This window comes from Pigmentiphaga sp., assembly GCF_033795525.1.
Classification (GTDB): domain Bacteria; phylum Pseudomonadota; class Gammaproteobacteria; order Burkholderiales; family Burkholderiaceae_B; genus Pigmentiphaga.
Genome location: NZ_JARYGM010000007.1, coordinates 56,511 through 113,253, shown reverse-complemented (window position 1 = coordinate 113,253; position 56,743 = coordinate 56,511). Strand labels below are relative to the sequence as shown.

50 protein-coding genes (2 of these 50 only partly in view) are annotated in these 56,743 nt (G+C 66.0%); 28 read left to right on the top strand and 22 right to left on the bottom strand.

Translation table 11 applies throughout. From position 1 onward, the window contains the following. Positions 1-1,522, bottom strand: partial view of a 3,4-dehydroadipyl-CoA semialdehyde dehydrogenase gene (locus QHC78_RS16265; RefSeq protein WP_319746360.1) — the 5' portion only. The gene continues 56 nt to the left of window position 1, outside the view; only the first 1,522 of its 1,578 coding nucleotides appear in the window; the start codon lies at positions 1,520-1,522; its stop codon lies off the left edge, out of view. Further along, entirely contained in the window at positions 1,519-1,983 is a 465-nt protein-coding gene (locus QHC78_RS16260) for a 4-hydroxylaminobenzoate lyase (RefSeq protein WP_319746359.1), read from the bottom strand. The genes QHC78_RS16265 and QHC78_RS16260 overlap by 4 nt, the downstream gene beginning before the upstream one ends. 171 nt (positions 1,984-2,154) lie before the next feature. Between QHC78_RS16260 and QHC78_RS16255 the strand changes: the two genes are divergently transcribed. From QHC78_RS16255 to QHC78_RS16225, 7 genes are all read left to right on the top strand, one after another. Further along, positions 2,155-3,084 carry a helix-turn-helix transcriptional regulator gene (locus QHC78_RS16255; RefSeq protein WP_319746357.1) on the top strand — a complete coding sequence of 310 codons (930 nt, stop codon included), beginning with the start codon at positions 2,155-2,157 and terminating at the stop codon, positions 3,082-3,084. 265 nt (positions 3,085-3,349) lie between these two features. Next, positions 3,350-5,029, top strand: coding sequence for a 2,3-epoxybenzoyl-CoA dihydrolase (gene boxC / locus QHC78_RS16250; RefSeq protein WP_319746356.1), 1,680 nt, complete (start codon positions 3,350-3,352; stop codon positions 5,027-5,029). A 32-nt stretch (positions 5,030-5,061) separates the two neighbouring features. Continuing rightward, the gene (boxB, locus tag QHC78_RS16245; RefSeq protein WP_319746354.1) at positions 5,062-6,489 is read left to right on the top strand and encodes a benzoyl-CoA 2,3-epoxidase subunit BoxB; all 1,428 of its coding nucleotides are present in this window, start codon (positions 5,062-5,064) and stop codon (positions 6,487-6,489) included. Between the two features lie 11 nt (positions 6,490-6,500). Beyond that, the gene (boxA, locus tag QHC78_RS16240) at positions 6,501-7,784 is read left to right on the top strand and encodes a benzoyl-CoA 2,3-epoxidase subunit BoxA (RefSeq protein WP_319746352.1); all 1,284 of its coding nucleotides are present in this window, start codon (positions 6,501-6,503) and stop codon (positions 7,782-7,784) included. Positions 7,785-7,806: 22 nt separating this feature from the next. Continuing rightward, the gene (locus tag QHC78_RS16235) at positions 7,807-8,592 is read left to right on the top strand and encodes an enoyl-CoA hydratase-related protein (protein ID WP_319746350.1); all 786 of its coding nucleotides are present in this window, start codon (positions 7,807-7,809) and stop codon (positions 8,590-8,592) included. Between the two features lie 10 nt (positions 8,593-8,602). Beyond that, positions 8,603-9,403, top strand: coding sequence for an enoyl-CoA hydratase/isomerase family protein (locus tag QHC78_RS16230; protein WP_319746348.1), 801 nt, complete (start codon positions 8,603-8,605; stop codon positions 9,401-9,403). A 38-nt stretch (positions 9,404-9,441) separates the two neighbouring features. Next, positions 9,442-9,894: a MaoC family dehydratase gene (locus tag QHC78_RS16225; RefSeq protein WP_319746346.1), complete on the top strand. Its 453-nt coding sequence runs from the start codon at positions 9,442-9,444 to the stop codon at positions 9,892-9,894. Between the two features lie 5 nt (positions 9,895-9,899). Here the strand turns inward: QHC78_RS16225 and QHC78_RS16220 are convergent, their stop codons facing one another. From QHC78_RS16220 to QHC78_RS16210, 3 genes are read right to left on the bottom strand one after another with little or no spacing between them, the layout of a single operon-like run. Further along, the gene (locus QHC78_RS16220) at positions 9,900-10,178 is read right to left on the bottom strand and encodes a DUF6587 family protein (RefSeq protein WP_319746344.1); all 279 of its coding nucleotides are present in this window, start codon (positions 10,176-10,178) and stop codon (positions 9,900-9,902) included. Positions 10,179-10,196: 18 nt separating this feature from the next. Next, entirely contained in the window at positions 10,197-12,044 is a 1,848-nt protein-coding gene (feoB, locus tag QHC78_RS16215; protein WP_319746342.1) for a ferrous iron transporter B, read from the bottom strand. Positions 12,045-12,051: 7 nt separating this feature from the next. Further along, a complete protein-coding gene (locus tag QHC78_RS16210; RefSeq protein ID WP_319746400.1) occupies positions 12,052-12,297 on the bottom strand; it encodes a FeoA family protein in 246 nt (81 codons plus the stop codon). A 222-nt stretch (positions 12,298-12,519) separates the two neighbouring features. Here QHC78_RS16210 and QHC78_RS16205 point away from each other — a divergent pair, with 222 nt between their 5' ends. Next, the gene (locus tag QHC78_RS16205) at positions 12,520-12,738 is read left to right on the top strand and encodes a hypothetical protein (protein ID WP_319746340.1); all 219 of its coding nucleotides are present in this window, start codon (positions 12,520-12,522) and stop codon (positions 12,736-12,738) included. A gap of 23 nt (positions 12,739-12,761) precedes the next feature. Here the strand turns inward: QHC78_RS16205 and QHC78_RS16200 are convergent, their stop codons facing one another. The 5 genes from QHC78_RS16200 to QHC78_RS16180 form a co-directional block, all read right to left on the bottom strand. Further along, positions 12,762-13,664: a UDP-2,3-diacylglucosamine diphosphatase gene (locus QHC78_RS16200; RefSeq protein WP_413816481.1), complete on the bottom strand. Its 903-nt coding sequence runs from the start codon at positions 13,662-13,664 to the stop codon at positions 12,762-12,764. 62 nt (positions 13,665-13,726) lie between these two features. Continuing rightward, the gene (locus tag QHC78_RS16195; RefSeq protein ID WP_319746336.1) at positions 13,727-14,653 is read right to left on the bottom strand and encodes an esterase/lipase family protein; all 927 of its coding nucleotides are present in this window, start codon (positions 14,651-14,653) and stop codon (positions 13,727-13,729) included. Continuing rightward, positions 14,650-15,411, bottom strand: coding sequence for a tetratricopeptide repeat protein (locus QHC78_RS16190; RefSeq protein WP_319746334.1), 762 nt, complete (start codon positions 15,409-15,411; stop codon positions 14,650-14,652). Before QHC78_RS16190 ends, QHC78_RS16195 begins: the two co-directional genes overlap by 4 nt. Before the next feature lie 136 nt (positions 15,412-15,547). Further along, entirely contained in the window at positions 15,548-17,800 is a 2,253-nt protein-coding gene (locus QHC78_RS16185) for a TonB-dependent receptor (protein WP_413816479.1), read from the bottom strand. A gap of 238 nt (positions 17,801-18,038) precedes the next feature. Then, positions 18,039-18,476, bottom strand: a complete 438-nt coding sequence (locus QHC78_RS16180; protein WP_319746332.1) for an RDD family protein — start codon at positions 18,474-18,476, stop codon at positions 18,039-18,041. A 465-nt stretch (positions 18,477-18,941) separates the two neighbouring features. Between QHC78_RS16180 and QHC78_RS16175 the strand changes: the two genes are divergently transcribed. The 3 genes from QHC78_RS16175 to ilvC all read left to right on the top strand — a co-directional run bounded on the left by QHC78_RS16175 (position 18,942) and on the right by ilvC (position 22,338). Next, a complete protein-coding gene (locus QHC78_RS16175) occupies positions 18,942-20,663 on the top strand; it encodes an acetolactate synthase 3 catalytic subunit (RefSeq protein WP_319746330.1) in 1,722 nt (573 codons plus the stop codon). A 9-nt stretch (positions 20,664-20,672) separates the two neighbouring features. After that, a complete protein-coding gene (gene ilvN / locus QHC78_RS16170) occupies positions 20,673-21,164 on the top strand; it encodes an acetolactate synthase small subunit (RefSeq protein ID WP_319746328.1) in 492 nt (163 codons plus the stop codon). Between the two features lie 157 nt (positions 21,165-21,321). Further along, on the top strand, positions 21,322-22,338 hold the full coding sequence (gene ilvC / locus QHC78_RS16165) for a ketol-acid reductoisomerase (RefSeq protein ID WP_319746326.1): 1,017 nt from the start codon (positions 21,322-21,324) through the stop codon (positions 22,336-22,338). 158 nt (positions 22,339-22,496) lie between these two features. Here the strand turns inward: ilvC and QHC78_RS16160 are convergent, their stop codons facing one another. Next, complete coding sequence (locus QHC78_RS16160; RefSeq protein ID WP_319746324.1) at positions 22,497-23,147, bottom strand: TetR/AcrR family transcriptional regulator; 651 nt, start codon at positions 23,145-23,147, stop codon at positions 22,497-22,499. A 121-nt stretch (positions 23,148-23,268) separates the two neighbouring features. Here QHC78_RS16160 and QHC78_RS16155 point away from each other — a divergent pair, with 121 nt between their 5' ends. Further along, entirely contained in the window at positions 23,269-24,270 is a 1,002-nt protein-coding gene (locus tag QHC78_RS16155) for a hypothetical protein (RefSeq protein ID WP_319746322.1), read from the top strand. Positions 24,271-24,303: 33 nt separating this feature from the next. Here the strand turns inward: QHC78_RS16155 and QHC78_RS16150 are convergent, their stop codons facing one another. Further along, on the bottom strand, positions 24,304-25,269 hold the full coding sequence (locus QHC78_RS16150; RefSeq protein ID WP_319746320.1) for a tripartite tricarboxylate transporter substrate binding protein: 966 nt from the start codon (positions 25,267-25,269) through the stop codon (positions 24,304-24,306). A 4-nt stretch (positions 25,270-25,273) separates the two neighbouring features. Further along, a complete protein-coding gene (locus QHC78_RS16145; protein ID WP_319746318.1) occupies positions 25,274-26,188 on the bottom strand; it encodes an alpha/beta hydrolase in 915 nt (304 codons plus the stop codon). Between the two features lie 431 nt (positions 26,189-26,619). On the opposite strand from QHC78_RS16145, the gene pssA reads away from it, so the two are divergent. Both pssA and QHC78_RS16135 read left to right on the top strand, forming a co-directional pair. Continuing rightward, on the top strand, positions 26,620-27,375 hold the full coding sequence (gene pssA / locus QHC78_RS16140) for a CDP-diacylglycerol--serine O-phosphatidyltransferase (protein ID WP_319746317.1): 756 nt from the start codon (positions 26,620-26,622) through the stop codon (positions 27,373-27,375). A 142-nt stretch (positions 27,376-27,517) separates the two neighbouring features. Continuing rightward, positions 27,518-29,059 (top strand): 2-isopropylmalate synthase, encoded by a 1,542-nt coding sequence (locus QHC78_RS16135; protein ID WP_319746315.1) that lies wholly within the window; start codon positions 27,518-27,520, stop codon positions 29,057-29,059. 28 nt (positions 29,060-29,087) lie between these two features. On the opposite strand, the gene QHC78_RS16130 is transcribed toward QHC78_RS16135, so the two are convergent. Together QHC78_RS16130 and QHC78_RS16125 are read right to left on the bottom strand one after the other, a co-directional pair. Beyond that, positions 29,088-30,071: a fumarylacetoacetate hydrolase family protein gene (locus QHC78_RS16130; protein ID WP_319746313.1), complete on the bottom strand. Its 984-nt coding sequence runs from the start codon at positions 30,069-30,071 to the stop codon at positions 29,088-29,090. Between the two features lie 130 nt (positions 30,072-30,201). Then, positions 30,202-30,978, bottom strand: a complete 777-nt coding sequence (locus tag QHC78_RS16125; protein ID WP_319746311.1) for a helix-turn-helix domain-containing protein — start codon at positions 30,976-30,978, stop codon at positions 30,202-30,204. A gap of 184 nt (positions 30,979-31,162) precedes the next feature. Here QHC78_RS16125 and QHC78_RS16120 point away from each other — a divergent pair, with 184 nt between their 5' ends. Continuing rightward, positions 31,163-32,155, top strand: a complete 993-nt coding sequence (locus QHC78_RS16120; protein WP_319746308.1) for a Bug family tripartite tricarboxylate transporter substrate binding protein — start codon at positions 31,163-31,165, stop codon at positions 32,153-32,155. Positions 32,156-32,204: 49 nt separating this feature from the next. Here the strand turns inward: QHC78_RS16120 and QHC78_RS16115 are convergent, their stop codons facing one another. Beyond that, positions 32,205-33,071 (bottom strand): pirin family protein, encoded by an 867-nt coding sequence (locus QHC78_RS16115; protein WP_319746306.1) that lies wholly within the window; start codon positions 33,069-33,071, stop codon positions 32,205-32,207. A gap of 115 nt (positions 33,072-33,186) precedes the next feature. On the opposite strand from QHC78_RS16115, the gene QHC78_RS16110 reads away from it, so the two are divergent. Continuing rightward, positions 33,187-34,089, top strand: coding sequence for a LysR family transcriptional regulator (locus QHC78_RS16110; RefSeq protein WP_319746304.1), 903 nt, complete (start codon positions 33,187-33,189; stop codon positions 34,087-34,089). Positions 34,090-34,099: 10 nt separating this feature from the next. After that, a complete protein-coding gene (locus QHC78_RS16105) occupies positions 34,100-35,026 on the top strand; it encodes a LysR family transcriptional regulator (RefSeq protein ID WP_319746302.1) in 927 nt (308 codons plus the stop codon). 23 nt (positions 35,027-35,049) lie between these two features. Here QHC78_RS16105 and QHC78_RS16100 read toward each other — a convergent pair whose 3' ends face one another. Then, entirely contained in the window at positions 35,050-36,024 is a 975-nt protein-coding gene (locus QHC78_RS16100) for a Bug family tripartite tricarboxylate transporter substrate binding protein (RefSeq protein WP_319746300.1), read from the bottom strand. A 145-nt stretch (positions 36,025-36,169) separates the two neighbouring features. On the opposite strand from QHC78_RS16100, the gene QHC78_RS16095 reads away from it, so the two are divergent. Beyond that, on the top strand, positions 36,170-36,889 hold the full coding sequence (locus QHC78_RS16095) for a class II aldolase/adducin family protein (RefSeq protein WP_319746298.1): 720 nt from the start codon (positions 36,170-36,172) through the stop codon (positions 36,887-36,889). 37 nt (positions 36,890-36,926) lie between these two features. Here the strand turns inward: QHC78_RS16095 and QHC78_RS16090 are convergent, their stop codons facing one another. Together QHC78_RS16090 and QHC78_RS16085 are read right to left on the bottom strand one after the other, a co-directional pair. Further along, entirely contained in the window at positions 36,927-38,261 is a 1,335-nt protein-coding gene (locus QHC78_RS16090) for an alpha/beta hydrolase (protein ID WP_319746296.1), read from the bottom strand. Then, positions 38,258-40,936, bottom strand: coding sequence for a tannase/feruloyl esterase family alpha/beta hydrolase (locus tag QHC78_RS16085; RefSeq protein WP_319746294.1), 2,679 nt, complete (start codon positions 40,934-40,936; stop codon positions 38,258-38,260). Before QHC78_RS16085 ends, QHC78_RS16090 begins: the two co-directional genes overlap by 4 nt. A gap of 116 nt (positions 40,937-41,052) precedes the next feature. On the opposite strand from QHC78_RS16085, the gene QHC78_RS16080 reads away from it, so the two are divergent. Together QHC78_RS16080 and QHC78_RS16075 are read left to right on the top strand one after the other, a co-directional pair. Beyond that, entirely contained in the window at positions 41,053-41,967 is a 915-nt protein-coding gene (locus QHC78_RS16080) for a LysR family transcriptional regulator (RefSeq protein WP_319746292.1), read from the top strand. Then, a complete protein-coding gene (locus QHC78_RS16075; protein ID WP_319746291.1) occupies positions 41,964-42,986 on the top strand; it encodes a Bug family tripartite tricarboxylate transporter substrate binding protein in 1,023 nt (340 codons plus the stop codon). Before QHC78_RS16080 ends, QHC78_RS16075 begins: the two co-directional genes overlap by 4 nt. 8 nt (positions 42,987-42,994) lie before the next feature. Here QHC78_RS16075 and QHC78_RS16070 read toward each other — a convergent pair whose 3' ends face one another. Further along, the gene (locus QHC78_RS16070) at positions 42,995-43,507 is read right to left on the bottom strand and encodes a hypothetical protein (protein ID WP_319746288.1); all 513 of its coding nucleotides are present in this window, start codon (positions 43,505-43,507) and stop codon (positions 42,995-42,997) included. A 64-nt stretch (positions 43,508-43,571) separates the two neighbouring features. On the opposite strand from QHC78_RS16070, the gene QHC78_RS16065 reads away from it, so the two are divergent. The 6 genes from QHC78_RS16065 to QHC78_RS16040 all read left to right on the top strand — a co-directional run bounded on the left by QHC78_RS16065 (position 43,572) and on the right by QHC78_RS16040 (position 51,170). Further along, a complete protein-coding gene (locus tag QHC78_RS16065; RefSeq protein WP_319746287.1) occupies positions 43,572-44,837 on the top strand; it encodes a branched-chain amino acid ABC transporter substrate-binding protein in 1,266 nt (421 codons plus the stop codon). A gap of 94 nt (positions 44,838-44,931) precedes the next feature. After that, the gene (gene rpsO / locus QHC78_RS16060) at positions 44,932-45,201 is read left to right on the top strand and encodes a 30S ribosomal protein S15 (protein WP_319746285.1); all 270 of its coding nucleotides are present in this window, start codon (positions 44,932-44,934) and stop codon (positions 45,199-45,201) included. A 205-nt stretch (positions 45,202-45,406) separates the two neighbouring features. Continuing rightward, positions 45,407-47,509 (top strand): polyribonucleotide nucleotidyltransferase, encoded by a 2,103-nt coding sequence (gene pnp / locus QHC78_RS16055; RefSeq protein ID WP_319746283.1) that lies wholly within the window; start codon positions 45,407-45,409, stop codon positions 47,507-47,509. A 167-nt stretch (positions 47,510-47,676) separates the two neighbouring features. Beyond that, positions 47,677-49,188 (top strand): ABC transporter ATP-binding protein, encoded by a 1,512-nt coding sequence (locus tag QHC78_RS16050; protein ID WP_319746281.1) that lies wholly within the window; start codon positions 47,677-47,679, stop codon positions 49,186-49,188. After that, on the top strand, positions 49,175-50,248 hold the full coding sequence (locus QHC78_RS16045; protein WP_319746279.1) for an ABC transporter permease: 1,074 nt from the start codon (positions 49,175-49,177) through the stop codon (positions 50,246-50,248). Before QHC78_RS16050 ends, QHC78_RS16045 begins: the two co-directional genes overlap by 14 nt. Positions 50,249-50,252: 4 nt before the next feature. Beyond that, a complete protein-coding gene (locus QHC78_RS16040) occupies positions 50,253-51,170 on the top strand; it encodes an ABC transporter permease (protein ID WP_319746277.1) in 918 nt (305 codons plus the stop codon). 16 nt (positions 51,171-51,186) lie between these two features. On the opposite strand, the gene QHC78_RS16035 is transcribed toward QHC78_RS16040, so the two are convergent. After that, positions 51,187-53,601: a penicillin acylase family protein gene (locus QHC78_RS16035; protein ID WP_319746275.1), complete on the bottom strand. Its 2,415-nt coding sequence runs from the start codon at positions 53,599-53,601 to the stop codon at positions 51,187-51,189. 48 nt (positions 53,602-53,649) lie between these two features. Beyond that, on the bottom strand, positions 53,650-55,101 hold the full coding sequence (locus QHC78_RS16030) for a catalase (protein WP_319746273.1): 1,452 nt from the start codon (positions 55,099-55,101) through the stop codon (positions 53,650-53,652). Between the two features lie 232 nt (positions 55,102-55,333). On the opposite strand from QHC78_RS16030, the gene QHC78_RS16025 reads away from it, so the two are divergent. Then, a complete protein-coding gene (locus QHC78_RS16025; protein WP_319746271.1) occupies positions 55,334-56,494 on the top strand; it encodes a BMP family ABC transporter substrate-binding protein in 1,161 nt (386 codons plus the stop codon). A gap of 229 nt (positions 56,495-56,723) precedes the next feature. After that, positions 56,724-56,743, top strand: the 5' end (the start) of a protein-coding gene (locus QHC78_RS16020) for an ABC transporter permease (protein ID WP_319746269.1). Its footprint extends 2,452 nt past the window's final position; the window shows 20 of its 2,472 coding nt (coding positions 1-20); its start codon is at positions 56,724-56,726; the stop codon falls past the right edge of the window.

Genomic DNA, 56,743 nt, shown 5'->3' with positions numbered 1-56,743 from the left:
CGGACGCCTGGATCGCGGCCCGCCGGTGGTAGAACTGCAAGGCACGCAGGCCTCCCAGCTCCTCGCCTCCGCCGGCGCGGCCGGGTCCACCGTGCAAGGACATCGGCATGACGTTGCCGTGGCCGGTATGGGCCGCGCCGACTTCCGGGGTAATGACGTGCAGCCGGCCATGGCCGTCCGCCAGTTCCAGCGCTGCCTGCGCCGCCTGCCCGGCATCCTGCGTATAAATCGATGTCACCAGCGACCCCTGGCCGAGACGTACCTGGCGAACGGCATCCTCCAGGTCGTCATAGGGCAGCAGCGTGGCGACCGGTCCGAACACTTCGGTGTCGTGTACGACGGCGGCCTCGTCCGGGCGGGACCCGCCCAGCAGCGTCGGTCCCATGCAGGCCGCCACCGCGGGGTCCGCATCGACCAGCGGTGCGGACGTGCCGTCGTACAGCACCTCGGTATGGCGCCGCAGTTTGGCGATGCCCGCATGCACGCCTTCCCATTGCTGGCGGCTGGCGAGGGCGCCCATGCGCACGGTACTGTTGCGGGGGTTGCCCACCGTGACCTGCGCCAACGCCGCCGCAATGGCTTCGCCCGCAGACGCATAGCACGACGCCGGGACGAAGACGCGCCGTATCGCCGTGCATTTCTGGCCGGACTTGACCGTCATCTCGCGCACGACTTCGGCCACCAGCAGCTCGAACGCGGCGGACCCCGGGCCGGCATCGGGCAAGAGCAGGGCACTGTTGAGGCTGTCGGCCTCGATGTTGACCCGTACCGAGCGCCGGACGATGGCATCATCCGCGCGGATGGTCGCGGCGGTATCGGCCGAGCCGGTGAACGAGACCACGTCGAAAGGCTGCAGCGGCGACAGCAGGCCCCGGGCGCTGCCGCATACGATGGACAGCGCACCGGCCGGCAGCACGCCGGCCGCCACCACGTCGGCGACCATGGCGTGCGTCAGCCAGGCTGTGGTGGTGGCCGGCTTGACCACCACCGGAACGCCCGACAGCAGTGCCGGCGCCGCTTTTTCCCATAGACCCCAGGCCGGGAAGTTGAAGGCGTTGATGAACAGCGCGAGCCCGCGGGTCGGCACGAGCACGTGCCGGCTGCGGAAGCTGCCATCCTTGGCCAGCGGGACAGTATCCCCATCGCCCATCCAGCGCGTATCGCCCAGCGCCGCGCCCCAGCGGGCATACTGGCCGAGCGTGAAGATCGCGCCGTCGATGTCGACCGCGGAGTCCTGCCTGGTAGTGCCGGAATTGGCGAGCGCGATCTCGAAATAGCGGTCGCGGTTGGCTTTCAGCACGTCCACCACCGCCGCCAGCATGCCGGCGCGTTGCGCATAGGTCAGCGCGCGCAAGGCCCCGCCGCCTTCGTCGCGCGCGTAGGCATAGCCCCCCTGCAGGTCCAGGCCCGAGCTCGAGACGCGGACCAGTTCGGTGCCCAGCACCGGGTCGAAGAGGGGAGTGCCGGGGCCATCCCCGCTTTGCCACTGGCCGGCCAGGTAGTTCGGAAGCAATTCGCTCATGATCGTGTGAACTCGATGGCGCCCTCGGGCAGCAGATAGAGGACCAGCGCGCGGCCGCCCGAGACGGTGGGGCGGTGGGCGCTGCCCGGCGGATAGACTTTCCAGCCGGCCGGCGTGCCGTCGAAACAGGCACCCGGCGTCTGGGGCATGACCATGTCCACTTCGCCGTTCGGATGCACGTGGTGCGGACCGGCGAGGTCCGCCATGTCCACGACGTCGACCGAAAACCCGGCCGAGCCCGGTCCCGGTTTGATCACGCGGCCATAGCGCACGCCAGCGGCTTCCCGATTGCACAGCCACCCTTCGCGTACGCCGGTTTCACAGGCGAGTGTCATGTCGCGGAACCAGTCCGTATCCGGGCCGTGATGCCGGTTCAGGTAGTCCTGCAGGGTCTCGTCTACCGGGCGTCCGGCAATGGCCTGCGTTATTGTCTGGACCAGGGATTCAAATGAATCACGCATGAATTCGTCTCCTCAGGCATACTGGACTTCATGTTGTGGCACTCCTAATCATGAAGTATCGTGCATGTCTGCGTGTCGAGACAATACGCGGCATGGTCGGGTCATGTCAAAAAAAATCTGCATCCTGCGGGTAAATCCCAGGGGCGCGCATCACATTGCGGGTGAGGTCCGATGAAAGAAGAGGCGGTTTCCGAAGCAGGCCGCGCCGTGTCCGGCGAAGGGCCAGCCAAAGAGCCTTTCCTGGTGACGCTGGGCGAGCGCATACGCACACTGCGGGCGAGGCGGGGCTTGACGCGCAAGGTCACGGCGTCCGCAGCCGGTATTTCCGAGCGGCACCTGGCGAATCTCGAGCTGGGCACCGGCAATGCATCCATCCTGGTCCTGCAGCAGGTCGCGCAGGCGCTGCAGTGCTCGCTGGCCGAAATCCTGGGCGACGTGACCACCAGCAGCCCGGAGTGGCTGCTCATACGCGAACTGCTCGAAGGCCGGTCCGACGCCGATCTCCATCGGGCGCGCAACGCGCTCACCGAGCTGTTCGGGTCCCGTGGCGACAGCAATTCCCGCCTGTCCCGCATCGCCTTGGTGGGGCTGCGCGGGGCCGGAAAATCGACGCTGGGCCGCATGCTGGCCGACGATCTCGGTTATACCTTCATCGAACTCAGCCGCGAGATCGAAAAGGTGGCCGGCTGCAGCATCGTGGAAATCCATTCGCTCTACGGCGCCAACGCCTACCGCCGCTACGAGCGCCGCGCGCTGGAGGAAACCGTGCAGATCTATCCCGAGGTCGTGATCGCCACGCCCGGCGGTCTGGTTTCGGACGTCTCGACTTTCAACCTCCTGCTGACCCATTGCTACACGATATGGCTGCAGGCGGACCCCGAAGACCACATGCGCCGCGTCGTTGCCCAAGGCGACTTCCGCCCCATGTCGGGCAGCCGCGAAGCCATGGAAGACCTCAAGCGCATCCTCGCCGGGCGGGCCGCCTTCTATGCCAAGGCCGACGCCCGCTACAACACCAGCGGCCACTCGCTGGAAGAAGCCTTCACCGGTCTGCGTACGCTGGTGCGCAACGCGGCGGGGCTGATGGATTGGAGTATGTAGTAGAGGCCCCCGACGCGCTTACGCGCGCTCCCCAGGGGGGCGATGCGGGCGGACCGGCGGAGCCGGATCCGCCGCATCCTGGGTCTGGGGAGGGGGTCTTGGTTTGGGGCTCTGTTTTTTTGCGGGACTACAAACCACACCAAAGAGAAAACGCCTCAGGGTTCATCCTGAGCGCGACCCCTATTGACGCACCTTCTTGCATGAACTATCGTTCATCGAACAGTTGGTTGATGCATTAATTTGCATAACACGTCGAGGAGATGTCATGGATAACGCCGTATTGGCCCAGCAGGCCGCGGGCAAAGTGGATTACCGCACCGATCCTTCCCAGTACCGGCACTGGAAACTGAGTTTCGACGGGCCGGTTGCCACGTTGGGCATGGACATCGCCGAAGACGGCGGCTTGCGCCCCGGCTACAAGCTCAAGCTCAACTCCTACGACCTGGGCGTCGACATCGAACTGCACGATGCCCTGAACCGCATCCGCTTCGAGCACCCCGAGGTGCGCACCGTCGTCGTGACCAGTCTCAAGGACCGGATCTTCTGTTCCGGCGCCAATATCTTCATGCTCGGGCTCTCCTCGCACGCCTGGAAAGTCAACTTCTGCAAGTTCACCAACGAGACCCGCAATGGCATCGAGGACTCGAGCCGTCATTCGGGGCTGAAGTTCCTTGCCGCCATCAACGGCGCCTGCGCCGGGGGCGGCTACGAGTTGGCACTGGCGTGCGACGATCTGGTGCTGATCGACGACAAATCCTCCTCCGTGTCGCTGCCGGAAGTGCCGCTGCTGGGAGTGTTGCCTGGCACGGGGGGGCTGACCCGCGTTACCGACAAGCGCCACGTGCGCCACGATCTGGCCGATATTTTCTGCACGACCAGCGAAGGCGTCCGTGGCCAGCGTGCGGTGGAATGGCGGCTGGTCGATTGCGCACCCAAGCCGTCGCAGTTCGCCCAGGTCGTGCGCGAACGGGCGCTGCACCTGGCGGAAAGCAGCGATCGGCCCGCCGATGCGCAAGGCGTGGCGTTGCCACGCGTCGAGCGCTCGGACGAGCCCGATGCGCTGCGCTACAACCATGTGGAAGTGGAGATCGACCGCGCGAATCGCTGCGCGGTATTTACGGTCAAGGCGCCTGATGCCGACCAGCCCGAACAGATCGACGACATCGTGGCGGCCGGCTCGGCGTGGTGGCCCATGGCCATGGCGCGCGAGCTGGACGATGCCATTCTCACCATGCGCACGAACGAGCTCGACATCGGCACCTGGGTGCTGAAAACCGAAGGGGATGCCAGCCGAGTGCTGGCCTGCGATGCGGCGTTGCAGCGCCATGCAGGCCACTGGTTCGTGCGCGAGGTAACGGGACTGCTGCGCCGAACGCTGGCGCGCCTGGATGTCTCCTCGCGTACGCTGTTCGCGCTGGTCGAACCGGGTTCGTGCTTTGCCGGCACGCTGGCCGAGCTGGCCTTTGCCGCCGACCGTACCTATATGCTGGCGCTGCCCGACGAGCCCGACCGCGCGCCACGGCTGACCTTGTCCGAGCTCAACTTCGGTACCTATCCCATGGTCAGCGGGCAGTCCCGGCTGGCCCGCCGGTTCTACGAAGAAACCGGACCGCTGGAGGCTGTCCGTGCGCAGGTCGGCAAGCCGCTCGATGCAGATGCGGCTTATGGACTGGGCCTGGTGACCGCCGCGCCCGACGACATCGACTGGACCGACGAGATCCGCCTCGCCATCGAGGAGCGGGCCGCCATGTCGCCCGACGCACTGACCGGGCTGGAAGCCAATTTGCGGTTTGCCAGCAAGGAAACGATGGAAACCCGTGTGTTCGGCCGCCTGAGCGCATGGCAGAACTGGATCTTCAACCGTCCGAACGCGGTGGGAGAAAAAGGCGCCCTGAAGGTATACGGCAAGGGCGAGAAAGCCGCCTTCGATTTGAACAGAGTCTAACCGTCCGCAGTCCGGACCAAGGGAGTCGAGACATGTCGAGCATCAACTACAGCGATAAGATCCCCAACAACGTCAACCTGTCGGAAGACCGCACGCTCCAGCGCGCGCTGGAGCAGTGGCAGCCGAACTTCCTGAGCTGGTGGGGGGACGTGGGCCCCGAAGGCAGCAATAACTACGACGTCTACCTGCGCACCGCCATCAGTGTGGATCCGCAGGGCTGGGCCCAGTTCGGCTATGTGAAGATGCCCGAATACCGCTGGGGGATCTTCCTGAATCCGGCAGAAAAGGACCGCAAGATTCATTTCGGCGACCACATGGGCGAGCCCGCGTGGCAGGATGTCCCCGGGGAGCACCGGGCGAACCTGCGCCGGATCATCGTCACCCAGGGCGACACGGAACCCGCCTCGGTGGAGCAGCAGCGCCACCTGGGCTTGACCGCCCCGTCCATGTACGACCTGCGCAACCTGTTCCAGGTCAATGTCGAGGAAGGGCGCCATCTGTGGGCCATGGTGTACTTGCTGCACCGCTATTTCGGCCGCGACGGACGCGAAGAGGCCGAGGCGCTGCTCGATCGCCGCTCCGGCGACCAGGACAATCCCCGGATACTGGGCGCGTTCAATGAGAAGACGCCGGACTGGCTGTCCTTCTTCATGTTCACCTATTTCACCGATCGCGACGGCAAGTTCCAGCTCAGTGCGCTGGCCGAGTCGGGCTTCGACCCGCTCGCCCGTACCACGAAGTTCATGCTTACCGAGGAAGCGCATCACATGTTCGTAGGCGAGTCGGGCGTCTCACGCGTGATCCAGCGCACCTGCGAAGTCATGAACCAGCTCAAGACGGACGACCCGGCCCGCATCCGGGCAGCCGGCGTGATCGACTTCGGCACCATCCAGCGCTATCTCAACTTCCACTACAGCGTCACGATCGATCTTTTCGGCGCCGACGAATCCTCCAACGCTGCGGCGTTCTACAGCTCGGGGCTCAAAGGACGCTATGAGGAAGGCAAGCGTACCGACGACCACAGGCTGCGCAACGAAGGCTACAAAGTGCTGGAAGTGCGCGACGGCAAGCTGGTCGAGAAAGAAGTACCCATGCTCAACGGCCTGAACGAGGTCCTGCGCGATGACTACATCAAGGACTCCATGGCCGGCGTCGCACGTTGGAACAAGGTCATCGAGAAGGCCGGAATCCCGGTAAAGCTCACCGTGCCGCACAAGGCCTTCAATCGCCAGATCGGCTCGTTGTCGGGCGTGCGCGTTTCGCCCGAGGGCCTGGTGATTTCCCAGGCCGAGTGGGATGCGAAGAAAGACCAATGGCTGCCCACCGCCGAGGACCGCGCCTTCGTCGCCTCGCTCATGGGGCGGGTGGTCGAGCCGGGTAAATTCGCCAACTGGATCGCGCCCCCCGTCATGGGCATCAACCGCCAACCGGTGGACTTCGAGTACATCCGGTTCAACTGAGCACTGCCATCATGGATACGCCAGTTCAAACGGTCGTCATCAAGCAGCACCTGATCGACCCGGAGATTTGCATACGCTGCAATACCTGCGAGGCGACTTGCCCGGTGGATGCGGTCACACACGACGACAACAACTACGTTGTGCGGGCCGACGTGTGCAATGGCTGCATGGCCTGTATCCCGCCATGCCCGACCGGAGCCATCGACAACTGGCGTACCGTTCCGCAGTCTGCCGCCTACAGCATCGAGGAGCAGTTCACCTGGGACACCTTGCCGGACGAGCTGACGGCAGAACAATTGGCTGCCGCAGGCGGGGAGGCCTGCGAACTGGTTGCCGAGGGAGAGGCGGTTGCGCCTGCCGCCGCGCCGGTCGATGCAGCCGATGAGGACGCGCCCTTCAACTCGGCCGCCTATGGCGCCACCACCCCTCCGTGGTCCGCGGCGCATCCCTATACCAACCTGTACGGGCCCCGCAATCCCATTACTGCTACGGTAGTGGGCAACGTGCGGGTCAACGAGCCCGGCACGCAAAACGAAACGCATCACGTGGTGCTCGATTTCGGCGCGCTGCCGTTTCCCGTGCTGGAAGGCCAGTCCATCGGCATCGTGCCGCCCGGTACCGATGCCCAGGGCCGGCCGCACCACGCGCGGCAGTATTCGATAGCCAGCCCTCGCAACGGCGAGCGGCCCGGCTATAACAATGTGTCGCTCACGGTCAAGCGGGTGACCGCCGACCATCAAGGCAATCCTGTGCATGGCCTTTGTTCCAACTACGTCTGTGATTTGAAGGTGGGCGACAAGGTGCAGGTCATCGGGCCTTTTGGCGCTTCCTTCCTGATGCCCAATCATCCGCGTTCGCACATCGTGATGATTTGCACGGGAACCGGCAGCGCGCCCATGCGCGCCATGACCGAGTGGCGGCGCAGGCTGCGCGGCAAGGGGCGTTTCGAGGGCGGCAAGCTGATGCTGTTCTTCGGTGCGCGCACCAAGGAAGAACTGCCGTACTTCGGGCCGCTGATGAGCCTGCCCAAGGACTTCATCGACATCAATCTGGCGTTCTCGCGCGCGCCCGGCGCGCCCAAGCGCTACGTGCAGGACCTGATGCGCGAGCGGGCCGCCGACCTGGCGGAATTGCTGCAGGACGCCAATTCGCATTTCTACGTCTGCGGCTTGAAGAGCATGGAAGAAGGCGTCGTGCTGGCATTGCGCGACGTGGCGCTGCAGGCGGGACTGAATTGGGAGGCCATTGCGGCAGCCCTCAAGCGCGAAGGCCGCCTGCACTTGGAAACCTATTGAGCGCGGCCAGGGGAGGGCCTGCATGCAAACCCTGCAGATAACGAAAAACGACGTAGGCGTGGCGCGGGTGGAGATGGCGCGTCCCGAAGTGTTCAACGCGTTCGACGAGCAAATGATAGGCGAGTTGGCGCAGGCCTTCGCCGACCTGGGACAGGATTCCGCCGTACGGGTCGTCGTATTGTGCGGGCGTGGCAAGGCTTTCAGCGCCGGCGCGGACCTCCAGTGGATGCAGCGTGCGAGCCAGGCAACGGAGGAGTGGAACCTGGAAGATGCGCGGCGGTTTGCCGCCATGCTCGACGCGATCGCCGCGTGCCCTAAGCCGACGATTGCACGTGTACACGGTGTTGCGCTGGGTGGGGGAGTGGGCCTGGCGTGCGCCTGCGACATGGCGGTGGCCAGCAGCGACGCCCGTTTTGCCGCCAGCGAGGCCCGCTTCGGCATTCTTCCGGCCGTCATCAGTCCCTACCTGGTCAATGCGGTGGGCAAGCGCCATGCCCTGCGCCTGGCTTTGACCGCGTCCCGCATCGACGCGCAGGCGGCGCTGCAAATGGGGCTGGTGCAGCAAGTCGTCGAAGCGGATGAGCTCGACGCCGCCGTGAATGCAGTGGTCGCTGAGCTGCTGGCCAATGGGCCGAATGCTCTGGCTGAAATCAAAACATTGTTCCGCCAGCTGGAAGTCGGACCGGTGACCGCCGGGATGCGCGAGTTGACTGCCCGTACCATCAGCCGTGTGCGAGGCACGGACGAGGCGCGGGAAGGCTTCGCGGCGTTCCTGGAAAAGCGTCCTGCCGCCTGGAACCGGTCTTGAGGAGGATCCCATGCCGCGTCAACTGAACGTCGATACCGCAGATTTCCGCGTCGAAGTCGGTGACGATGGCGTCGCCGAGCTGGTTCTCGGCGCTGCGGCGGCCATGCCCGTGCTGGGGGCGAGCGGCCACGCCGAACTGGCCCGCATCTGGCCGCGCCTGGCCCGCGAGCCCGGGGTTCGCTGCGTACTGGTGCGCAGCGCGGGCAAGGGCTTCTGCGCCGGCGGCCACATGGACGTCGTCCAGGGCATGCTGGAACGTGAGGCCGACAGGCTGCGCGTGATGCAGGAAGCCCGCGACATCGTTCAGGGCATGATCGATTGCGACCTGCCTGTGGTGTCGGCCATCAATGGCGCTGCGGTCGGCGCCGGTGCCGCGCTGGCGTTGCTGGCTGACGTCTCCATCGCTGCCCGGGGCGCCAAGCTGATCGACGGGCATACCAAGCTGGGCGTGGCGGCGGGTGACCATGCGGCGGTCATCTGGCCCTTGCTTTGCGGGATGGCGAAGGCCAAGTACCACCTATTGACCTGTACGCCGCTCGATGGCGAACAGGCCGAGCGTATCGGGCTGGTCAGCCTGTGCGTGGACGATGCCGAATTATTGGCTACGGCGCGCAAGGTCGCCGCGCAACTGGCGGCAGGCAGCCCGACAGCGCTGGCCTGGACCAAGCGCAGCCTCAATCATTGGCTGCGTGCGGCCTGGCCGGCTTTCGAGCATTCCCTGGCCATGGAGATCATGGGTTTTGCCGGCGCGGATGCGCGCGAGGGCCTGGCTGCGTTGACCGACAAGCGCGCGCCCCGCTTCGGCGTGTAGAGCCCCGAGAAAAGTGCGATAACAAGGAGAACAATGCGATGAGGTTCGCCGACTTCCATCCGGGCATGATCATCGAGGCCGGTCCGCGGCGTGTGGACGAAGAAGAAATGCTGGCGTTCGCGCGCCGCTACGATCCGCAGTGGTTCCATGTCGACGCAGAGGCAGCTGTCGAGGGGCGCTTTGGCGCCCTGATCGCCAGCGGTTGGCAGACGTGCGGCATTGCAATGGAGCTGGCGGTGCGAGCCGCGTTGCACGACTCGGAGTCATTCGCCTCGCCAGGCGTGGAACAAGTGCGCTGGCCGCACCCCGTCTTTGCCGGCGATGAACTGCGCTTGCGCGCCGAAGTGCTGGAGGTGCGCACCTCGCGCAGCCGTCCCGAGCTGGGCGTGCTGAGCTGGCGCTGGTATCTGTTGAACCAGCACGACAAGGAAGTGCTGGAGCTGCGGGCAACCAGTCTTTTCGACTTGCGGCCCGCGGCCGCCCGGGCCTGAAGCTTTTACTTCCTGGCGTGCAAGTGGACCGGCTTGGTTTCCTCCGGTCCGCAGGTCCCGCACGTTCCACATCCGCTGCCGCATCCGCCGTCGGGCGCGGCGGCCGCTAGCCGCTTGCCCAGTCCGCGTATCCATGCCGCCCGGCCGGGACGGTCCATGCGCGCGCCCAGCGCCGACTGCAAACGCATCCGGGTCCTGGGCGCAAAGCGTCCGAACGCCTTGATCGCGCATGCCGCGACGATCAAGGCCACCACGGTGACTTCGAGCAGGGAATAGGCGGTCATGGAAGCCTCCCGTAACAGTCAGGCCAGCAGGCTCGTCACCTGGTAGGTGATGAACGATGCAATGTAGGCAAGCCCGAACAGATAGCCGGCAGCAAGCGCGACGACCTTCCAGGAATTGGTTTCGCGCCGGATCACCGCCAGCGTAGACAGGCATTGCGGCGCGAACACGAACCAGGCGAGCAGCGAGAAGGCGGTGGCCAGGGGCCACTGGGCGGCGAGCAGCGGCGTCAGCATGGTCGTGGCGCTTTCCTCGTCGGCCGCTGACAGCGCGTAGACAGTCGCCAGGGCGCCGACCGCCACTTCGCGCGCCGCCAGTCCGGGGACGAGGGCGATGGAAATCTGCCAGTTGAAACCGATGGGGGCGAAGATGGCCTGCAGCGCTTCGCCGATGCGGCCTGCGAAACTGTATTCGATGGCTGGGCCGGTGGCGCCTTCGGGCGGCGCAGGAAAGCTCGACAGGAACCAGATCAGCACGGTGAGCGCCATGATGATGCCTCCCACGCGCGACAGGAAGATGCGTGCGCGTTCGATGAGGCCGGTCGCCACGTCCCGCAGGTGCGGAATGCGGTAGGAGGGCAGTTCGAGCAGCAGCGAGTGCTCGGCAACGTCCCGCCGGATCAGCTTCATGACCCACGCGACGATCAGCGCGCTGGCGATGCCGGCCACGTACAGGACGAACAGCGTGATGCCCTGCAGGTTGAAGAGGCCCAGCACGGTGCGGTCGGGGATGAAGGCGCCGATGAGCAGCGTATACACCGGCAGACGCGCCGAGCACGTCATCAGCGGCGCGACCAGTATGGTGGCCAGCCGGTCGCGAGGATCCTGGATGGTGCGGGTCGCCATGATGCCCGGAATGGCGCAGGCGAAGCTGGACAGCAGCGGAATGAAGGAGCGGCCCGTCAGGCCGGCGCCCACCATCATCTTGTCCAGCAAGAAAGCGGCCCGCGGCAGGTAGCCGGATTCTTCCAGCAGCAGGATGAACAGGAACAGGAACAGGATCTGCGGCAGGAACACCAGCACGCTGCCGGCGCCGGCAATGATGCCGTCGACCAGCAGGCTGTTGAGCAGGCCTTCGGGCAGGATTCCGCCCACCCAGGCGCCCAAAGCGCTTACCGAGGATTCGATCAGTTCCATGAGCGGTTCGGCCCAGGAGAACACGGCCTGGAACATCAGGAACATGACCACCGCCAGGGTCAGCAGCCCCAGCACGGGATGCAGCACCCAGCGGTCGATGGCATCGTCGATCGCCGCCGTGCGCCGCGGCACGGTAACCGCTTCGTTCAGCAGGCGGTTGACCTCGACGTGCAGGTCGGCGTCAGCGGCCGGGCCCTGGGGCACGGGGGGAACGCCGCCGTCGATGCGCGACAGCAATTGCGCTGCGCCATCGCGCTTGATGGCGACCGTCTCGACGATGGGGATGCCCAGCGCGTTCTGCAGCTTTTCGCGATCGACATGGATGCCGCGGCGAGCCGCGGCATCGACCATGTTCAGCGCCATCACCATCGGCAGGCCCAGGCGCTGTAGCTCGAGCACGAAGTGCAGGTGCAAGCGCAGGTTGGTGGCATCGACCACCGCTACCAGCAAGTCGGGCCGCCGTTCTCCGGCCAGCTTGCCCATGCAGACGTCGCGCGTGATGGCTTCGTCCGGACTCGCCGCGTGCAAGCTATACGCGCCCGGCAAGTCCAGCACGTTTACCTGCAGGCCGGAGGGCGTGACGAACCGGCCCTCCTTGCGTTCGACCGTCACGCCAGCATAGTTGGCGACCTTCTGGCGGCTGCCCGTGAGCAGGTTGAACAGCGCGGTTTTTCCGCAGTTGGGATTGCCCACCAGGGCAACCCGCAGATTCGACAAAGTAGTGGTGGACATTGAGGAGTCAGGAAGCGGCAAGCGGTTCCACCATGACCCGTGCCGCTTCGGAGCGGCGCAGGGCAAACCGGGTAAAACCTATCTGGATCAGCAGCGGATCGGCACCGATGGGGCCGCGCGCCACGATGCGCACGCGTTCCCCGGCCACGAAGCCAAGGTCGCGCAGGCGGACGGCGATGGGGTCGGTCGGGGTGGCGTCTTCGACGGTATTGACGGCGGCTTCATGGCCAAAAGGTAGCTCGGAGAGGCGGATAGCCATGGGCTCGGTCGGTAGAAGAAAATGAAAACGATTACTAATTATAAAAGTTTTGCACCGTTCCCGGGCAAACCGCCGCGTGGCCCGCTGGCATATGCCGGCATTGCTTGTAGCGCCTCGCTGCAAAGGTAAGGAATTGCTACGCAGGCGGCTTGACGGGCGGCCTGGCGACAAGCCATCGGTTATCTTGGCGCGGTAACAACACAAGCGGGGGAAAGCATGAAAGCGTCCGTTATCGTTGGCTTGTTGCTCATCGTGCTCGGAGTGGTGGCCCTGGGTTACCGGACCTTCTCCTACACATCGGAAGAGACGCTGCTCAAGCTGGGTCCGGTCGAGGCGACGGCCGACACGGAAAAAACGGTGGCCATCCCGGCGTGGACCGGCGTGGCGGCCATCGTGGCGGGAGCGGCGGTCATCGTACTGGGCCGCCGCCGCTGAGCGGCTGGCGGCGCCGCAGCTTTTCAGACGTCCGCCGTCTCGGGCTGAGGCGTTTCGCGCGCCGGCTGGGTGGCCGGCCGCGGAGCCAGTGCCGAGGGCAGGGCCGGCAATTCGATCGCCCGCCGGCGCTTGGTCTTGGCCGAGACCGGTTCGCCGGCATCCGTCAGTTTCGTCCAGTACACCAGGTGCAGCTGGCCTTGCTGGTCTTCGACCAAGGCCGACAGGCTTTCCACCCAATCGCCATCGTTGCAGTAGAGTACGCCGTCCACCTGCCGGATCTCCGGCTTGTGTATGTGTCCGCATACGACGCCGTCATATCCCCGCCGCTTGGCCTCGTTGACCAGCACTTCTTCGAAATTGGTGATGAAGGAGACGGCGTTCTTGACCTTGTGTTTGAGGTATTGCGACAGGGACCAGTAATGCAGCCCCATGCGCCGGCGTATGCGGTTGAAGTGCAGGTTCAGCCAGAGCGCGAAGGTGTAGAGCGTGTCCCCCAGGTGGGCGAGCCACTTGCTGTGTTGAATCACGCCGTCGAACTGGTCGCCGTGCGTGACCCACAGCCGCTTGCCGTCGGCCGTCAAGTGGACCGCATCTTCCTGCACCTCGATGTCGCCGAAGGCATAGCCTATGAATTGGCGCGCGAATTCGTCGTGGTTGCCCGGGATGAATACCACGCGGGTGCCTTTGCGGGCCTTGCGCAGTACCTTCTGCACGACATCGTTGTGGGCCTGCGGCCAGCTCCAGCTCTTGCGCAATTGCCAGCCATCGATGATGTCCCCTACCAGATACAGGGTCTCGGCCTCGTTGTGCTTGAGGAAGTCCAGCAAGTGTCCGGCGTTGCAGCCAGCAGTCCCCAGGTGCAAGTCGGAGATCCAGATGGTACGCCATTGGGTAGGGGGCGAGGTCGTCACGCTGGCGAGTACGATGTTTCCATAGCATGAATGGAAACATGGGCCGATGACGTGTTTGTGACGAGGTGCCGGGGCTCTCAGGCGGCGTCGCTTTTTGCCATCGTCGCCGCGGCGTGGAGCTGGCCCAGTCGTTCGTCCAGAAACGCGCGCACCGCGGGATCGTGCACCAGGGCCATATGGCCCACGCCGCGCCGAACCAGCGTGGCCGCCGCGCCGGGCAGCAGCGCCCGTTCGACGGGAGAGACGATGTTGTCGTGGTATGAGGCGATGCAGGTGCACCGCCCGGCCGCGTCCGGCGCTTCGGCCGCGCACAGCGCGGCCAGCCAGGCGCTGTCCGGCAGCATCTGCGCCGCGCACTGGCCCCGGCCGAAGCGCGCGTGCCAGGTCCCGCGGTGCGGGGTACCGAGGGTAATGACGTGGCCGATGGGAGCATCCGGCGCCAGGCACAGGGCGGTCCGCGCGGCGAGGCCCCCCATGCTGTGGCCGATCACCGTTACCTGGCCCACTCCCATTGCCGCCGCCAGCGCGGTTGCCTCGGCGGCGACCTGTCCGGCAAAGCTATCGATGCCGGCATGCGGGGGTTCCAGGTCCACCGCGGAAACGGCCCAACCGCGTTCGGCCAGCCAGGTATCGAGATCCCGCCATATGCCCCGGTTGCAGCCATAACCGTGTACCAGCAGCACCACGCCTCGCGGCTGCCGCGGCCGGCGCGCCGGCCAGCGGTAGCGCCACGGAATGTCGGCGTACATATTGCGCAGCGAAAGAAAGATTTCCTTCGGCATGGCCGCTACCCAGCCCGGGGGCGCCGCTGCGCCGGCGCGGTCGGCACATAGCCTGGCCAGTCCGAAGCCGGCCGCAACGATGACTGCGTGGATGATCACGGCCAGCGCGAGGCTGGCGAGCACTGCAACAGGCCAGGCGAGCCAGTGCGACAGCAGCCACGAGGTAAGCGCGACGAGCAGCGCCACCCAGGCGGTGAAGCCGCGCATAGCCGCGGCCATCATGCCGGTGTGCTCGGATTGGGCGCCTGTGCGTGGAGCAGGGCAGCCTTGGCGCGCACGCGTGGGTCGCGCGCTTTCTGCAGGAACGCGGCGGCCTTGGCCAGGAACGGCGTTGTCGCGGTAGCCGGCAGCTTATCGAGCCAGGGCAGGGCGGCCTCGATCTCGCCCCGCTCGATCAATAGTCGCGCGTAGTTGAACTGGCCGCGGAAGTCGCCTGCTTCGGCCGCGCGCCGGTAGTGGTCGAAGGCAAGGTCCTTGTCCGCCGGCACGACCCAGCCGTCTTCGTGGAAGCCGCCGACGATGTTGATCGATTTCGCGTGGCCCGCCGCCGCTGCCCGTTGGAACCATTCCAGCGCCTGCTCGCGGTCAGTCGGCACCCCTTCACCCAGGGCCAGCGCGGTCGCGTAGTTGTACATGCCCCAGTCCAGCCCTTGCTGGGCCGCGAGCCGGTACCAGTAGGCCGCCAGCACGAGGTTGGCGGGCACGCCCCAGCCGTGCCGGTGACACTGGCCCAGCATGTTGAGGGCCATGGGATGGTTGGCGTCGGCCGCGCGCTTGAACCAGTACACCGCTTGTTCCCGGTCCACCGGCACGCCATGGCCGTCGAGGAGCATCTGTCCGAACACGGCCTGGGCTTCCGTGACGCCGCCCTCGGCGGCCGTCCGGATCCATGGTGCGGCGCGTTCGGGCGGGCCGCGCAGGATCTCGGCGAGGTCTTCCGCGCTGGCGGTGTTCAGGTGCCGGGGGGAAACGGGGGGCATTTCGGGGATGTTGGAGAGACTGCTCGTGATTGTGCCCTAGAACGGGGGTGTGGGGTTCTTGAGACGGACGAGCCGGCGGCGGGTGGGGAAGGGGCACCGCATAGAGGTGGCCCTTCCCGGCGCGTGAGCGCTCCCCTTAGTACTTCAGGTTGAGGTTCAGGATCGCGGCGCGGCCGGCGCCTACCGACGCGTAATGGGTCGAGTAGGTGGACGTGAAGTAGCGCTTGTCGGTCAGGTTGAGCAGGTTCAACTGCAGGCTGACGTTGCGGTTGATCCGGTAGGCCGCCATGGCGTCGAAGCGGGTGTAGCCCGGAATGTAGCGACGTATTTCAGCGTTCGAGCCATACTGCTTGCCGACGATGAAGATGCCGCCGCCGATCGAGAAGTCGTTGGTGACGCTGTAGGTCGTCCACAGGCTGGCGCTGTGCTTGGGCGTATTGGGGAATTCCTGGCCCTGGGTGACGTTGGTCGTCGCGCCGCTGCTGCGCACTTCGCTGTCGAGGAAGGTGTAGCCGCCAAAGACTTGCCAGGCCTTGGTGATGTTGCCCGAGAAGCCGACTTCGAAACCGTTGATGCGGCGGTTGCCGGCCAGCGCGTAGGTGTTGTCCGGCATGGTCACGCGCGCGTTGGTCGTGTCGATGCGGAACAGGGCGGCGGACAGGCCCAGGCGGTTGTCCAGGACGTTCCACTTGGTACCCAGTTCCAGCGACCGGTTCTTTTCGGGGCCGAGCTCGGCAGCGTTGGGGCCCACGCCGCCGCGGCCCGGGGTCAGGCCGCCGCTTTCGCTGCCCTGGCCGAGGAAGGAGTTGGCCGGGGTGGACGAGGTGCCGAAGGACACATAGACGCTGCCGTTGGAGGCGGGCTTGTAGGTCAGGCCCAGCTGGTAGTTGAGCAGGGTATCGTTGCGGCCGACGTCGGTCGTGGCGTTGAAGTAGCGCGTCTTGTAGTCGTCTACGCGCAGGCCCAGGTGGGTCTGCCAGCGCTCGTTGAACTCGATCGTGTCGAAGGCGTAGATGGACTTGGTGGTGGTCTTGAAGTGGTTGGCCCGTTCGCCTTCGGTGACGGTGCCGGTCCACGGATCGTACGGGTTGGGGTTGTACAGGTCCGTGCAGTTGTAGTTGGATGCCGCGCCTACGCCCAGGTTGCAGACATTGCCGGCGCCGCTGCCCGCACCGCGAGCGACCGTGTACGTGCCGTTGTCCGCCTTTTCGCGCGACAACTCAATGCCGGCCGTGAAGCTGTGCTTCATGCCGCCCAGCTCGGCCTTGCCGAAGATTTCGGTCTGGTTGGCGATGGTGTGGACGCCGCTGGTGCGGGTGTTGGCGCGCCGCCAGACCCGGCCGTCGACCACGTTGCCCTGGCTGTCGTCAGGTTGGGTCCACAGGTAGCGCTGGTCGGAAGCGGTGTAGCGCAGCGTGTTCCGTATCGTCAGGTTGGAACTGATGTCGTGCTCGACCCGTGCGGTGGCGATGTCCGAGCGATTCTTCATGAAGTCGCTATTGGCCAGGCCGTAGAAATTGTCCATGTCGACCGTGACCGGGCGGATGGCGGTCACGCCTGGCGGAACCCGGTTGCCATACATGAAGGGGATGCCCGAGTCAGGCGTGTCGTCCGTCTGCAAGTGGTAGTAGCTGAGCGTGACGCGAGTGGGCGTATTCAAGCCCCAGGTGAAGGATGGCGCGATGCCCCAGCGGGAGTTGTCCACGCCCTGGCGCCCCGGTACGTCGGCGTCGTGCGCCATGGCGTTCAGGCGGAAGGCCATGTTCTCGCCCAGCAGCCAGTTGCCGTCCACCGTGGCGCGCTTGTAGCTGTCCGTGCCCAGGCCCAGGGTGGCGTTGGTGAAGTTTTCGGCCCGGGGCGCCTTGGTGATCAGGTTGATGCTGCCGCCGGCACCGCCGCGGCCGCCGTAGGCGCCGCCGGGGCCCTTGATGACTTCGATCTGTTCGAGGTTGAAGACTTCGCGCGTGGTGGCGCCGATGTCGCGCATGCCGTCGACGAAAGTACTGGCCTGGGCATCGTAGCCGCGGATGAAGGGACGGTCGCCCAGCGGGTTGCCGCCTTCGCCGGCGCCGAAAGTGATGCCCGGCGTCAGCCGCAGCGCCTCGGTCAGGGTGGTGGAGGCGGAATTCTCGATGACTTCCTGGGGGATGACGGTGACGGTCTTGGGCGTGTCGAGCAGCGGCGCGGTGAATTTCGGCGAGGCCGACTGGTCTGCCTTGTAAGGCGTATCGGCTTGCCCTTGCACCGTGATGGGTGCGAGCTGGCCGCTGGTGCGCGGCGCGTCCGCCGAAGACGTGCCCTGTGCCTGCGCCTGGACGGCCGGCACGAAAGTCAGTGCGCTGATGGCGGCCGCCAGGGTATTGAACCGGAACTGGTTCGTGTGTGTCACCTTGAATTCCCCCGAAGATGGGTGCTGGATGCACCCGGCATGTGGATGGGGCAGAGTGGTTCCCCGCCCTCGGCAGGCTTGCGATTCAACCCTATAACAAGACAGAGAATGATTCGCATTTGCCAAGCCGCGACAATAGTTGCCGAATGCTTACAGAAGGCTGAATAAAGGACGCCTTCTGCGGACATTTGGGGAAAATGCAACACCGGCCCGCGGCAATGGCGGGCTTTGCGCCGCGTTACCGGGTGGAGACCAGGCGTGTGCCCAGCAGCCGGTCATGCGGGAATTGGCGCTCGCGGTCGAAGAAGCTCCACACGAAGCCCAGCCCGGTCAGGGTAAAGGGCCAGGCCAGCACGTACCGCAGGATCGCCTTCCAGAGTGGCGGGCGGCCGCCCTTCGCATCCACGAGGCGGATGTGCCAGGTCTTCATCGGCAGTGTCTGGCCGCCGAGCCGCCAGCACAGCACGAAATACATGCCGATGACGAAGAAAAGCCAGGCCTGGCGCTCGTGCCGCAGCATGAGGGCGTGCTTGCTCTGGGTAAGCGTATCGAACAGGTAGTCGGCCACGAACACGACGCCGAACAACAGGATGGCTTCGTACATCATGCAGGCGAAACGGCGCCAGCGGCCGGGCGCGGCGAGCGGGGCGGGAGAGGCGGAAGGCGTATCGTTCATGGGGCGCTACGATAACCCGAGCAACCGGCGAGGCGTTGGTACACCCGGCCGACCGGGGGAAAGTCCGAACGCTATGCAAGAAATATTGACCGCAGTGCCGCATCCCTGATAGCCTAGCGGGCTCGCCGAAAGCTACACCAACGTCGACGGCAGAGAGCTTCGTCTGGCGCCCGACACACCCTTCGGCGTCATGCTTTGCAGTAAACAAGCCCCAGGTCCGCGCCAAAAGCGTTGCGACGGTCTTTGCCCAACGGGCGAAGGCGGTCCGGTCTTGGCCTTCCGTTTCAACCTTCTGTGCTCGTTCCGGTGAACGTGTGCGAGGTCGGCAAGGTGGGCGAGCGGAGCGGTTCCGTGAACCGTGAAGCGTCGTTTCATGTTGCCGGTGCCCGTGCAAGTTTGGTTTCCCTGCCGACAGGCAGTACCGCCCGGGGCGTCAGCGCGAACTTGAATGGACGACAATCCAACATGGAACTTACAGGCGCCGAAATCGTCGTGCGCAGCCTTGCCGATGAAGGGGTCGAACATGTGTTCGGCTATCCGGGCGGCTCGGTCTTGTACATCTACGACGAAATCTTCAAGCAAGACAAATTCAAGCACGTTCTGGTGCGTCACGAGCAAGCCGCCGTGCACGCCGCAGACGCCTACTCGCGCGCGTCCAATCGCGTGGGCGTGGCGCTGGTCACCAGCGGGCCGGGCGTGACCAATGCGGTGACGGGCATCGCCACCGCCTACATGGACTCGATTCCCCTCGTGGTGCTGACCGGGCAGGTACCGACCACGGCCATCGGCCAGGATGCGTTCCAGGAAGCCGACACGGTGGGCATCACCCGTCCCTGCGTCAAGCACAACTTCCTGGTCAAGGACGTCAAGGACCTTGCCGAAACCATCCGCAAGGCCTTCTTCATCGCCCGTACCGGCCGTCCCGGTCCGGTGCTGGTGGACATTCCCAAGGACATCACGATCGCCCGCTGCAAATACACGCAGCCGGAGGGCGAGATCAAGATGCGCTCCTATTCGCCCGTCGTGAAGGGGCACCAGGGGCAGATCAAGAAAGCCGTCCAGCTGCTGCTGCAGGCCGAGCGCCCGATGATCTACACCGGCGGCGGCGTGATCCTGGCCGATGCGGCCGCCGAGCTGACGCAGCTCGTGCAGATGCTGGACGCTCCCTGCACCAACACCTTGATGGGGCTGGGGGGGTACCCGGCCGACGATCGCCGCTTCGTCGGCATGCCCGGCATGCATGGCACCTACGAAGCCAACATGGCCATGCAGCACTGCGATGTGCTGGTGGCGATCGGCGCCCGGTTCGACGACCGCGTGATCGGCAATCCCAAGCACTTCGCGCAGAATGCGCGCAAGATCGTCCACATCGACATCGACCCGTCGTCGATCTCCAAGCGTGTGAAGGTCGACATTCCCATCGTGGGCGACGTCAAGGACGTCCTGCAGGATGTGCTGGTCCACCTCGAGGCCGCGCTGAAGGAAACCCGGCGCAATCCCGAGCAGCTCGACGCCTGGTGGAAGCAGATCGGCACCTGGCGCGACCGCGAGTGCCTGAAGTACAAGCCGTCGAACGAAGTGATCAAGCCGCAGTTCGTGATCGAGAAACTGTGCGAGATCACGCGCGGCGAGGCCTTCGTCACGTCGGACGTCGGCCAGCATCAGATGTGGGCCGCGCAGTACTACCGCTTCAACAAGCCGCGCCGCTGGATCAACTCGGGCGGCCTGGGCACGATGGGTGTCGGGCTGCCCTACGCCATGGGCGTCCAGATGATGCATCCGGATGCCGATGTCGCCGTCATCACGGGCGAGGGTTCCATCCAGATGAACATCCAGGAGCTCTCCACCTGCCATCAATATCGCCTCAGCCCCAAGATCCTGTGCCTGAACAACGGCTACCTGGGCATGGTGCGGCAGTGGCAGCAGATCGACTATGGCTCGCGCTATGCCGAGTCCTACATGGATTCGCTGCCTGACTTCGTCAAGCTGGCCGAGGCCTATGGCCATGTCGGCATCCGCGTCGAGCGGCCCGGCGACGTGGAAGGAGCGCTGCGCGAAGCGTTCACCACGCACAAGAAGCGCCTGGTGTTCCTGGACATCATCACCGACCGCACGGAAAACGTGTGGCCCATGGTGAAGGCCGGCAAGGGCCTGACCGAGATGCTGCTCGGTTCTGAAGATCTCTAAGGAGCACACATGAGACATGCCATATCCGTGCTCCTGGAGAACGAAGCAGGCGCACTTTCCCGCGTGGTCGGCCTTTTTTCGGCGCGCGGCTACAACATCGAAACCCTGACGGTGGCCCCGACCGAGGATGCGACGCTTTCCCGCATGACCATCGTCACGTCCGGGTCCGACGACGTCATCGAGCAGATCACCAAGCACCTCAATCGGCTGGTCGAGGTGGTCAAGGTGGTGGACCTGACCGAGGCGCCGCACATCGAGCGCGAACTCATGCTGATCAAGGTTCGCGCCGTGGGCAAGGAACGCGAGGAAATGAAGCGGATGGTCGATATCTTCCGCGGCCATATCGTCGACGTGACCGACAAGACCTATACCGTCGAGCTTACCGGCAACAAGGGCAAACTGGACGCTTTCATCGAGGCGCTCGATCGCGCCAGCATCCTCGAGACGGTGCGTACCGGCAGCTGCGGCGTGGGTCGGGGTGAACGTGTGCTGAAGGTATAGACCCCCCTACGCTTGCGCGCGCCCCCATGGGGCGGCACTGGCGGACCGGCGAAGCCGGATCCGCTGTGCCCTGGGTCCCGAGGTTCTTCAGTCGGGAATCCAGGTGGGGCAGTGTTTTGAATATTGAATTGACTCTGGATTGAGTTTGGAGAGCACCATGAAAGTTTTTTACGATAAAGACTGCGATCTGTCGCTGATCAAGGGCAAGACCGTCGCCATCATCGGCTATGGCTCGCAGGGCCACGCCCATGCCCAGAACCTGAACGATTCCGGCGTCAAGGTCGTGGTCGGGCTGCGCAAGGGTGGGGCTTCGTGGGACAAGGCCGCCAACGCCGGCCTCACCGTCAAGGAAGTGAACGATGCCGTCAAGGAAGCCGACGTCGTCATGATCCTGTTGCCGGACGAGAACATCGCCAAGGTCTATGCCGAGAACGTCGGCCCGAACATGAAGAAGGGCGCCGTGCTGGCTTTCGCCCACGGCTTCAACGTCCACTACGGCGCCGTGGTGCCGCGTGAAGATGTCGACGTCATCATGGTCGCGCCCAAGGCCCCGGGCCATACCGTGCGTTCCACCTACACCCAGGGCGGTGGCGTGCCCCACCTGGTGGCGGTCTACCAGGACAAGTCGGGTTCGGCCCGCGACATCGCGCTGTCCTATGCCATGGCCAATGGCGGCGGCCGTGCCGGCATCATCGAAACCAATTTCCGCGAAGAAACCGAAACCGACCTGTTCGGCGAGCAGGCCGTGCTGTGCGGCGGTACCGTCGAGCTGATCAAGGCGGGCTTCGAGACCCTGGTGGAAGCCGGCTACGCGCCGGAGATGGCCTACTTCGAGTGCCTGCACGAGCTCAAGTTGATCGTCGACCTGATCTACGAAGGCGGCATCGCGAACATGAACTACTCGATCTCGAACAACGCGGAATACGGCGAATACGTCACCGGCCCGCGCATCGTGACCGAGGACACCAAGAACGCCATGCGCGCGGTCCTGAAGGACATCCAGACCGGCGAATACGCCAAGAGCTTCTTGCTCGAGAACATGGCTGGCGCCCCGACCCTGAAGTCGCGTCGCCGCCTGACGGCCGAGCACCAGATCGAGCAGGTGGGCGGCAAGCTGCGCGACATGATGCCGTGGATCCGCAAGAACAAGCTGGTGGATCAGAGCAAGAACTAATGTCCGCTTCGCCGGCGCGCGCGGGGGTTCTGGCGTTGGGCCGGCGATAGAAAAAGCCAAGTCTTGTATCGATGGGCCTTCACGTTTTGCGTGAAGGCCTTTTTGCTTGGGGTGAGGGGGCGGGCGTAGTGCATGGCGCCGCCAGGAGGGTCGCCGGGTCAGTGCGCACGTGGGCGTTTCCTGGGTGACGGTGCCGGAAACAAGCGTTTCAGCATCTCGGGCAGGACCTGCTTCACAAAGGTGGATGGATCGGCCTGGGGCGGTCCGAACTTGCCTTCCAGCGCAAGGTGGGCGAAGCCATGGACGGTCGACCACGCGCCCAGCAACAGTGCTTGGTCCGAGGGGCCCAGGTCCTCGACGCTGCGGCGTCCCAGGTAGTCGCGCACACCTTCTTCCAGCTCCGCATAAGCGGCCCGGCCGGCAAGCTCGAGGCGTGGCTGGGGCGCCAGCAGGTCCTTGCGGAACATCAGCAGGAAGCGGGCCGGGTAGGCCAGTGCAAAACGGACGTACCCGATGCCTTTGCCATGGAGGCGCGCCGTGGGCGTGTCGCCGGCCTGGCCGCCTTCGTGCAGGAAGCGGGCGAGTTCCTCGAATCCCAGAATGGCGACCTCGGTCAGCAGGCCTGCGACCGAGCCGAAATGATGCAGCGCGGCCGCCGGCGACACGCCTACCTGGCGCGCTGCTTCCCGCAGCGTATAGCCTTCCAGTCCCCGCTGGGCCAGTAGCGACTCCGTCGCCTCGATCAGTGCGCTGCGCAGGGCGCCGTGGTGATAGGGCGCCTGGTCGCCGCTCTTTTTTCTCCTGTCCATGGTGCGGCTCCTCCTGCTGAAACGATGACGCAGGAATAACTTTACACCGTTCAAATGCGTTGGTATCTTATCTAAACAGCGTTTAGATTGATCTGACAGGCAAACCGGTGGAGGTAGATCCATGTTCGACTTTCTTTTCAGCGCAGGCGGCATGGTGGTCATGCCCGCCTGGATAGCATTGGCTGCCGCGCCCTGGCTGAAGCGCGGCAAGACAGCCATTTGGACCATAACCGGCCTGCTGGCGTATGGGGCCTTGTGGATCGGACGCCCGCTGGGTGCGGCGGTGCGGGAGCTGGAGCGCCGGAATCGTCCGCTCATGCGCTTTGGCTGCGTGCTCTTTGTTGCGCTGGCCGCCGCATGGGTGGCGGAACTGATTGATGGGCGCACGCTCAACGGCGTCGGTGTCTGGGTCAAGCCCATGAAGTTCATGGCCTCGGTGGGGCTGTATGCGTGGACTACCGCATGGCTCTTGGGCGAGCTGCCACCGACGCTGCGCCAGGGACAATGGGCGAGGGCAATCGTTGCCGTCGTTATCGTCGCCGGTGCTGGCGAAATCGCCTACATCACCTTCCAGGGCGCGCTTGGGCAGCCCTCTCATTTCAATTCATCCACCCCTTTTCATGCCGTCATGTATGCCCTCATGGGCCTCGGCGCCCTGGCGATTACCGCGTGCGCGTTGCCGCTGGCATGGCTGATCGCGCGCCATGGCAGCGGCATGGCGCCTGCGTACCGGCTCGGCGCCGTGCTGGGCTTGATACTGACTTTCGCGGGCGGCGCGGGCGCGGGTATCGCCATCAGCCTGAATGGCGGCCCGACCGTCGGGGCGATGCCGGGCGGCGCCGTGGTGCCGCTGTTCGGCTGGTCGATGACGGGCGGCGACCTGCGGGTGGCGCACTTCCTCGGCGTACATGCGCAACAAGTCCTGCCCGCGGTCGGAATGTGGACGGCCATGGCCGGCGCCCGGGCCCGCGTGCCCGCCACGGCCGGTGCCGGGGCCCACGTTGCGGCCGGGGCCGTGAGCTGGGACGTGGCGGCGGTGGGGCTCGCGGCCCTGGCTTATGCCGGATTGACGGCGGTGGCCGGACTACAGGCCGCGGCGGGCGTGCCGCTATTGTTGCCCTGAGCGAGGCTGCGGCATCTCTGCGAAGGCCCCGTTTCAGTCGATCCGGATATCGATGTTGCGTATCACTTCGCCCCACATGTCGTTCTCCTGCGCCATGTACTGCGCCAGCTCCTCGGGGCTCGACAGCGCGACGTCCACGCCCGCCGCGGCCAGGGCCGCCTTGGCCTCTGGTTTGGACAGTCCCGTCCGCACCGCTTCGTTGAGTCGTGCCACGATGTCCGCCGGCATACCTGCGGGGCCGAGCAGCGCCAGCCATACCACCGCATCGTAGTCTTTGACGCCGGCTTCCTTCAGGCTAGGCACGTCGGGCATCTGGGCATTGCGGCGCGTGCTGGTAACGCCCAGCGCCTTGATCTTGCCCGTCTTGACGTGGGGCAGGCCGTTCGCCACCGCGGCGAAGCTGGTTTCGACGAACCTGGCGGCCAGGTCCTTCATCGCGCCGCCGCTGCCCCGATAGGGCACATGCTCGAGCTTGGCGCCCGATTTGGCTATGAAAAGCGCGCCCATCAGGTGCTGGGTGCTGCCGTTGCCCGACGATGCGTACCGTATGGGCGTGGCGCCGGTGCGGGACAGCTCGATGAGTTCCTGCACCGACTGCACCGGCACTTTGGCGTTGACAAACAATACATAGGGACTGTCCGCCAGCTTGGCGATAGGCGTGAAGCTCTTGATGGGGTCGTACTCCAGGTTCTTGTAGAGCCTATGGCTGGTGACGTGGTTGGTCGAGACGATCTCCAGCGTGTAGCCGTCCGGGGCCGCCTTGGCGACGAAGTCCGAGCCGATGGTGGATCCGGCGCCAGGCTTGTTCTCGATGATGAAGGACTCGCCCAGCGCGCTGCCCAGTTGCTGGGCGACCACGCGCGCCACGACGTCGGTAAAGCCCCCGGGCTCGAACGGGACGATCACCTTGACGGGGCGGTTCGGATACGTCTGGGCGGCTGCCGCTTGGAGCGACAGCGCAAGCAGCGGGACTGCCAATGCCATGCCGTGGAGCTTCATGGAGTCACCCTCCGTATTTGGCCTCGGGAAGCGTGAAGAAGGCGTGCAGGATGTGGTAGACGCGCAGGTAGTTTTTTTGCTGGAAGCTGGCGTGCGAAATGCCCGACATGACGCTGAATTGCTTGTCCATGTTGGGCAGTTTCTCGAAGAAGCGCAGCAGGTCATCGAAGCTTGCGATGCCGTCGTATTCGCCGCGCATGATGAGCGTAGGCGCGGTCAGCCGCGCCGGGTCGATAAGCGGCAGCTTCGAGCACATGTCGACATAGGTGCCGGTCGGCATGGAGTCGTCCAGCGTCAGGATGGCGTCGGCAAATGCGTCGACCGTGGCGTCGTCGGCGGTCCCGGGGTGATCGCGGTTGAAGATGCTATGCACGAACGCCCGGTCAATGGGGCGACGTGTCTTGGCAAGGAACTCCGGCAGCTTCTTGGCCCGTTCTTTGAGGGTGGGGCTGCCTTCCCCGGTCCAGACGAAGGCATCGAGGGCGAGCCGCGCCACGCGTTCCGGATGGCGCTGGGCAAAGAGGGCCGCTTTCAATGCCCCGGACGAAATACCGTAGACCAGGAGCGGCTTGCCGCCATTGCGTTCCAGGATGTATTGCGAGCCGGCTGCGAGGTCGTCGGCGCCGTTGGAAATGTCGCAATTGATGGGACGATGTTTGTCGGAGCGGCCGTAGCCTTCGTTGTCCATGCACCAGGTGTCGAACCCGCGTTGCGCGAACCAGTCCATGACGGAAGAGTCAGGCCGGCCCGGGACCGACAAATCGAAGGTCGGCTGGGAAGCCATGGAGGATCCGTGGACGAACAGGATCGTGCCGGCAGCGGGCACGTCGCGCTTCGCGCGCTTTTCCCACAGAAAGAGGCGGACGTCGCCTTTGGTTGTCCAATGCTCGGTTCCATCGCGCCATTCGACGTTGGCCATGTTGTCTCCAATTGGTCTAAGTGGTTTTGTTATGTGGACCAATCTATCAGCTTGATGATCCAATGGTCAATAGGAAAATCTCCCGGAGGATCCCGTAGGATTTGCCTATTTATCGGTATTTGGAGCTACATGAGGTATTCCAGAAAACTAAACCATTTGGTCTATTACAATTCTGAATGGTTGATTTCTTCGTGGACCGGGTTATCGCCTTCCCAGTGTCAGGCGGGCAAGCGCCAGGCAGGTGCGGAACAAGGCGTGCACCGCCGCGCTCGGCCGCTCGAGCGTACGGTCGTCGATTGGCCTGACGGCACGCCATCGGTTAACCTTCGCCTCATGCAGACCATCATTTTTTCTCCGTACATCACGTACATGAAGGAGGGCATCGCAACGTGGGAGCTCCCAGACGCTCCATCTTCCGGCGGACCCCTGTCATGAAAGACCTCGAACACCGCCATCGCGGCATCTACCTGCTGCCCAACGCATTTACGACGGCGGCGCTGTTTGCCGGCTTCTATGCGATCGTGCAGGCCATGAACAACCGCTTCGAAGCGGCGGCCATCGCCATCTTCGTGGCCATGGTCCTCGACGGCATGGACGGCCGCGTGGCGCGGCTGACCAATACCCAGTCGGCGTTCGGCGAACAGTACGATTCGCTGTCCGACATGACGTCGTTCGGCGTTGCGCCGGCGCTGGTCATGTACGAATGGATATTGACCGGATTGGGGCGCTGGGGGTGGCTGGCCGCCTTTATCTACGTGGCCGGCGCCGCGCTGCGGCTTGCGCGCTTCAATACCAACATAGGCGTGGTCGACAAGCGCTTCTTCCAGGGGCTGCCGAGTCCCGCCGCGGCGGCGCTCGTGGCCGGCTTCGTCTGGCTGGCGGTCGACAACAAGCTGCCCATCCGCGAGTTGTGGATGCCCTGGGTCGCGTTCGGGCTGACGGTGTACGCCGGCGTGAGCATGGTCTCGAACGCGCCGTTTTTCAGCGGCAAGTCGTTCGCGCTGGGCCGCAGCGTGCCGTTCTGGGTGATCCTGCTGGTGGTGCTTGCCTTCGTGTTCATCTCCAGCGATCCGCCCATCGTCCTGTTCGGGCTGTTCGTCATCTACGGCCTGTCCGGCTATGTGCTGTGGGGCTTGCGCTGGCAGAAGGCGCGGCGGCTGCAGCGGTCGCGCAGGGCGCTCGAGTAGACAGGCGGACGGAAACGCCATGGCCCATGTCGCGGCCCGGTCCTTAGGAAGGATCGGGCCGCGTCGCTTGTGGGCGGCCACCGCGGCACGGCGCCAGCGGGTGCGGGGCGAGGTTTAAAATGGCGCCAACCAGGAGACCCCCATGAGCGAAAAGCTGATCGTTTTCGACACCACGCTGCGCGACGGCGAGCAGAGCCCCGGCGCTTCCATGACCCACGAAGAGAAGGTGCGTATCGCCAAGCAGCTCGAGAAGCTGCGCGTGGACGTCATCGAGGCCGGCTTTGCCGCAGCCAGCAATGGCGATTTCGATTCCGTCCGCGCGATCGCGCTGGCCATCAAGGATTCCACTGTCTGTTCGCTCGCCCGCGCCAACGATCGAGACATCGCGCGCGCGGGCGAGGCGCTGCGCGGGGCGAACAGTGCGCGTATCCACACCTTCATCGCGACCAGTGCGCTGCATATGGAAAAGAAGCTGCGCATGACGCCTGACCAGGTCTACGAGCAGGCCCGGCTGGCAGTGCGTTTCGCGCGGCAGTACACCGACAACATCGAGTTCTCGCCCGAGGACGGCAGCCGTTCCGATCCCGACTTCCTGTGCCGCGTGCTCGAAGCAGTGATCGCCGAAGGCGCCACCACCATCAACGTGGCCGATACGGTGGGCTATGCGGTACCCGAGCAATACGGCGAATTCATCCGCAGGCTCCGCGAACGCATTCCCAATTCCGACAAGGCCGTGTGGTCGGTGCACTGCCACGATGACCTGGGCCTGGCCGTGGCCAATTCGCTGGCCGGGATCAAGATCGGCGGCGCGCGGCAAGTCGAGTGCACGATCAACGCGCTGGGCGAGCGCGCCGGCAACTGTTCGCTCGAAGAGGTCGTCATGGCGGTGAAGACCCGCAAGGACTACTTCGGCCTTGAAGTCGGCATCGATACGACCCAGATCATGCCGGCCTCGCGCCTGGTATCGGGCATAACCGGCTTCGTGGTGCAGCCGAACAAGGCCATCGTAGGTGCCAACGCCTTTGCCCATGCGTCCGGTATCCATCAGGACGGCGTGCTCAAGGCACGCCAGACCTACGAGATCATGCGTGCCGAGGACGTAGGCTGGGCTGCGAACAAGATCGTGCTGGGCAAGCTCTCGGGCCGCAACGCGTTCAAGCAGCGGTTGCAGGAGCTGGGCATCGAGCTCGATTCCGAGCAGGCCGTGAACGAAGCGTTCGCGCGCTTCAAGGACCTGGCCGATCGCAAGTCCGAGATCTTCGATGAAGACATCCACGCGCTGGTCTCGGGCGAGCACGTGGATGCCGGCGAAGGCGTCTATCGTTTCGTGGCGCTGTCGCAGCGGTCCGAGACGGGTGAACGTCCCCATGCGCGGGTGGTGTTTTCCGAGAATGGCAAGGAAGTGATTGCCGAGGCCGACGGCAACGGCCCGGTCGACGCCACCGTCAATGCCATCGAAAGCCACGTGCGCAGCGACGCCGAGCTGCTGCTGTTCTCGGTCAACGCCATCACGACGGGTACCGAGTCGCAGGGCGAGGTCACCATGCGGCTGTCCCGCTCGGGGCGTATCGTCAACGGGATCGGCGCCGATCCCGATATCGTCGTGGCCGCGGCCAAGGCCTATCTATCGGCCTTGAACAAGCTGCAGTCGCCGGTCGAAAAGGTGCACGCGCAAGGGATCTGACGCATGGCGGCGGCGGCCGCCATGCGTCCTATACGCGCTGTACCGGGTTGCTGAGCGTACCGATGCCTGCCACGGTGACGCTGACCGGTCCCCCCATTTTGTTCAGGTCGGCATTCTGCACCGCGCGTCCCGGCTTGCCGCCCGAGGCCAGCGCCGTACCTAGCGACACCACGTCGCCGGGCACCAGCGTCATATAGCTGGACACGAAGGCCAGCACCTCGGGCAGCTTGTGGAACAGGTTCGCGGTATTGTCGCTGGCGAATCGTTCGTCCCGGACATCGCAGGCGATGTCCAGCGCGTGCGGGTCGGCGATCTCGTCGCGCGTGACGATCCAGGGTCCCAGCGGCGAGAAGGTATCCGAACCCTTGTAGCGGCCGCTGTAGGAGACGTGGCTATCGACATAGCGTATGCCTTCACCCTCGGCGGCCGGATGGATCGCCCGATAGTGGAAGCTGTCCTCGTCGCGCATCGTGGGGGAGGTCAGGTCGTTGTGGATGGTGTAGCCGAAGACATGGTCATAGGCCTGCGACGCGTCGATGTCGCGCGCCAGCTTGCCGATCACGACCGCCAGTTCCGGCTCCGGGTGCACCCGCCCATACTGGAGCTTGAGCCGGACCGGTTCGCCATGGCCGACCAGCGCCGTCCACGGCTTGGTGAATACCGCCGGATGGCGCGGGCCCTTGACGATACGTTCGCTGTTCGCGCTGTTGTTGAGTGCCAGGCAGCATATCTTCGAAGGCCGGGGCACCGCGGGAAGAAAACGGATCGTACTCAGGTCCGCGCGGGGCAGCGATGCGCCGGCGCCGTGTGCCAGCATAGCCTCGATATCCCGCAACCGGTCCCATAGCTCCGGCCCCGCTTCGATCAGTCGGTGAATATCGAATGGGCCGCTGACGTCCGGCAGGAACCGGCCGCAGGCGGTTTCGACGTCGACGAATTGGTTTTCCGACACTACGAAACCGACCCGTGGGGCATGAGGCGTTTCTGGAAGGGTGTAGCTGACGAGTTTCACGGATAGCTCCAGCCGGCGAAGGCGGCAAAAGGGACGAAGCACGGCAGGGGCCGTGGCATGGCGCCAAGCTTAGCGGGTGGCTCGCCGATCGAGGGCCGGCTGGGCATATCGTTCCGCGAGACGGAATGGGTCAGGCGCCCTGCAACCGCCCGGCTGCCGCAGCCTCGATCTCGGCCTGTGTCCTGGCCAGCAGATCCAGGCATTCCCGCAGCCGCTCGGGTACCAGCAAGGCGTCAAACGTCGTCAGAGACAGCACCCCCAATACACGCTCGCCATGGCTGAGCGGGACCGCCAGTGTCGTGCTCGAGCCGCGGCCTTCTCCCTTGCGCAAGCCATAACCGCGACGCCGGGTCGCCATCAAGCTTCGTTCTATCTCGCGCTCGATCCGTGCCCAGTCCCGGGGATCGGGTACGGAACTTTGCAGCCACTGCATCAGGCGTTGGCGCTCGGCGTCCCCGCAAGAGGCGAGGAACGCCTGCCCCATGCCGGATCGGACCAAGTCATGGACGTGGCCCACGGTGGTGTGTTCCGAACCGATCGGGCTGTACGGCATGGAACTGTAGCGAACCACGATATGGCCGCGGTCCAGCGTACCGATGGCCAGGGGCAGGCCCGTGGCCCGGGTGTTTTTCAACAGAATGGGGGCGCCGATCTCGACCACCAGTTCCGGTTCGGAGAAGCCGTCGCTCAGGCACCGGACCTTGTCGGTCAGGGAATAGGTTCCCTTGACCACGTCCGACCGCACGTAGCCCTCGCTCTTGAGCGTCATCAGCAGTCGGTGGACGGTCGACTTGGGCAAGCCGGTTGCCAGGTGCAAGGATTGCAGTGAACTCTGCGGCTGGTGGTTCAGCGCGCGCAATATGTTGAGCGCTCGCACCACTGGGCCGATGATGCCTGTGGCGGACATGTCGTGGGTCTCCCTTTTTTCTTGCGTGCAGCCGGCGCTCGATCATAACGCCGCGGGCGCGGCAGCAGGGCTTGCCCGTTCCGCCGCACGGAATGCCGCCATCTGGGCGGCGCGGCGCCTGGCACGCGCTCCTATACTCGCGTCGATGCGCCGCAGATGCGCACTCATACACCCGAGGAGACCCATGATGGCTGCCTGCCCGATTTCCCGCCGCGCCGTGCTGGCGCTTGCCGCATCGGCCGCGCTGCCGGCCATGCGCCTGCACGCGGCTTCCGCTGCCGGTTACCCCCAGCGTCCCATCAGAATGATTTCATCGTTCGCAGCGGGCGGGACGACGGACATCCTCGCGCGCCTCGTTGCCCGGCAGTTGTTGCCCGCGGCCGGGCAGCCCGTGGTAGTGGAAAACCTGCCTGGGGCTGGTGGCACCATCGGGGCAGCGGCCGTGGCGCGGGCGCCTGCCGACGGCTACACGCTGGAAGTAGGCGGCGTCTCCACGCACGCCATGGCCGGCGCGCTTTACAAACAATTGCCGTTCGACCCGGTCGAGTCGTTCGAGCCCGTCTCGATGCTGGTCTACGCCACGACCGCCATCGCCGTGCCGGCGTCGGCGCCGTTCAAGGACCTGCCGAGCCTTATCGCCTACGCCAAAGCCCATCCGGGGAAGGTCGCCTATTCGTCGGGCGGCATAGGTAGCATCAACCACCTTGCCATTGCTTCGCTGGCCAGCACGGCGGGTATCGATATGCTGCACGTGCCATACAAAGGGGGCGGGCCGGCGGTGACGGCGTTGCTGCAAGGCGAGGCGCAGGTGTTCGCAGGCGGAACCTCGCTGCTGCTTCCCCATGTGCGCGCCGGCAAGTTCCGGCTGCTTGCAGTAACGGAGGAAAAGCGCGCCCGTATTCTTCCCGACGTACCGACGGTGGCCGAGACGCTGCCAGGCTTCAAGGTGGTGAACTGGTATGGCGTATTGGCGCCGCGTGGCCTGCCTGAGGCCATACGGGATGTCCTCTGGCGGGACATCGATCGCATCATGCGTCAACCCGAGGTGCAGCAGCAGCTCGACAGCATGGGGCTGGAATACCCGGGATTGACGGCGAACCAGTTCAAGGCGGCCTTGAAGGACGACCAGGCCCGCTGGAGCAAGACTATCCGCGATCTGGGCATATTGCCCGAATAGCGACGGGCAGGCGGTGGTTGTGCTGGCGGCCGATTGCTCGCGCCGGAACTCACGCCGTGTTTCGTTCGAAGCGGCCGGCGTTGTAATCGTCAATCGCCTGCTCGATCTCGGCCTTGCTGTTCATGACGAACGGGCCGTAGCCGAAGATCGGTTCGTTGATCGGTTCGCCCGATAGCCACAGGACGGTGACGTCGTTGTTGGCCTCTAGTGTGAGCCCGGAGCCCGCCCGTTCGAGATGCACCAGCTGGCCCTCGCGGGCGACGGCGTCGCCGTTCACCATCACCGTACCGCGCAGCACCACCAGCGCCAGTGTGTGGCCCGGGACGGCTTCGAAGTGCGCCGTCCCGCCCTGGGCCAGCCGGATGTCCCGCACGTCGATGGGCGTATGGGTGCGTGCGGGCCCGCGGCGGCCGGCGTAGGTACCGGCGATCACGCGCACCTGTCCGGCGCCCTCGGGCAATTCGACCAGCGGGATGTCGGCATTGAGCAGCGTCTGGTATCCGGGCTGGCCCATTTTGTCCTTGGCCGGCAGGTTGACCCACAGCTGGACCATTTCCATGTTGCCGCCGGATTCCGTAAAGGCGCGGGAGTGGAATTCTTCATGAAGGATGCCGCCGGCTGCTGTCATCCATTGGACATCGCCAGGGCCGATCAGGCCGCCCGCACCAGTCGAGTCGCGGTGCTCCACCTCGCCCTGGTAGACGATGGTGACCGTCTCGAAGCCGCGGTGCGGGTGGCGGCCGACACCGCGGGGCCGGGTAGCGGGCGGGAAGGAGGTAGGCGCCGCATGGTCCAGAAGCAGGAACGGGCTCAGGTGACGGCCCAGGCCGTCGTAGCTGAACAGCGAGCGAACCAGGAAACCGTCGCCCACCCAATGGGGCCGGGGGGCGCTGTAGATACCGAGAACCTTCTTCATGGCTATCTCCTGTTTGTGTCGACCCGGTTGGAGTCAATACAAATGTTAAAAACAGGACGAAAACGACGGTAGACGGCAAAATTCAACTACAGTGTTCCATTTGGTGAACGATTCCATGCGAGATCTCAATGATCTCTATTACTACGTCCAGGTGGTCGACCACGGCGGCTTTGCGCCCGCCGGCCGTGCGCTGGGCATGCCCAAGTCCAAGCTCAGCCGGCGGATCGCCCAGTTGGAAGAGCGTTTGGGCGTGCGTCTGATCCAGCGATCGACGCGCCGTTTTGCGGTGACGGAAATCGGCCAAACCTATTACGGTCATTGCAAGGCCATGCTGGTGGAAGCAGAAGCGGCCGACGAAGCGATCGCGCTGACACATGCCGAGCCGCGCGGCGTCGTGCGCATGGCGTGCCCGGTTGCGCTGCTCGAGACCAGCGTGGCCGATATGGTGGCCGACTTCATGGTGGCGCATCCGCGCGTGGAAATCCATCTGGAAGAAACCAATCGCCGCGTGGATGTGGTGGGCGAGGGGGTCGATGTCGCTCTTCGCGTGCGGCCGCCCCCGCTCGAGGATAGCGGCCTGGTGATGCGGGTGCTGGCCGAGCGCGTGCAGTACCTCGTGGCCTGTCCCGCGCTGCTGCAAGACGGCGTGCCGAAGATTCCCGCCGACCTGGCCGGCTTGCCCAGCATGGCGCTGGGGGCGCCGCAGCAAGAGTACGTTTGGAACTTGTTCGGTCCCGACGGGGCGCATGCCTCGATCCGGCACCAGCCGCGCCTGATCACGCGCGATATGCCGGCCTTGCGGGCGGCCGCGCTGGCCGGCGTGGGCGTGGTCCAGCTGCCGGCGATGATGGTGCGCGACCAGATAGCATCCGGCCAGTTGATCCATGTGATTCCCGGCTGGACGCCGCGGCGCGAGATCGTGCATGCCGTGTTTGCGTCGCGCCGCGGACTGCTGCCGGCGGTGCGCGCGCTGGTGGACCACCTGGCGGCGCGGTTTGCGCAGATGCAGGAAAATTGAGGGGAGGCAGGTGGAAGAAAACTGGGGCAAGGGCGGCGACCGGCCGTTTCCGGACTACCGGCAGATCAGCATTTTCACCGCGCTGTACGAGGTCGGCAGCATTGCCCGCGTCGCGGCGCGCCTGCGCATGAATGCCTCAACGGTCAGCATGGCGCTGGCCCGGTTGCGCAGTATCTATCAGGATGATTTGTTCGTGCGCAGCGTCGTCGGCATGATTCCGACGGTCAAGGCCGAGTCCATCTATCCGGGCTTGAAGGAGGCCCAACAGCTGTTGCAGGCAAGCATGCTGGCGAGCGACACCTTCGATCCGGCCAGCGCCACGCGCCATTTCCGGCTGGCATCGAGCGAAATCGGCGTCTATGTGCTGATGCCGGGTGTGCATGCGCTGCTCGCCAGCGAAGCGCCCGGCGTGAGCCTGGAGCAGATCGAGATCACTGCCGATACGCCCTGGCACCTCGAGTCCGGCACCCTGGACCTGGTGGTGGGCCATGTGCCGACGATGGGCAAGTCCGTCATACGCCAGCGGCTCTATCGTGAACATTACGTGTGCCTGGGCCGGGCGGACCATCCGGCATTGCGGGCGGGGATGAGTGTGGCCGATTTCCTGCGCCTGCCGCACCTGTCGGTGGCGAGCCGCGGACGCAACCGGCTGCGCTGGGAGGACTATGCCGCCGAAAAGCTGGGCGCGCGTCCGAACATCCGCCTCGAGCAATCGAGCTTTGCCGGCATCGAGCACCTGCTGTCGGACAGCGACCTGGTGGCCGTGGTCCCGGCTCGCCTGAGCCGGGCCCTGCAGCGCTTCGCGCCGTTGATGGCGGTCGACCTGCCGTTCGAGTCGCCCAGCTACATCGTCTACCAGCACTGGCACTCGCGCCACAGGAAAGACGCTGGCGCGACGTGGCTGCGCAAGGCGCTTGCGCGCGTGGCGCAAGCGTGATGCGAAGGCCGGCGAGCCGCGCGCTATTCCACGGTGATGTGGTTGCGTTCGATCAGCGCCTTCCACATGGCGCGCTCGGCCTTCAATTGCTGCGCGAACTTGGCGGGCGTGTCCGAAACCGGTATGTAGCCTTGGTCGATCAGTTTCTGCCGGGTCGACGGCTCCTGCATGGCCTTGACCACGACCTGGCTCATCTTCTCGACGATGGCCGGGGGCGTGCCCGCCGGCGCCATGACACTGAACGACTGCGGTACGTCGGGCAGGCCCTTCTCGGTCCATACCGGCACCTTGGGAAACAGTGGCGACGGGGCGCTTATCGCCAGCGGGACTGCCTTGCCGCCCTTGATATGGGGCAGCACCGAGGCCACGTCGGATTGCAGGAAGTCGAGGCGGCCTCCGAGGAAGTCCTGCATGGTCGGCGCCATGCCCTTGTAGGGCACGTGCGTGAATGCGGCGCCGGTTTTTTCCTCCATGACCTTGACGCCCAGGTAAGTCGGCGAACCGTGGCCGGCCGAGCCGAACGTGAGCTTGCCGGGTTCGCGCTTGCCAGCGGCGATCAGGTCGTCGAAGGTCTTGAAACGCGAGTTGGGCGGCACGACGTAGACCAGCGGCGCATCCACGCCGCGGGCCACCGGCACCAGGTCTTTTTCGGCGTCGTAGGGCAGGTTCTTGTACAGATAAGGATTGACGGCGATGGCCGGGGTAGCGGAAACCAGGAAGGTATAGCCGTCGGGCGCGGCGCGCGCGGCGGTGGCCGCGCCGATGTTGCCGCTTGCGCCCGGCTTGTTCTCGACCACGACCGTCTGCTTGAGGTCGCGGCTGACGCCTTCGGCCAGCAACCGGGCATAGATGTCGGTGCCGCCGCCGGGCGAGGACGGTACGACGAAGGTGATGACCTTGGCGGGCCAGGTGTCGCTGGCGCCGGCGGCCAGGCTCAATGCCAGGGCCAGGGCGCCGCCGAGGCGAGCCAGGTGCCGGGCAGGGGTGAGGGTATGCATGGGGGTTCCTCCGTGATCGCTTTTTTTATTCAGTATTTCACAGAGCGTCCGGCCTTGCCGCCACGATGGTTGATGTACGAGATCAAGAAAATTGATCTTGGTTTGAGGTACACAGTAGCTCATTACCACTGAGCAGAAGACGGGGATGTCCATGAACGAAATCGTGCGCGAAGCGCGCCGTAACCTGGCGCGGGCGAACCGTATCCTCTATCTGAAGGGCGTGGTCGATGGTTTCGGGCACGTGAGCTGCCGCCATCCGGAAATTCCCGGCCACTACCTGATCTCGTGCAACCGCGCGCCCAAGCTGGTCAAGGAAGCCGACATCGTCGAGCTCGACGCCGAGTCCAATCCGGTCGGCGGCGACGACCGCCGCCTGTACCTGGAACGCTTCATCCACGGCGAGATCTATCGGACCCGCCCGGATGTCCAGGCGGTGGTCCACAGCCATTCGACCGCGATGATCACCATCGGTGCGACGGATGTCGCGATCAAGCCCATGTTCCACATGGCCGGGTTCCTGACGCGGGCGGCCAAGTTCGACATCCGCGAAGCCACGGGACGGGACACCGACATGTTGATCCGCGACCATGAGCTTGGCCGCTATCTGGCCGACACGCTCGGTGGGGCCAGTACGGTGCTGATGGCCGGCCATGGCGCGACCATGGTCGGAACCAGCCTGGAGGAGGCGGTTTATCGCGCGGTGTACGCGGAAATCAACGCTGGCATGCAACTCGGGGCGATGCAGGTCTCGGACAAGGTGCGCTACCTGTCCGAGGCCGAGTCCGATCTTGCCACCGAGACCAACCGCAGCCAGCTCAAGCGATGCTGGGACCTGTGGTGCGAGGAAGTGGACATCGACGCCTGACTGCCGCGTCCCTGGCACCGGACCGGGCCCCGGCCGTTCAGCGCGGGGGGACCCGGGCGGACAGAGGCGGGGGCTGGTAGTCCACCCGGAGGCGGCAGACCTGCCTGCCGCCGTCGCCGTAGTCCCGCTCATAGCTTCGGCACAGGCGCTCCACCTTTTCAGGCGTAGGCTTTTCTCCCTTGTCCACCCAATCCATCAAGGCCGTGAACAGGGCCGGATACTGGGGCTCGCTCAAGTAGCTGTGCTCGGATTCGTCGGAGAATGTCTGCACGAGCCTGTCGCCGCTGCCGGCGCGCTCGACGATGTCGCGATAGGCCGATTCGAGCTCGACGAAGGCGGTGGGATCGTGGATGGCGTGCAGGGTCAGCACGGGCATGGCAAGCCGGCCGGTAGGCGTGCTGTCCACCATGAGGCGTCCCACGGCCTGCGGATCGGCCCGGTAGCGGGCCACGCCGGCGTTCAGCGCGGCGTCGTCCGTCGAGCCGCTGTAGACGGCTTTTTCGTTGCCGAAGGGGTTGCGGCCATCCAGGCGCTCCTGGGTGAGGTCGCGGAACAGCCACGTGGCCCAATTCATGTTGGCCACGAAGGTACGTTCCGGGATCTTTACGACCGACAGGATGGTCTTGAGCCTGGCCGCTTGTTCGGGGCTGCGCTGCGCCGCCGGAAGACCGGCGCCCGTGCATTCCTTGATGCGCGAGGCCAGGTCGGCGCGAGTCATCGTGGCGTCCTTGGGCAGGCCCATCCAGAGCGGGTATTGCGGTTCGTCGGGGCGCGGGTGGTTGCGGCAGACGTATTGATAGATCACCCGCAGGTCCAGGCGGAAGTCGTAGGCCGTGTTGCCGCCGCCCAGGACGCCGCTGGTCAGCAGCACGCCGTCGTAGGGGCCGGGCCGGCCTTCGACGGTGCCGTACAGTTCGGCCGCCTTGGAGGCTACGCCGGCGCCGTAGCTCTGGCCATGCAGCAGCGTGCGGCGTGGCTGGCCGAATTGCCGGACGAACAGGCGCCGCAGGCGCTCCGTATCCTCGGCCGCCATGGTGACGCCGTAGCCGCCGCGGCGGTAGGACGATCCGGCCCACGCATAGCCGGCCTTCACGGTCACGGCCCAGCGGGTAAGGTCTTCCTGGCTGCGCTTGAGGGTCGAGGGGCCCAGGTCGGGACCGCCATGGGCATGCATGACCAGCACCCGGTTCCAGTTGCGGGGAATCGCGATCCAGTAATAGGCCCCTTCACTGTCCTGGCCGTTATAGCAGCGTGCGTCGGCCGGGACGTCTTGGGGGCAGGGGGCGGGCCGTGCGCGGTCGGTAGCGGCGTGGGCTGCGGCGGCGCCCAGTGCCAGCGCGGCCAGCAGGAAGAATCGGGGCAGGATATTCAATGGCGGACTCCGGTAGCGAAAATGGCGGGCGCCCCTGTGCGCGATGCATAGCCCAGGATGCCGTTGGTGAACAGGACGTAATCGTTGCCCGAGGAGCCGGCCTGCGCGATGCCTGGCACCGGCGTATCGTAGGTCACGGCCGCGGCGCCGCCGCCCAGATCCAGCGTAGCGCCAGACAGGGTCCCGGCAAGGCTTTGGCCGCCGGTCCCGCTCAGGGCATAGGACCCGTCAGCCGCGCCGGATGCCAGCGATTGCTGTGGGGCATAGAGGCGCAGGCCATAGCTGGTTTCCGATTCGCGCACCAGCTGCAGGGGGACAGCGTTGCCATTGACCAGGCCGATCACCATGGATCCCGCCGGGGTGCCGCCGCTCGTGGCAGCGGGGTCGCCGGGCGGTGTGGACAGGAGATCGAAGGCGCGCCGCCCGGCGTTGTAAGTGATGTATCCCTTGCGCGTGGACGAGCAGGCAGCATCGTAGGTCATGAAGCCGCCCGTGACCGGATCCTGGCACAACTGGAAGGTGCCGGCGTTGCGCAGCCTGCCCGACGCCTGGTAGGCCACGGCGGCTCCACCGGTGCCGTAGTGGACGCCGATCAGGTTGTAGATGGCGGCGACAGGATTGAAAACGGTAGGCGAGCCGATGTTTTCGAACGTCGAGGCGAAGGCCAGCAGCGGCGCGAAGGCGCTGCCCGACGCCGGCAGTACGCCGCCCTGTAGCACGCCGCCGGCGCCGAACGTATAGATTGCGCCACCCTCGTCGCTGGTGTAGGTGCAGGCCGAGTCCGCGCGCAGGCCGCCCTCGCGGACGGTTCCGGGCGCGCGCTGCAGGCTCGCATCGATCGTGATCATGTAGCGCATCGAGGCCGGATCGACCGTGACGGTCAGTTCTTCGCCCAGCGCGTTGCCGCCCTTGTAGCGTGCCGCCGCGGCGGGCAGGTAGGGGCAGGCCAGCGGGTCGCCCGTCTCTTGCACGCAGCTGTAGTTGACGGCAGCGTCCAGGCTGCCGCTGCCGCGGTACTTCGGCCAGGCCGGGTATTGGCATAGCGGCCGGGTCCGTCCATAGGTGCCCGCCACCGCATCGGCCGCCACGGGCGTAGCGGGAGGCAGGCCCTGTTCCACCCAGCTTTCCAGCGCCGCCAGCGAATCCCAGTTGGGAATGAACACGCCGGTGCCATGGCCCATGCCGGGCACGGTGTAGAAGCGCACGCCCTGGTCGGCGGCCTCCCGGCCCACGGTGGCGACGACGCGTTGGTAGTAGTCGATGGTGGAGTTGGGGCTGATGACCTCGTCGGCCAGGCCGTGCAGCATAATGAGTTTGCCGCCGCGCGACAGAAAGGGACGCAGGTCGGCGTCCGTGGCATCGGTGATCGCGGACACGGCTTGCACGCGGGCGGTGTACGGCCCCGGGTTCTGCGGGTCGAAATCCAGCGTATCGAAGGTGGCCGAGCGGGTGACGAAGTACTTCACCCATTGGTCGCCCGTGACATACATATTGGCGTCGGCGGACGTAGCCGGGTTGCCGGGCGTGCGGCGCGTGCCCAGGTCTCGCGAGGTATAGGGGCCGGCCACCAGCGCGCCTTCCAGTATGTTGTAGCCGCCCGCGCGCATGACGTCGTTGGCCAGCCGGTAGGTGGAAAATTCCAGCGGCGCCTCCAGCGTGCGGATAGTGGCCACTTGCGGATCCGAGAGGCAGTGGTCGCCTTCGTCGGTGCCCGAGGGGCAGCGCATGGCTGCGAGGTTGGCGGCGTTCAACAACCGGCAGCTTTCCACGTTGCTGACGATGCCGTCGGCCGCGCCGTCCAGCTTGTCGCAGGCCTGCTTGACCGTGTTCTGCACCATCAAGGTCTTGGCTACGTTGATCCATCCGGCGCCGCCGTTGGCATACAGGGCGCGGCCGAGCGCCACGTTGGACAGACGGGTGCCGGAGTAGTTGAGCGCGGGTTCGTTGGCGATGACGCCGTCGTAGTCGGCCGGCCAGCGCTGGATGTGCGCGAGCGCATCGCGTCCGCCGGTAGACGTGCCCAGGAAGTAGGCATGCCGGGGAGCCCTGCCGTAGTAGGCCTGCACCAGTTGCGCGGCAACGTCGCGGGTCTTCTTCAGCGACTGGCCGCCGTAATTGGCCAGCGCCTCGTCATCCGCGGCGAACTTGCCGTCGGTGATGCTGCCGCTCTGGTGGCCGGAGTCGTCGCCGTACGTGGCGTAGCCCAACGCCAGCGGCGCGGGTTTGTCCGCCGGGCCGAAGCGTATCGTCTCCGTGCCGTCGATCAGCCGGCCGTTGAAGCCGCCTCCACCGAAGTGTATGGTCTTGCCGTTCCAGCGCAGCGGCAGGTTCAGCGCGAAATGGATGTCCGGCGAGCCGGCGTTCACCGGTTTGATTGCTCCGCGGATACGGCAGTAGGCGCCCAGCGTATTGCCTTCGGCATCGGCGGCGATCTCGGCCGCTTCAGACACCACGGCGCCTCCCGAAGGAAGCGTCAATTGCGAAGGCGCAAAGCCGCGCCCGCCGAGCGAAGCGCATGCCAGCGCGGGCGCATAGGGCGGGCCCGAGGCGGCGGGCGGTTCTTCGGACGGGTCGCCGCCGGCCGGCGCGTCGTCGCCACCGCCGCATGCGGCCAGGGCGGCGAGGGTAGCCAGCAGGAGCAGGGGCCGGGCGGGAAAGGGGCAGGGTGCGGGCATCGTATCGTCTCCATGGCCGGCCCTCTCTAGGCGGGGCGCGTGCACGGCGGGATGATGCGAGCGCGCCGATCGGTACGTCAAATACAATAAAAGCGGAGACTCGATATATAAAAAATATGGACCTGCGCCATCTGCGTTACTTCGTCGCGATCGCGGAGACGGGCCACATGACACGCGCCGCGGAGCGGCTCGGCATCCAACAGCCTCCGCTCAGCCAGCAGATCAAGGCACTCGAGCGGGAGCTAGGGGTAGAGCTGCTGCGCCGCCATCCGCGTGGCGTGGCCTTGACCGATGCCGGCCGGCACTTCCTGCGCGAGGCCGAGAACCTGCTGGAAGGCTATGCCCAGATGCGGCACCGGATGGCGCGCGTGGCCAGCGGCCAGGAGGGCCTGCTGGCCGTGGGTTTCACCAGTTCTGCCGCCGCGCACGCTTTCACGCCCGAGGTACTGCGCCTGTACCGGCGGGACTACCCCAGCGTGGAGCTGGACATTCTCGAAGACAACGCCGCCGGGTTGACCGAGGCGATTGCAGCAGGCCGACTGCACTGCGGCCTGCTGCGGGTGCCGGTGTCGCGGCCGCAGGCCTTGCTGTTCGAGACGCTGCTGACTGAGCCTGCCGTAGCCGCCCTCCCGTGCGACCATCCGCTCGCCCGCGGCCGGAAGGGCGGCGGCCGCCCCCGGCCGATTTCCCTGGCCGAGCTGTGCCAGGAGAAAATCATTCTCGTGCGGCAGCCGGGGGCGCCGGGACTGTATGCCAACCTGCTCGCATTGTGCGAGAGCCAGGGATTGCGGCCGCGCATCGCCGCGGAGGTGGATCGCATGATGACCAACTTGAACCTGGTTGCCGCAGGCGCGGGCGTGTCCGTCGTACCCACGTCCATCAGCGGCGCGCACGCGCATGCGGTGACTTATCTGCCGCTGGCGCGGGCCGAGCGGCTGGATGCCCCGCTGACCCTGGTGTCGCGCCGCGACGAAGACAGCCTGCCGGCGCTGCACTTTGCCGCGATGGCGCGGCGGCTGGCGGCACGATGAAAGCGGTCCGTTCCCGCGGCACTGCGCGCCGTACCGCGCTGGGGGCCCTGCTGGCGCTTCCTGCCTCGGGCCTGGGGCGTATCAGCAGTGCCTGGGCGGGCAAGTCAGCAGAGGCGTGGCCCATGAGGGCCATCCGGCTGCTGGTGGTCTATCCGCCCGGGGGCGTGAGCGACACCATCGCCCGCATCCTGGCCCAGGACTTGTCGCAGTCGCTGGGCGTGCCGGTGTGGGTCGAGAACAAGGGCGGGGCGGGCGGCGGCGTGGGCATGGAGACCGTGGCGCGGGCAGCCCCGGACGGATACACGCTGGCCTTTTCCGCATTGACGCCGCTTACGCTCAACCCGCTTTTGAATCGCCCGGGGGATGATCTTCCCCCCCTGCGCGAGGTTGCGCCGGTTGCCGGCGTCATGCGTACGCCGGTGCTGGTCGTGGGTACGCCGGCCTTCGCCGGCGGCGATTTCGCCGAGCTGGTCGAACTGGCGCGCCGGGCCCCGGGCGCGGTCCGCTGGGCCAGCTCGGGCATTGCCACGACCGGCCACATGGTGCTGGAGCAGGTGGCCGCGGCCAGCGGCGCACGCATCACCCACATTCCCTACCAGGGCGGCGGTCCCCAGTTGAACGATGCGCTGAGCGGGCGGTTCGAGGTGTTATCGACCAATGTCGCGGCCTTGCAGCTGGAATACGTGCGTACCGGCAGGCTCAAGGCGCTGGCGGTGGGCGCGCCGGCAAGGCTGGGCGCGCTTCCGCGGGTGCCCACGCTGGCCGAGCTGGGCTATCCCCAGGCCAACCTGATGTCGCTGTTCGGACTGTTCGCTCCCGCCGGCACGCCGCAGCCGGTGCAAGAGCGCATCAATGCCGAGGTCAACCGCGCGCTGGCGGGCGGCGTGCTGGCAGAGCGGCTGGTCCGCGCCTACAACCTCCCGGCTGCCGGTAGCGTGGCGGCCTTCCGCGCGGAGGTCATGGCGGACTACGAGGCCAATCGCAAGTTGGTCGGGCGTGGCGGATTGCGGCGCGACTGAAAAGCGCTTTATCGGCCCAGCTGGAAGCGGGGCTCCATGAGCGGGTCGGGGCCGGGGTGGTAGCGGGTGACGATGCCCTGGTCGTTGACGTAGACGTACATGAGCGAATTCCAGACGCCGTCTTCGCGGAAGCGGTAGCCCCATACGATCTGTTCGCCCCGGAGGCCGACGCGGGTGATTTCGGCCGGCGGGCCGAATTCGAACAGCAGGCGCTCGGTATCCCAGCGGCCGGCGTCCAGCATGCGAAAGCGTTCGCTCGTGAGCGCCTGGGTGGTGGCGATGACCTTGCCGTCCGGGCCGATGTCGGTGATCCAGGCGTATTGGCCCATGGGCTGCGACGAATAAATGAGGCGTTCGCCGCCATTGGGCAATGGGCGCTGCAAGGTGGGGCGGCCCAGGCGCTCGGTCACGGCCGAGGCGGGCTCGCCGGGCTGGATGCCGGCCGGGCTGGCGCAGGCGCCAAGCAACACCGCAACGCCGAGCAGGACGACGCTGCGACGCACGGTTGTAGCGATGCTCATACAATTCTCCTTGTTGTTGAATTCGCTACCGGAGACAAGTGTGGCTTTGTCGCGCAGACGTAGCATGTCTACGCTGATTGTAGGACTTGCGTTGGCCTGTTCGGGTTCCGCCGGCGCCCTGGCCGGGTCCGATACCGGACCGCCGGTGCGCATTGCCGTCATCGAGGCGATGTCCGGGCCGTTCGCCAATACCGGCGAGGCCATCATGCGCAATCTGCGTTTCGCGGTCGACCGCATCAACGCCCGCGGAGGCGTCAGGCTGGCCGACGGCCGCCATCCGCTCGAGCTCGTCAGCTTCGACAGCAAGAACCAGGCGGACGAAGCGCTGCTGCTGTTGCGCAGCGCGGCCGACCAATCCATCCGTATTGTGATGCAGGGCAACAGCTCGGCCGTGGCAGCCGCGCTGATCGAGGGCGTGAACCGGCACAACCGGCGCAACCCCGACCAGCGCATCGTGTACTTGAACTATTCGGCGGTCGATCCGGCGCTGACCAACGAGAAATGCAGCCCCTGGCACTTCCGCTTCGACGCCAGTTCCGACATGCGGATGGCCGCGTTGACCGAGGCCATGCGGCGCGACGGCTCGGTGCGCAAGGTCTACCTGATCAACCAGGACTACAGTTTCGGGCACGAGGTGTCGCGCAGCGCCCGCGCCATGCTGGCCGACAAGCGGCCTGACGTCGCGGTGGCCGGCGACGAGTTCCATCCGATAGGCAAGGTCAAGGACTTTTCCCCTTACGCCGCCAAGGTCCTGGCCAGCGGGGCCGATACCGTCATCTCGGGCAACTGGGGCAACGATCTGACGCTGCTGGTGAAGGCGGCCCGGGAGGCCGGGTTTACGGGCAGCTTCTACACGTTCTACGGCAATGCGCTGGGCGCGCCGGCGGCCCTTGGGGATGCCGGCGTCGGCAAGGTCCGGGCGGTGGCCGAGTGGCACTACAACGCGGGAGAGCCGGAAATGGACCGGGCCTACGACGCCTACCGGCGCATGTTCCCGCGTCCCGCGGACGATTACCTGAACGCCCGCATGCTTCACATGACCGACATGCTGGCCGCCGCGCTCGAGCAGGCGGGGAAGGTCGACGCCGCCGCCATCGCCCGCCGGTTGTCGGGCATGCGCTGGACCGCGGAAGGCGCGGACCTGTGGATGCGGCCCGACGACCACCAGGCGATCAAGCCGCTTTACGTCTTTACCATGCAAAAGAAAGGGACGGGAACGGCCAGGCGGGACGTGGAGGGAAGCGGCTATGGCTTCGAAACCACACTGAAGGTCCCCGCGGCTGAGCTTGCGCTTGCAAGCCGTTGCCAAATGGCAGAAATCCCCGAATGAAGCTATACTTACCGGCTGCCTAGCAGGTTTATTTTTAACAACACAGTGTCCACGGCAAGGCGCCTCGGCCTTGCCGCCAGTCTGAGAGGAAAAAATGTCTGTTTCCGACATCAACAAAGCCAATATCGTTTCCGAATTCCAACGCGCCCAGGGCGACACGGGTTCGCCCGAAGTGCAGGTCGCGCTCCTGACCGCGCGGATCAACGAATTGACCAATCACTTCAAAGCGCACACCAAGGATCACCATTCCCGTCGCGGACTGCTGCGCATGGTCAGCCGTCGCCGCAAGCTGCTCGACTACCTGAAGGGCCGCAACGCCGATGCGTACCGTGCCCTGATCGAGAAGCTCGGTCTGCGTAAGTGAAATTCCAGGGGATCGGAAACTCGGCGGGCGCTGCCGTCGCAGTGCCGCTCGGCGTTTTCGGTGGTTGCCGGTTTCGTCGCTTCCTCTTTGGGCGCGACGCGGCCGGCACTCTAGCAACACCCTCCTGAAGAGAGAGTGCCTGTGTCAGGGACTGCCTGTCACAGGCATTTTCGTTTCAGAGGGGCAACCGTAAAGGATGCCTGTCATGTTCAATAAAGTCACAAAAACCTTCCAATATGGCCAGCATACCGTCACGCTGGAAACGGGCGAGATCGCTCGCCAGGCTTCGGGCGCGGTCGTGGTATCCATGGAGGATACCGTCGTGCTCGCGACCGTGGTCGGGGCCAAGAAGGCCAAGCCCGGCCAGGACTTTTTCCCGCTGACGGTCGATTACATCGAAAAGACCTATGCCGCCGGCCGTATCCCCGGCGGGTTCTTCAAGCGCGAAGGCAAGCCTTCCGAGAAGGAAACCCTGACCTCGCGCCTGATCGACCGGCCGCTGCGTCCGTTGTTTCCCGAAGGCTTCTACAACGACGTGCACGTGGTCATCCACACGCTGTCGGTGAATCCGGAAATCGATCCGGACATCCCTGCGATGATCGGCGCGTCGGCCGCGCTGGCGATTTCCGGCATCCCGTTCAATGGCCCGATCGGTGCGGCCCGCGTGGGCTGGATCGACGACCAGTACGTGCTGAACCCGACCGCCGCGCAGCTCAAGAGCTCCAAGCTCGACCTGGTGGTGGCCGGTACCGATGCCGCCGTGCTGATGGTCGAGTCCGAGGCTGACCAGCTGTCCGAGGAAGTCATGCTGGGCGGCGTGGTCTACGGCCACGAGCAGATGCAGGCCGTCATCGGCGTCATCAACGACCTGGTGCGTGAAGCCGGCAAGCCCGAATGGGATTGGCAGCCCGCCCCCAAGAACGAAACGCTGATCGCCTCGGTGCGCGCCGCCGCGGAAGAAGGTCTGCGCGCCGCCTACCAGATCCGCTCCAAGCAGGACCGGACCGCCAAGTTGCGCGAGGTGTACGCCGACGTCCAGGCCAAGCTGGCCGCCCAGGCGGAAGCCGCCGGCACGGCAGCGCCCGATTCGGTCGAGATCGACAACATCCTGTTCGATTTCGAAGCGCAGATCGTGCGCAGCCAGATCCTGAACGGCGAACCGCGCATCGACGGCCGCGACACCCGCACCGTCCGTCCCATCAGCGTCCGCCTGGGCGTGCTGCCCCGGGCCCATGGCAGCGCCCTGTTCACCCGCGGCGAAACGCAGGCTCTCGTGGTCGCCACGCTGGGCACCAAGCAGGATGAGCAGATCATCGATTCGCTGATGGGCGAATACCGCGATCGCTTCATGCTCCACTACAACATGCCGCCGTTCGCCACCGGCGAAACCGGGCGCATCGGTACCCCCAAGCGCCGCGAAGTCGGCCACGGTCGCCTGGCCAAGCGCGCGCTGTTGCCGCTGCTGCCCGCGCCTGAGGATTTCCAGTACACGATCCGTGTCGTGTCCGAGATCACCGAGTCGAACGGCTCGTCGTCGATGGCTTCGGTCTGCGGCGGTTCGCTCGCCATGATGGACGCCGGCGTGCCGGTCAAGGACCACGTGGCGGGGGTGGCCATGGGCCTGATCAAGGATGGCGGCAAATTCGCGGTGCTGACCGACATCCTCGGTGACGAAGACCACCTGGGCGACATGGACTTCAAGGTGGCCGGTACCGTCACGGGCGTGACCGCGCTGCAGATGGACATCAAGATCCAAGGCATTACCAAGGAAATCATGCAGGTTGCGCTGGCCCAGGCCCGCGAAGGCCGCCTGCACATCCTCGACAAGATGCGCGAGGCCATCGAAGGCTCCCGCGGCGAGTTGTCCGCGTTCGCGCCGCGCATGCTGTCCATGAAGATCAATCCGGAGAAGATCCGCGACGTGATCGGCAAGGGCGGTGCGACCATCCGCGCGCTCACCGAAGAGACCGGCACCCAGATCGACATCTCGGACGATGGCACCATCGTCATCTCCAGTGCCGACCTGGATCGCGCCAAGGAGGCCCAGCGTCGCATCGCCGACCTGACGGCCGACGTGGAAGTGGGCCAGATCTATGAAGGCGCGGTGCTGCGCCTGCTGGATTTCGGCGCCATCGTGCAGGTGCTGCCCGGTCGCGACGGCCTGCTGCATATCTCCGAGATCGCCAACCACCGCATCGCCAACATCAACGACGTGTTGAAGGTGGGCCAGCAAGTCCGCGTCAAGGTCATCGAGGCCGACGACAAGGGCCGCCTGCGCCTGTCGATGAAGGCCATCGCGGCCGAGTAACGATGCCTGGGCCGCGTGTCCTGGCGGCGCGCGGTAAGTAGTCGAGGCATGCGAGCGGCGTCCGGTCATCCGGGCGCCGTTTGCTTTTGCGCGCTGCCGGCACGTCCGCCGCTGGCCGGCTCCCGCTGCAGTCTAAAATGACAGCCCTCCGCCCTGGCACCTGGTCCATGACCTATAGACTCGAACTGCGCGGCATCACTAAACGGTTTCCCGGCGCCCTCGCGAATGACGATGTATCGCTGTCCATCGCGCCGGGCGAGATCCATGCCGTCCTGGGGGAGAATGGTGCGGGCAAATCCACCTTGGCGAAGATTGCTTACGGGGCGCTCGTGCCGGATGCCGGTCAGGTCCTGTGGAACGGCCGGCCCGTGGCGCTGCGTGCGCCCGACGAGGCGCGCGCGCTGGGCATAGGCATGGTGTTCCAGCATTTCATGCTGTTCGACACCTTGACCGTGGCGCAGAATGTGTTGCTGGGCGTGGCGCAGGCCCCTCGGCAGGACGCCGGGGGAGCCTGGCTGGCCCCATTGATCGAGCGATACCGCCTGGACCTCGATCCCGATGCCTATGTCGGCGACTTGTCGGTGGGCGAGCGCCAGCGCGTCGAATTGCTGCGGGTGCTTGCCGCCCGGCCGCAATTGCTGATTCTTGACGAACCGACCTCCGTGCTGTCGCCCCAGGCCAAGTCCGCGTTGTTTTCCACGCTCAGGAACTTGGCCGCCGAAGGGTGCAGCATAGTCTATATCAGTCACAAGCTTGCGGAAATCCAGGAGCTGTGCGATCGCTGCACGGTGCTGCGCGCCGGCCGCGCCGTCGCCACCGTCGATCCGCGGCGGGTCGCGCTGGACGAGTTGGCTGCGCTCATGCTCGGCGGCGCGGTGGAAGCGGGCGGGGCGGCCGCTGTCCATCCTCCCGGGGAGACCTTGCTTTGTGTGCGCGGCCTCTCGATACCTGCGCCTGCGGGCCAGCGCGTTGGGCTGCAGGATGTGTCGTTCGACCTGCGGGCCGGCGAGATCATGGGGGTAGCAGGGGTGTCGGGCAATGGCCAGGCCTTGCTGCTATCGGCCTTGTCGGGCGAAGCCCCCGGCGTGCCGGACGAGGCCGTGCAACTGAAGGGGCAGCCTATCGGCCGGCTGGGACCGGCGGCGCGGCGGGCCCGCGGGTTGAGGGCCATTCCGGAGGAACGGCTGGGGCGTGGCTGCGTGCCCGACATGGGACTGGACGACAATTTCCTGCTCACCATGGCGCCCGCCGAAGCGGCGCACGGCGGCTGGCTGCGCAAGGGACGCATGACCGCCGCCGCGGCCCGCGTCCTGGCCCGCTATGGCGTACGGGCGGCGTCGCCGCGGGCGCCCTCGCGCAGCCTGTCGGGCGGCAACCTGCAGAAGTTCATGGTGGGCCGCGAGCTCGAGGGCCGGCCGCGCGTGTTGATCGCGGCGCAGCCTACCTGGGGCGTGGATGTGGGCGCCGCTGCGCGCATCCATCGGGCGCTGGCCGGCCTGCGCGATGCGGGAGGCGCCGTCCTGGTCATTTCGGAAGACTTGGACGAACTCCTGGGACTATGCGACCGCGTCGCGGTGATGGCCGGCGGGCGGCTGTCGCCGCCGGTCGCCCGGGCCGAGCTGCGCGCGGACATGCTGGGGCGATGGATGGAAGGACGGTGGGCCCATGATACGGCTTGAAGCGCGCGTACTGCCGTCCCGGCTGGCGACGTGGCTGTCGCCCCTGGCCGCGCTCGGGCTGACCATGCTGGGCGGCGCGCTGTTGTTCGCGGCGCTGGGCGTGGACGTCGGACAAGGGCTGCGCCTGTTCCTGGTCGAGCCCTTCAACGGCCTCTACGCGCTGGGCGAATTGGCCGTGAAGGCTGCGCCGCTGGCTTTGTGCGCCGTGGGGCTGACGCTCTGCTTCCGCGCCAACGTATGGAATATCGGCGCCGAGGGGCAACTGGTCGCCGGTGCGATCGCTGGCGCGGGGGTGGCGCTGCTGGCCGGTCCCGAGACGTGGCGGGGCTATATCGTGCTGGTCATGATCGCCGGCATGGCGGGGGGCATGGCGTGGGCCGCGCTGGCGGCCTGGCTCAAGGACCGCTTCGGCGCGAGCGAAATGCTGGTGAGCCTGATGCTGACATACGTGGCGCAGCTATTGCTCGGTTATCTCGTTTTCGGGCCGTGGCGCGACCCTTACGGCTACAACTTTCCCCAGTCGCGGTCGTTCGACGAACCTGCGGTGCTGCCGGTGCTGTGGGCGGGTACGCGCGCCCATGCCGGACTGGTCCTGGCTTTGCTGGCCGCGGCGGCCGCATGGCTGTTCCTGGCGCGTTCCTATCCGGGATTCCGGCTGCGGGTGGTCGGCGCCGCTCCGGCTGCGGCACGCTATGCAGGCTATTCCACCAGACATGCCTTGTGGACGTCGATGCTGGCTTGCGGCGCCTTGGCCGGACTGGCCGGCATCGGCGAAGTTGCCGGGCCGATGCAGCGCCTGACGACTTCGGTATCGCCGGGCTACGGTTTTGCCGCGGTCATCGCCGCCTTCCTCGGCCGCCTGCATCCCGGCGGGGCCTTGCTGGCCAGCATCGTCATGGCTGCGTTCTATATCGGGGGCGAGCTGGCGCAGTCCCGCCTGGGCCTTTCGGCAGGAATCGTCGGCGTTTTCCAGGGGCTGGTCCTGGCGCTGCTGCTGCTGGGCGATACGCTGGTGCGGTATCGCCTCCGATGGCGGCGGCCCGCAGGTGCGGCAGGGTAACGGCATGGAAACGGTGCTGTCGCTGATCGCCGCCACCCTGAATGCCGGCACGCCTTTGGCGCTGGCCGCGCTGGGACTCGCGATCCATGAGCGGTCCGGCGTGATCAACCTCGGCGCCGAGGGCATGATGCTGCTGGCCGCGGCCGCTGGCTTCGCGGCCGCTTTCCACTTTGGCAGCCCCTGGTACGGATTGGCCGCAGGGGCTGCCGCGGGACTGGCGCTGGCGGCGGTATTCGCGCTGCTGGTCGTGCTGTTCAACGTCAACCAGTATGGCGCCGGCCTGGCCACCATGCTGTTGGGGTCCGGGCTCTCGGCCTTTGCCGGGGTGTCCTATGCCGGCCGTTCGCTAGGCGCCGGCGAAACCGGCCTGCCCGTGCTGCGCGACCTTCCGTGGCTGGGGACGACCTTGTTTGCCTTGCATCCGCTGGTCTACGCAACCATCGCCTTCGCGTTCCTGCTGTGGCGGTTCTTGTATCGCACGCAATCGGGCCTGCTGCTGCGCGCAGTGGGTGAGTCGCCTGAGTCCGCCCATGCGCTTGGTTATCCGGTGGGTCGCATCCGTACGCTGGCGATTGTGGCCGGCGGCTTGTGCTGCGGGCTCGCGGGCGCATATCTATCCGTCGTCTATACGCAGTTGTGGAGCGAGGGCATGGTGGCGGGCCGGGGCTGGATGGCGCTGGCGCTGATTGCCTTCGGCATGTGGCATCCCTTGCGCATCCTGCTGGGGGCGTATCTTTTCGGGGGCTTGACCATGCTGCAGTTCCAGCTCCAGGGCATGGGCGTGCAGATACCTTCGCAGTTCCTCGCCATGCTGCCCTATCTCTGCACCATCGCCGTGCTGGCCCTGCGCGCCGGCAGTCCGCTCTGGCTGCGGCGGGACATGCCACGCTCATTGGGCCGGCCCTTTTTGCCGGAACGGTAGGAAGGGCCGGGCCTCGTCAGCCGCCGGCGCCGGGAGGCGACAGGGTCAACCGATGGGCATCCGGGCCAGGCAAGAAGGGGCTGGCCTGGCCTTCCACCCAGGCACGATGTCCAGCCAGGAAAAACGGCGACAGGGGATGGCCCGATGCGCCGCCGGGCATCTCGAGTATGCCTTGGTCCTCGTGGCCGGGGGACACGACGAAGCGTTCCGACGCCCCGAACGACGCCCCCTGGACGCGCGGCATATGGATGTCCCCGGGCATGGGTTGGCGGGGCGCCGCCAACCAGCGGGCCACCGCCGCCGGCAGGACGCGCGCGAGCGGGTGCGCTATCGCGAGGCGGTTGCGGTCCCCCCAGCGGACCTCGTCCAGCGGTCGCTTGCCTTCCGCCAGGCCGGCAATGGCGGTGTCTATGCGTTCCAGCATGAAGGCGTTCCAATCCGCGGCGTAGGCCGGTTGCCAGGCCCGGGCCCTGACCAGGTCTTCCATCACCGCGAGCAGGCGGGTAGACGCCCGGCGCACGGACAAGCCCGACTCGATCGCGGCCAGCCGCTCGTCCAGCGGTCCGAACCAGGCGTCATACAGCGCATCGTAGTAGGCGCGCAGCAACGCGTAGCCCGTGCTGGACGCATCGGCCCGGCCATCCCAGGCCAGCAACAGGCGGCGGAAGCTCGCCCGGTCCGGGTGGCCCGCGATGGCCGCCTCGTCGAGGACCGACAAGGCCTGGGTGCGCAGGAATTCCATCCATCTTGCCCTATCGTCCAACTGCAGCGACAGCATGTCCCGCTCGTCGAACCGCCCGGCGGCAAACAGTGCATCGCGTATCTGTGTCGCGCGCGCCCCGACGTCGGCGCCGCCGTCGCCGATCTTGCGCTGCGCGTCGGGGTCCGCGAGCTGTGTGCTGTTGCCGCTCCACAGCCGGCCATAAGCAGGATCCGTCACCACCGGGTAATCCGCGGCGGACAGCCGCGCCAGCGGAGCGCCGGCCTGTAGCGGTGCTACCGGAAACCCGCCGGCATCGAGCGGTGTGCGGGGAAGCGGCCCGGCCAGCGTCCAGCCGATGCGGCCGTTCCGGTCCGCCACCATCAGGTTCTGCGTCGGAATGCCCGCCGCTTGGCCGATGCTCAGCGCCTGCCCGATGTCGCGCGCGTTCTCCATATCGGCCAGGGCCACATTGACGGCATCGTCCAGATGCGCGATCCAGCGAATGGCATAGGTGCGGCCGGCGGCCTGCAGCATCGGGCCCCAACGGGTCTCACGCACCGGTAGCGGGACCGGCGTGTTTCCGCTTACGTCGATGCGCTCGATGGTCTGGGCCGCGGTTTCCCATTCGCCCGTCGGTCCCCGGTAGCGACCAGGGTCGGCGGGGTCGATATCGAGTCGCACGAGTTCCAGGAAATGGCCGTAGCTATTGGTAAAGCCCCACGCGACATGGCCGTTGCTGCCGGCCACGACGATGGGGGTTCCCGGCAGGCTGACGCCGCTGACCCGGCGTGGGCCTTCCGCGGTGGTCCACTGCAGCGTCAGGCGATACCAGACATTGGGCAGGCGCAGGCCCAGGTGCATGTCGTTGGCGACCAGCGCGCGGCCCTGTGCGCCGTGGCGCGCATCGACTGCCCAGCCGTTGCTTCCGAGCGCGGCGGCCGTCTGCGCGTCGACGAACAGTTCGCCCGGCAAGACCCCGCGCGACCGAGGCGGGCGCGGCGTATCGAGCCAGTCGGGACGCGGGCCGGCGATCTCCGGACCGGCTGTATCGGTAGCGGGTGAGGGCGCCCGGTCCAGGGGCGCTTCCCACCGGCTGCGCGCCGGCGTCAGCAGCGTTACCAGCGGCGCCGGCAGCAGATCGGCCAATGCCTGGCGCGACAAGGCCCGGGCTACGCCGCCGCCCTGCAGATCCAGGTACATCGCGTAGATGACCAGCAGCGTATCTGTCGGCTGCCAGGGCGCGGGGGCCGTGCGCAACAACGCATATTCGAAAGGCCGGGCGTCGAGCGCCGCCAGACCCGCGTTGACGCCTTCGGCGTAGCGCTGCAGCAAGGCCTGGTGCGGGCCGGGCAAGCGCGCGTACGCGTGTTCGGCACGGTGGCGGAAACGGTGCAGGCGGACCCGGCTATCGACCGGGACCGCGCCCGCGCCGACCAATGCCGCCAGCTCTCCCGCTGCCGAGCGCCGTAGCAGGTCCATCTGGAAGTAGCGGTCCTGGGCATGGGCGAAACCCGTCGCGTACGCGGCATCCAGCCGGTCGAAGGCGCGGATCGTGACACTGCCCTGGGCATCGCGGGCGATGGTGGCGGTTTGCCGGGTTCCCGCCGGAACGTTGCCGTCCAGCAGGGGCAGGCTGGCGCGAAGGTACAGCCAGGCGCCGGCGGCGCAAGCCGCCGCCACGAGCGCCGCCCCGGCCAGCACACGTGCTGCTACGCGGGCCGGGCTCACGGCCAGGCGCCCCATCCCCGGCGGCCCATCATCATGCGCGAGCCAGGCTCATCGCCGTGGCGCCGGCGCAAGCCCCAGCCCCTTGGCCACGCCTTCGCCATACCGCGGGTCGGCCTTGGTGAAATGGGCGATCTGCCGCTCCTGGATGTCGCGGGGCACGGTTTTCATCGCATTGACGATGTTTTCGATCAGAAGGGCTTGCTGATCGGCGCTCATCAGCCGGAACAGGTTGCCGGCCTGCGTATAGTCGTCGTTGCCCACGCGGTGATCGTAGCGGTCGCCCGCACCTTCCAGGGGCAAGGCCGGCTCGCGATACGCCGGATCCTGTTTGGGGGCGGTGCTCACGCTATTGGGCTCGTAGTTGGGCGCGCCCCCGAAGTTGCCGTCGAAGCGCATGGCGCCATCGCGCTGGTAGGTCTGGACGGGCGTACGCGGACGATTGACCGGCAAGGCCTGATAGTTCGTGCCGACGCGGTACATGTGCGCGTCGTGGTAGGCGAACAGGCGCGCCTGCAACATCTTGTCGGGGCTGAAACCCAGCCCCGGGACGATGGAGGACGGCGCGAACGCGGCTTGTTCGACTTCCGCGAAATAGTTCTGCGGGTTGCGGTCGAGGGTGATGACTCCCACCTCCATCAGCGGAAAGTCGGCATGCGGCCACACCTTGGTCAGGTCGAACGGATCGTAGGGCGTTTGCCGCGCCTGCTCCTCGGTCATGACCTGGATGCAGAAGCGCCACTTCGGGAACTCGCCGCGGGCGATGGCCTCGAACAGGTCGCGCTGCGCATAGTCGGGGTCCTCGCCGGCCAGGCGCGTCGCTTCACGCGGATGCAGGTTCTTGATGCCTTGCATGCTCAGCACGTGATACTTCACCCAGACGCGCTCACCTTGCGCATTGATCATGCTGTAGGTATGGCTGCCGAATCCGTGCATGAAGCGGTAGCCGTCGGGCGTGCCGCGATCGGAGAACAGCGTGGTCACCTGGTGCAGGGATTCGGGCGACAGCGACCAGAAGTCCCACATGGCCGTGGGGCTCTTCATGTTGGTGTACGGATCGCGCTTTTGGGTGTGGATGAAGTCGGGGAACTTGATCCCGTCACGAATGAAAAAGACCGGCGTGTTGTTGCCCACCAGATCCCAATTGCCCTGGTCGGTGTAGAACTTGATGGCAAAGCCGCGCGGGTCGCGTTCGGTATCGGCCGAACCTTTTTCGCCGCCCACCGTCGAGAAGCGGATGAAAACCTCGGTCTCCTTGCCGATTGCCGAGAACAGGTCGGCATACGTATAGCGCGTGATGTCGTTCGTGACGACGAACCGGCCATAGGCTCCCGAGCCCTTGGCGTGCACGACCCGTTCCGGAATCCGTTCCCGGTTGAAGTGCTGGAGTTTTTCAATGAGGTGGAAATCTTCCAGCAGCACCGGACCGCGCGGACCGGCGGTACGGGAGTTCTGGTTGTCGGCGACTGGGGCGCCCGTAGCGGTAGTAAGTTTCTTCATCATCGGCCTTTCAACGTGCGTGCTGGAGAGGCAAAGATAGACGCCGCCGGATAATTAGTAAATTGATTTAGATAAATCAAATCGATAGGAAATAACGATGGATTGAGAGGCCCGATCCCGCCGCGCGGGCCCTCACGGCCGGCTTGGTAGAATTCTCTCCTGCCTTTGTGTCCGTTCGGTGTGCTTCCCATCGTCCGGGCGTCTTACCTGGAAGCCGTGTTCGAGGAGAACCTGCGTGAAAAACCTCGTTTCGGTGCCCACCGGGCACCAGGAACCCCTTCGTCCCCCCTCCGCCCCTGAAAGCTATCGCCGACGGCGCGTTTTGACCTGGCTGGCGGCCGGGGTGCCTGCCGTCGGCGCCACGCTCGCCTTGCCGCGCCGGGCATGGGCGGCCGCCGAGCCTTTGTCGATCGGCTTTGTTTATATGTCGCCGATTACCGATGCAGGCTGGACCCGCCAGCATGAAGACGGGCGGCTGGCCATGGTTCGCGCGCTCGGCTCGCGCGTGACGACCCGCGTGGTCGAGAACGTGCCGGAAAATGCTGATGCCGAGCGTGTAATCCGCGATCTCGCACGCCAGGGCTGCAAGCTGATCTTCACGACCTCGTTCGGCTACATGGACGCGGTCATGCGGGTCGCCCGCGAGTTTCCCGATGTCGTGTTCGACCAGGCTTCGGGCTACCGGCTGGCACGCAACCTGGGCGCCTACAACATCCGTTTCTATGAGGGCCGCTATCTGGCCGGCCTGGTCGCCGGCGGCATGACTCGCAGCAATGTGCTGGGCTACGTCGCGGCTTTGCCCATTCCCGAGGTCATCCAAGGTATCAACGCATACACGCTGGCCGCACGCAGCATCAACCCCAAGGTCGAGGTGCGGGTGGTCTGGACCCAGAACTGGTTCGATCCGCCACGCGAGCGCGATGCGGCGCAAGCGGTGCTGCGCCAGGGCGCCGACGTGCTGACGAATCACTCGGGCTCGTCCGCCGTGGCGCAGGCGGCGGAAGCGGCGGGAGCATGGATGCTCGGGTACACGTCCGACATGAGCAAATATGCGCCGACCCGGCAATTGGGCGCGGTCGTGCACCGTTGGGGCGACCACTACATCCAGGCCGCGCGCGAGGTGCTCGCGGGTACCTGGACCTCGCGCTCCATCATGGGTGGCTTGAAGGACGGCATGATCGCGCTCGAGGCGCTGTCCCCGACAGTGCCCCAGGCGCTGCAGCACCAGATTGAGCGCGCCCGGCAAGGGATTGCGGCGGGAACCCTGCATCCGTTCGCGGGCCGGCTGGTGGATAACCGCGGGGCTGTACGCCAGCAGTCCGGCGTCCTGAGCGACCGGGATATCGATCACATGGACTGGTTCGTCGAAGGCGTCGTCGGCAAGGCCGTGGCCTGAGGCGGGCGAGAGGGCGGGCTTTTCCCCCGCGGGTTGCCGATGGGCGGTAAAGTACAAGCCGCGTGAACTTGCCGCTGCCCGGCGTTGTCCCATCTGGGCCGCAGCGGCCCTGGCTTTGCTGCCCGCGGTCCTACGCGGGGTACGCCTTCCCATCCCTTTTTCTTCGCCGGCCATGACCACCGACGCCCGATCTTTTTCTTTGCTTTCTTTCCTCGCGCAGGCCTGGCGGATGACCGTCCGCGACTGGCG

What these genes read in the sequence shown, in the direction of transcription:
- QHC78_RS16135 (WP_319746315.1), top strand. Translation starts at nt 27,518, where the DNA reads ATGAGCGAAAAGCTGATCGTTTTCGACACCACGCTGCGCGACGGCGAG.
- QHC78_RS16160 (WP_319746324.1), bottom strand. Translation starts at nt 23,147, where the DNA reads ATGGACAGGAGAAAAAAGAGCGGCGACCAGGCGCCCTATCACCACGGC.
- QHC78_RS16030 (WP_319746273.1), bottom strand. Translation starts at nt 55,101, where the DNA reads ATGATGAAGAAACTTACTACCGCTACGGGCGCCCCAGTCGCCGACAAC.
- feoB (WP_319746342.1), bottom strand. Translation starts at nt 12,044, where the DNA reads ATGTCCACCACTACTTTGTCGAATCTGCGGGTTGCCCTGGTGGGCAAT.
- QHC78_RS16190 (WP_319746334.1), bottom strand. Translation starts at nt 15,411, where the DNA reads ATGCCCCCCGTTTCCCCCCGGCACCTGAACACCGCCAGCGCGGAAGAC.
- QHC78_RS16075 (WP_319746291.1), top strand. Translation starts at nt 41,964, where the DNA reads ATGAAAGCGGTCCGTTCCCGCGGCACTGCGCGCCGTACCGCGCTGGGG.
- boxB (WP_319746354.1), top strand. Translation starts at nt 5,062, where the DNA reads ATGTCGAGCATCAACTACAGCGATAAGATCCCCAACAACGTCAACCTG.
- QHC78_RS16040 (WP_319746277.1), top strand. Translation starts at nt 50,253, where the DNA reads ATGGAAACGGTGCTGTCGCTGATCGCCGCCACCCTGAATGCCGGCACG.
- QHC78_RS16155 (WP_319746322.1), top strand. Translation starts at nt 23,269, where the DNA reads ATGTTCGACTTTCTTTTCAGCGCAGGCGGCATGGTGGTCATGCCCGCC.
- ilvC (WP_319746326.1), top strand. Translation starts at nt 21,322, where the DNA reads ATGAAAGTTTTTTACGATAAAGACTGCGATCTGTCGCTGATCAAGGGC.
- QHC78_RS16225 (WP_319746346.1), top strand. Translation starts at nt 9,442, where the DNA reads ATGAGGTTCGCCGACTTCCATCCGGGCATGATCATCGAGGCCGGTCCG.
- QHC78_RS16195 (WP_319746336.1), bottom strand. Translation starts at nt 14,653, where the DNA reads ATGATGGCCGCGGCTATGCGCGGCTTCACCGCCTGGGTGGCGCTGCTC.
- QHC78_RS16070 (WP_319746288.1), bottom strand. Translation starts at nt 43,507, where the DNA reads ATGAGCATCGCTACAACCGTGCGTCGCAGCGTCGTCCTGCTCGGCGTT.
- QHC78_RS16110 (WP_319746304.1), top strand. Translation starts at nt 33,187, where the DNA reads ATGCGAGATCTCAATGATCTCTATTACTACGTCCAGGTGGTCGACCAC.
- QHC78_RS16255 (WP_319746357.1), top strand. Translation starts at nt 2,155, where the DNA reads ATGAAAGAAGAGGCGGTTTCCGAAGCAGGCCGCGCCGTGTCCGGCGAA.
- QHC78_RS16230 (WP_319746348.1), top strand. Translation starts at nt 8,603, where the DNA reads ATGCCGCGTCAACTGAACGTCGATACCGCAGATTTCCGCGTCGAAGTC.
- QHC78_RS16260 (WP_319746359.1), bottom strand. Translation starts at nt 1,983, where the DNA reads ATGCGTGATTCATTTGAATCCCTGGTCCAGACAATAACGCAGGCCATT.
- QHC78_RS16150 (WP_319746320.1), bottom strand. Translation starts at nt 25,269, where the DNA reads ATGAAGCTCCACGGCATGGCATTGGCAGTCCCGCTGCTTGCGCTGTCG.
- boxA (WP_319746352.1), top strand. Translation starts at nt 6,501, where the DNA reads ATGGATACGCCAGTTCAAACGGTCGTCATCAAGCAGCACCTGATCGAC.
- QHC78_RS16175 (WP_319746330.1), top strand. Translation starts at nt 18,942, where the DNA reads ATGGAACTTACAGGCGCCGAAATCGTCGTGCGCAGCCTTGCCGATGAA.
- QHC78_RS16220 (WP_319746344.1), bottom strand. Translation starts at nt 10,178, where the DNA reads ATGACCGCCTATTCCCTGCTCGAAGTCACCGTGGTGGCCTTGATCGTC.
- QHC78_RS16145 (WP_319746318.1), bottom strand. Translation starts at nt 26,188, where the DNA reads ATGGCCAACGTCGAATGGCGCGATGGAACCGAGCATTGGACAACCAAA.
- boxC (WP_319746356.1), top strand. Translation starts at nt 3,350, where the DNA reads ATGGATAACGCCGTATTGGCCCAGCAGGCCGCGGGCAAAGTGGATTAC.
- QHC78_RS16065 (WP_319746287.1), top strand. Translation starts at nt 43,572, where the DNA reads ATGTCTACGCTGATTGTAGGACTTGCGTTGGCCTGTTCGGGTTCCGCC.
- QHC78_RS16045 (WP_319746279.1), top strand. Translation starts at nt 49,175, where the DNA reads ATGATACGGCTTGAAGCGCGCGTACTGCCGTCCCGGCTGGCGACGTGG.
- QHC78_RS16205 (WP_319746340.1), top strand. Translation starts at nt 12,520, where the DNA reads ATGAAAGCGTCCGTTATCGTTGGCTTGTTGCTCATCGTGCTCGGAGTG.
- pnp (WP_319746283.1), top strand. Translation starts at nt 45,407, where the DNA reads ATGTTCAATAAAGTCACAAAAACCTTCCAATATGGCCAGCATACCGTC.
- QHC78_RS16115 (WP_319746306.1), bottom strand. Translation starts at nt 33,071, where the DNA reads ATGAAGAAGGTTCTCGGTATCTACAGCGCCCCCCGGCCCCATTGGGTG.
- QHC78_RS16100 (WP_319746300.1), bottom strand. Translation starts at nt 36,024, where the DNA reads ATGCATACCCTCACCCCTGCCCGGCACCTGGCTCGCCTCGGCGGCGCC.
- QHC78_RS16120 (WP_319746308.1), top strand. Translation starts at nt 31,163, where the DNA reads ATGATGGCTGCCTGCCCGATTTCCCGCCGCGCCGTGCTGGCGCTTGCC.
- QHC78_RS16095 (WP_319746298.1), top strand. Translation starts at nt 36,170, where the DNA reads ATGTCCATGAACGAAATCGTGCGCGAAGCGCGCCGTAACCTGGCGCGG.
- ilvN (WP_319746328.1), top strand. Translation starts at nt 20,673, where the DNA reads ATGAGACATGCCATATCCGTGCTCCTGGAGAACGAAGCAGGCGCACTT.
- QHC78_RS16125 (WP_319746311.1), bottom strand. Translation starts at nt 30,978, where the DNA reads ATGTCCGCCACAGGCATCATCGGCCCAGTGGTGCGAGCGCTCAACATA.
- QHC78_RS16180 (WP_319746332.1), bottom strand. Translation starts at nt 18,476, where the DNA reads ATGAACGATACGCCTTCCGCCTCTCCCGCCCCGCTCGCCGCGCCCGGC.
- pssA (WP_319746317.1), top strand. Translation starts at nt 26,620, where the DNA reads ATGAAAGACCTCGAACACCGCCATCGCGGCATCTACCTGCTGCCCAAC.
- QHC78_RS16080 (WP_319746292.1), top strand. Translation starts at nt 41,053, where the DNA reads ATGGACCTGCGCCATCTGCGTTACTTCGTCGCGATCGCGGAGACGGGC.
- QHC78_RS16235 (WP_319746350.1), top strand. Translation starts at nt 7,807, where the DNA reads ATGCAAACCCTGCAGATAACGAAAAACGACGTAGGCGTGGCGCGGGTG.
- QHC78_RS16050 (WP_319746281.1), top strand. Translation starts at nt 47,677, where the DNA reads ATGACCTATAGACTCGAACTGCGCGGCATCACTAAACGGTTTCCCGGC.
- QHC78_RS16085 (WP_319746294.1), bottom strand. Translation starts at nt 40,936, where the DNA reads ATGCCCGCACCCTGCCCCTTTCCCGCCCGGCCCCTGCTCCTGCTGGCT.
- rpsO (WP_319746285.1), top strand. Translation starts at nt 44,932, where the DNA reads ATGTCTGTTTCCGACATCAACAAAGCCAATATCGTTTCCGAATTCCAA.